The organism is Pedobacter sp. SYSU D00535, from assembly GCF_017355855.1.
Classification (GTDB): Bacteria; Bacteroidota; Bacteroidia; order Sphingobacteriales; family Sphingobacteriaceae; genus Desertivirga.
In genome coordinates, this window is the sequence record NZ_JAFEWD010000002.1 from 226,901 (window position 1) to 284,571 (window position 57,671).

Below are 57,671 nucleotides of genomic sequence, written 5' to 3' on the forward strand. Positions count from 1 at the left end.
TATAGATGAAATAATTCTTTAGAAATATTTCATCGAATTCTAATGTTCCGATCGTGCCAATCAACTCGGGTTCAAAAAAGTGAGTTCTAACATACTGATGATCCTTAGATAAATAAGAGTTAAAGAATTCATAATATGAAAGGTCCTCCTTGGTTTGGAAATTCGTAATTACGGTAATAAAACGGTTGTCAATCACAATATTTGTTTAAAATCTTCTTCCTTTTTTATATTCAGTGTTCTGAGTGTCAACTCCCAGTCCCTTCATATAGATCATGGTAGTCGCAAGATCTCGGTGTCTGAATAGCTTCATAATCTTGTACAGATCTTCTCCATCTTCTCCCAGGTGAACAGCTCGCGTATGTTTGTACCTGTAAATCCCATGTTCAGTGGGAGGGATGTTGAGGGCCTTTTTATAAGGTCGGAACTTCTTTGCAAAATAATCCTGACCGATGGGATAAGGCGCTCCGATCTGAAATTCTGTAGCTGGGATGTTTTTGTGAGGCTGATTTTTGCCGAAGATGTAGAAGTCCGGAGGCATCTCGTTCACCTGAAGCTCGTACAGTAGTTCAAGAAAATCAGGGTAAATGGGAATGTATTCGGTCGTCCTGTTCTTCGCGGTACCTGATTCAATCTTCAGGGTTCGTGTCTTGAAATTAAAGTCTCCTGCTTTTAACTGGTTGCCTTCTGCCTCATTCCTGAGCGCTGCATAATAAACGAAGCTGCAGAAATGATAAAGCATGGAGTCTTTGTTATCGAGCATCATGTCTTTTAGCTGCTTGAACTGATAATCATTCCAAGCGGTGTTGCCTGGCCTAGCTACCGGCTGTCTCTTGAGGCTCAGCGTCGGCACCTTCTCCAAATAGTCGTCGAAGTTGTCGTGGTAGTAATTGAAGAAGGTGGTGAGATCGTTCAAATAATGATTATACGTCTTGCCGGACCACTGTTTTTCTTGTTTGTAATGGTTGAGAAAAGAAGTCACAATACTTTTAGTGACGCCGTCTATTTTAATCTCGCCCATGCTGTTCGCCTGTAGCCACTTTTTGAAAAGGTTCAGCTCTTGCTCGTACTTCCCGTATGTATTAGGTCGAAGGCTGGGCTTTACGGTCTCAAGATATCGATCGATTAAAGTTGCTACCCGTCTGTCACGCTGATGTTCGAATACATTGTATTCGTCATAAGGAGTCCATCCCTTTTGCAAGAGCTCATCAATAACCTTCTTAAGAGCCATGGCATGCTGACGCCGCTCTCGTTTGGTTGTAAACTGATTGAAGCCGTGATTAAAGCGAAATCTTTCGAATTGACCAGTGATAGGATGCTGATACTTGATCCAAACTAGCCAGTCTTTCTTTAGGTCTCCGCCTGGTGGTTCATAAATAAAAGGGCCTTCCCATTTCGTCCTCACTGGAACTAATTGTCTTAAGGTTTTGTCAGCTGATTGGTCAGTCAGCTTTTTTAACTGACTGACTATCTGTGCTTTAAAAGTGGAGCCGGAGGGATTCGAACCCTCGTCCAAACATGGAACAAATTATGCTTTCTACATGCTTAGCAGCTATTAGATTGTCGGGAAGGGGAAGGCCAGCTGCTTGCCTATACCGTCTTCCTTAGGTGCTTTATCTCACCCGGTAATCACACCTCTTACCAGGCCAGTTCCGTTGATCGATGCCCCGGATGCTAGTTTAACAGAACGGAAAACTAGCGGGACAAAAGCTGAGCTAATTCTAAATTAGGCAGCTAAGGCGTAGTTATTTTCGCCAATTATAGTTTGAGAGTTCAGATTAGAGCGCTATACTCACAATGCGCTGCATGCTTACATACTTGCCGCCATCCTGTCAATTCCGGTCGACCCCATAGTATGTTTATTGTTGGAAGCTTTTCAGCGTTGAGCCTTTTTGGCTCACGCTGTTGTCAATTCCGATGGATTGTAAGTTCTCATAATCTTAATGTGCGACTACTGATTCCTTGCTTCCAATCATTTTCCTGCCCGGATATTCTTTTAACGCTTTGTCCAGGCAAATCATTGCGTTGTTCAAATCTTCTTTGTTCAAAACGTATGCCAGACGGATTTCGTCTCTTCCTGCGCCAGGTGTACTGTAAAATCCGGCAGCTGGCGCCATCATTACTGTCTGATTGTCATGAGAAAACTCTTCCAGCATCCACTGACAGAATGCCTCTGAGTCATCTACCGGAAAACGTGCCACCACATAAAATGCACCCCCCGGATTGGGACAATATACGCCTTCCATTTTATTTAATGCGGCTACCAGCATATCCCGACGCTCGGTATATTCTTTATTTACCCGGTCAAAGTAAGACTGCGGAGTGTCTACAGCAGCCTCTGCAGCTATCTGAGCCACCATTCCCGGACTTAAGCGAGCCTGAGCGAACTTCAAGGCAGTTTGGATCACTTGTCTGTTCTTTGTAATAAAACATCCAAGACGTGCTCCGCAAGCGCTGTAGCGTTTGGAGATGCTGTCAAATACTACCACGTGGTCCTCCAGGCCGTCAAAATGCATTGGCGAATAAAATTTACTACCATCGTAACAGAATTCCCGGTAAGCCTCGTCCGCAAACAGATAAAGATCGTGCTTCAGACAAAGGTTCTTCAGCTCTACCATCTCCTCATAAGAATAAAGATAGCCCGTAGGATTATTCGGGTTACAAATAAAAATGGCCTTAGTTTTCTCAGTGATCAGCTTCTCGAACTCACTGATAGGAGGTAGCGCAAAGCCATTTTCTATCAAAGATAAAACCGGCTTTACTGTCACATTGCTCATCCAGGCGAAGGCGTTATAGTTCGCATAGAATGGTTCAGGAATAATCACTTCATCACCAGAATCCAGACAAGTTTGCATAGCAATGATGATCGCCTCAGAAGCTCCGGTAGTCACCAGAATATCTTCAACACTTATATTATAGTTCGCTCGGTTATAGTATTCTACTAGTTTTTTACGATAGGATAAGTTTCCTTCAGATTGTGTATAAGCCCAAACTTTAAAGTCGATATTTTTTATAGCATCGAGCATCACATGAGGTGTTTCAATATCGGGCTGGCCGATATTCAGATGATACACCTTCTTTCCCTGCTGTTTAGCCTGGTCGGCGTAAGGAGTTAACTTTCGTATAGGAGAGGCAGGCATCAGCTTCCCCTTATTTGAAATTTTTGGCATAGTCCGCAAAAATAAAAAAACCTCTCTGCTTACAGAGAGGTTTCCGATCTTTTCAGCTTTTTATTTTTATTTTGAGCTTGCGCTGGTTACTTCACCTTTGATGTACAACAACTTTACAGGTGTTTTAGCATTCGACTTGATCGTTACCGCCTTGGTAAACGGACCAATCGCCGCTGCATTATAAGTTACGCTAATCACGCCAGAATCGCCTTTCTTAATAGGTGTACTGGTATATTTAGGAACAGTACATCCACAAGATGATTCCACATTCTCGATAATCAAAGGTTGGTCACCTACGTTGGTGAACTTAAATTCATAGCTAACAGGCTTGCCTTGAGCAATTTTGCCGAAATCATTAGTTTCTTTTTCAAACTTGAATTCAGCCTTCTCGTCAGCTCGCATTGCAGTAACCAGGGTAAATCCTAAAATAACTGCACATAATGTTAATAGCTTCTTCATTTCGAAATTTTGTTAATCAGGTATAAAAGTACGACTTTATATTCAAAAACCATACCGGTGTACGTAACAAAAAAACTAGGGTTTCAGAACGTCTATATTTTATTAATTTTGACACCTGACCTGTGTAATTATGGCAGCAATAGATATGAATGTGACTAATCAATTTGACGTTTCAGCAGAACTGAGCTTCGATGATTTCAAGCAGATCGTGTTAAACGATTACAGGATTTGCTATGAAAGCAGACAAGCAAGTATTCTGGGACGGAAGGAGGTGCTGACCGGGAAAGCCAAGTTTGGCATTTTTGGAGATGGAAAGGAAGTTGCACAGGTGGCTATGGCTAAAGCCTTTAAAAAGGGGGACTGGAGGTCCGGCTATTACCGCGACCAGACGTTCATGTTCGCGACGGGAATGGCGACCATTACCGAGTTCTTTGCCCAGCTTTACGGAAATACCGACGTTAATGAAGACCCTTTTTCAGGCGGTCGTCAGATGAATTCTCACTTCGCTACGCGTATCCTCAATGAGGATGGTACCTGGAAAAATCAGACGGAGATGAAAAATACCTCTTCTGATATTTCTACAACCGGCGGTCAAATGTCACGGCTGGTAGGTCTGGCATGGGCTTCGAAGTTATACCGGCAAAATCCGGAATTAAAATACTTAACCCATTTCTCAGTGGAGGGAAATGAGGTTGCATTCGGAACAGTGGGAAATGGCTCCACCTCTGAGGGGGTGTTTTTTGAAGCCATCAATGCCGCGGGTGTTCTTCAGATTCCGCTCGCTATTTCCATTTGGGATGATGGTTACGCAATCTCTGTACCCTCTGAATTGCAGACAACCAAAATGGATATTTCTGAAGTTTTGAAGGGTTTTCAGCGGGATGAAAAAGGAGACGGCTTCGAAATATTCAAAGTGAAGGGCTGGGATTATCCCGGTTTATGTGAGACTTATGAGAAAGCGATAGAAATTTGCCGCGAGAAGCATATTCCGGCAATGATCCATGTATATGAGATGACTCAGCCGCAGGGGCATTCCACATCAGGATCCCACGAGCGTTATAAAACAAAGGAACGCCTGGAGTGGGAAGCAGAATATGATTGTTTGGTGCAGATGCGCAAGTGGATGATCGAATCAGCTATTGCCACGGAGGAGGATTTGACGGAAATTGAAAGCAAGGCTAAAGAATATGTGCGCAAGTGTCAGAAAACAGCCTGGGCAAATGTTCAATCGGTACTCAAAAAAGAAGCAGAAGAAGCTATAGAGCTGCTTTTGTCCTTTAAAAGAGATGATATCTCGAAGATTGCTGCCGGCTTGAAGTCGTCTGTAGAGATATCCCGGAGAGAGATCATGGTGGCCCTGAGGAAAGTAATCAGACTGCTGGCCACTGACCAATCCCAGGAGAAGCAGCGTCTGATCCGCTGGTACCAGGAGCAGTTGGAGCTGAATAGGGAGCGGTATAATTCAAAGCTTTTCACCGATTCTGTTAATTCGCCCGCTACTATTCCCGTGGTAGAACCCGAATATGATGAAGATGCTAAATGGATTGACGGAAGAGAGATATTAAATGCGTGTTTTGACGAGAACATCGCCCGCGATCCCCGTATCATCGCTTTTGGCGAAGATGTAGGAAGTATCGGAGACGTGAACCAGGGATTTGCAGGTCTTCAAGCTAAATACGGTCAGCTGCGTGTAGCAGATACAGGTATCCGAGAAAGTACCATCATTGGTCAGGGTATTGGATTATCTCTACGCGGTTTGAAGCCGATAGCCGAGATTCAATACCTTGATTACCTGTTATACTGTATCAACGTAGTAAGCGACGACCTGGCGAGCCTAAGTTACCGCACTAAGGGAGGACAAAAGTCGCCGGTCATCATTCGGACAAGAGGGCATCGTTTGGAGGGGATCTGGCACTCCGGTTCTCCAATGGCCATGATGCTCGGTATCATGAGAGGAATCCACATCTGTGTCCCGAGAAATATGACACAGGCTGCGGGAATGTATAATACGCTGCTTCGGGCCGATGAGCCGGCCATTGTGGTTGAATGCCTGAACGGCTATCGCCTGAAGGAAAGGTTGCCTGCAAATGTTGGCGAATTTACCGTGCCCCTTGGCAAGGCTGAAGTAGTGAAACAAGGGACTGATCTTACGATCGTTTCCTACGGTTCTACATTACGCGTAGTTGAAGAGGCTGCCGTAGAACTTGAAAAAATGGGAATCTCGGTTGAAATTGTGGATCCGCAGACGCTGCATCCGTTCGATTTGGATGAGGAATGCGCCAGGTCGCTCAAGAAAACCAATAAGTTGCTCGTGGTGGATGAGGACGTACCGGGAGGTGCTTCGGCATTTATCTTACAACAAGTTTTGGAAAAGCAAAAGGGGTATTATCACCTGGATAGCGCTCCGCGTACCATCACTGCAAAAGAGCACCGTCCGCCTTACGGCACGGACGGCGATTACTTCACGAAACCGTCAGTGGATGATGTAATAGAAGTAGTGTACGAGATGATGAGCGACGCTAATCCTGCCAGGTTCCCGGCATTGTATTAAATGGTTTTTTAGCCAACAATTTAGATTTAGCGCTGTTGAATTTGCGTCTATTTATGGAAAAAGATGGAAACAAGCGCAAACATGCCTGGAGGCTCAGCCGAAGATAATCGGGGCAGGAAGTCGGAAACTCAGGATACGGGAGAAGACAGAATGCCACCCGCAGAGGAAGAATTAAAAGAACTGCTTAGAAAAACGCCGGATGACCTGAATCTGGATGATGATCAGGATCTGAAAGCGGACAATTGATCTAAGCTGAAAAAAGATCATCCCAGGCAGAAGGTACAAGACCTGGGATGATTACGGATTTTATAGCCGGAAGCCGCGTAAGAACTCTTCCACGCCCATCCTTTTTTTGCCCTCTGTCTGAAGATCGACCACCGATAGATAGCCATCCTTGCCCGCGAACTTCAGAAATGTTTTTCCATCACTAAGGAACTCTCCTGGTGGTACAGTTGGCACTTCTTCAATTAACTCAGCTTTATATATTTTCAGCGTTTTGTCTTTAAATACGGTGTAGGCAGCAGGATATGGACTTAAGCCCCGAATTAAATTATAAATCCTACGAGCTGGTTCGTCCCATTTAATCAGGCAGTCTTCTTTAAATATTTTCGGAGCATGGGTAGGAGGCCTGTCAAAAGTTTCCTGTCGTTTTTCTGTATAATTCCCGCTTTCTATCGCTTTTACAGTTCGCACCAGCAGTTGGGCTCCCACGAGCATCAGTTTGTCATGAATTTCGCCCGCAGTACTATCGTCCGAAATCGACACCTTCTCAGAGAAGATAATGTCTCCGGTATCGATCTCATGTTGGAGGAAAAATGTAGTGACGCCAGTTTCCTTCTCGCCATTAATTACTGCCCAGTTGATAGGTGCAGCTCCCCGGTAATTCGGCAAAAGTGAGGCATGTAAATTTATGGTTCCCTTAGGCGGCATATTCCATACAATTTCCGGTAGCATTCTGAAGGCGACTACGACCTGCAGATCCGCCTTATACGCTGCCAGGTCCTGCACAAATCCAGGATCCTTCAATTTGACAGGCTGCAGTATCGGAAGTCCCTTTGCAGCAGCGTATTTTTTAACTGCCGACTCATTCAGCTTTTGTCCCCGTCCCGCCGGTTTGTCAGGTGCTGTTACTACAGCCACTATATTGCAGCCCGCCTGTACGAGCGCATCAAGTGAGGCTACAGCAAAGTCGGGAGTCCCCATGAAAATGATTCGCATGTGTGTTTAATTAATTATATAACAGATATTTCTTGCGCATCAGCTTATACTGCGACAATGCAGGTTCCCAGCTACGGCGTATCTCCTCCTCGGATTTTCCTGCAATGATTTGTTGCCTCAGATCTTCTGTTCCGGCAAGGCGGTCAAAGTTATTGATCTGCTTGCTTTGTTTATAATCAAAGAATTTTTCCTTTTCGGGATAGGCCTTATACAGATCTATCAACCATTTTAGGTTAATGCGCTGCGTTTTTCTAAAGTTATTCGTGTCATACTTTCTCAGGTCCAAACCGTAGCATTTCTGGTTCTGGTGCAAAGGCGTTTCACTCATTCCCCGGATGCTGACGGGGGTAAAGTGGAAGCTGTACTTCCCTGCAAGTTTCGGGCTGCCCAGTACCTGAAAGGGGAAGTGCGTGCCGCGTCCCTGGCTGATAATAGTACCTTCGAACAGGCACAGGGAAGGATAGAGGAGGATCGACTGCTGCGTGTTTAAGTTGGGGCTGGGTTTTACCGGTAATTTGTATACACTATTATGGCTGTAGTTCTCCATCTTGATAATCTTCAGCTTACACTTTACCTTGTTTTTCAGCCACCCTTCGCCATTAATCATCTGCGCATACTCGGCAATAGTCATTCCGTGAACTATTGGAATAGGGTGCATCCCGATAAATGATTTGTGCTTCTCCTCCAGCACCGGCCCATCTACGTAGAAGCCATTCGGGTTCGGCCTGTCCAAGATCAGTAATTCGATGCCACTCTCTGCGCAGGCTTCCATCATATAATGCAGGGTAGATATATAAGTATAGAATCGGGCACCAACGTCCTGTATGTCAAAAATCATCAGGTTTATCCCGTTTAAATCTTCCTTCGTAGGTTTGTAATGACTGCCATATAAAGAAATTACGGGTATGCCTGTTTTCGCATCAGTCGTACTGCTCACTTTTGCTCCTGCACTTGCTTGTCCCCGAAATCCATGCTCCGGCCCGAATATCTTCACGATGTTTACACCCAGACTTCTCAGGCTGTCGATACTGAATTTTCCATCGATTATTGATGTTTGATTGATCAGCATCCCCACCTTTTTTCCTTTCAGGTAGGGGACATATTCCCTCGTTCGTTCTGCCCCGATTTGCAGTCCTGCTTTCTTTTTGCCGTCAATAGCGTCAACGTCTACGTTATAGGGATTGGGAACATTGGTCCGGATGGTGGGCCTGCTTCCCGGCTCAGTAGTAACAGCGCAGGATGCGATAATTGATACAGGAAACAAAAGATTGAAAAAATACTTTCTCATAGTAAGATTTGGTGATTAAACAACAGTCGGAAAATTTTGCATCTTTGCTAAAGTACAAAAAACGTAACATTTGAATCTACCAGCCTTTATAGCTAAAAGGATAACCTTTCATTCAAAACGCACCTTTTCTAAGCTAAGTGTGCGCATCGCCGTAATCGGCATTATGCTGAGTTTGGCGGTAATGATTCTCTCCCTGGCAGTAGTAAATGGTTTTAAGTCAGAGATCAGGGAAAAGATCAGAGGTTTTTCAGGTGATATCATCGCCATCAAATACGACCTGAACTCCTCTTACGAAAATTCGCCTTTTTCTATACGTGCGGATTCTCTGAAGCTCATCAAATCCGTAAACGGGATTGAACATCTTCAGCCCTATGCGATAAAACCTGGTATCATCAACACGAATGAGGAAGTAGAGGGAGTGGTTTTGAAGGGAGTAGATGAATTGTACGATTGGAGTTATTTTAAGAAGATATTAAGCGCAGGACGCGTTATCGATTTCTCGGACAGCGTAAAAGCTAACCGTGAAATTCTTATCTCGAAATACCTCGCAGGCCGACTTAAGCTGAAGGTGGGCGATGATTTCCTGATGTATTTTGTACAGGAACCGCTTCGGAAGCGAAAGTTTGAGATTGTAGGAATCTATGATTTAGGGGTAGAGGAAGTAGACCGCACCTACGTAATTGGTAGTCTTTCTCTTATCCGGAGACTCAACGATTGGAAGCCCGACCAGGTAGGGGGCTATGAGTTACGAGTGAGCGATTTTAATCAGCTGGAGGCCTCCTCCGAGCGGGTAAGCGATGTTTTGAACTATACGCTGCGATCGTTCACTATCAAGGAATGGTATCCAAGTATTTTCCAATGGCTTGGCTTGCTCGATGTAAATACGCAGGTGATATTGGTATTGATGCTGGCTGTAGCAGTTATTAATATGATTTCTGCCCTACTGATCATCATTTTGGAACGTACCAACATGATTGGCGTTTTGAAAGCCCTGGGTAGTTCAAATTGGTCGATTCAAAAGATATTTCTGCACAATGCAGCCTACCTGATTGGATTGGGACTGCTGCTGGGTAATCTTCTTGGTCTGGGACTTGGCTTCCTTCAGCGCGAGACACATTTTTTTCAGCTAGACCAGGCTTCGTATTATATGACGTTTATCCCTGTTGAGCTAAACGCACTGGATATCTTACTCCTTAATGTGGGAACAATGATCGTCTGCCTGCTGGTGTTGATCATTCCATCCATGCTGGTAGCAAGGATATCACCAGTGAAGGCAATAACCTTCAAATAGCCCTTTATTTTTTTGTCGTACTGAAGTTTAACTTCAAGTTTAGCCCGGCCGCCCCAAACCGAATATTCTGCGCACCTAATCCTCCCAGCGGGTACTTCAAAAAAGGCTCGTAGGAGATACGGCTCTTCTTACCAAGGGGATGCCCCATTCCCACAGAAAAGTTGAGCATACGGGCAAAGTCGAACGTTTGCGCCTCTGTCTCTGCCTTCTCGTCCTCCCTATCCAGCTTAATGCCGTTGTAATTGCCACTTACGTTGTAGGAGTAAGTGTACGACTCTTCAATAAAAAAGTTGGAGCTTAAGCCAGCGGTTACAAACAGCTGATTCTTATTGTCAAGCAGGACATACTTCATATTGATCGGGATGTCGAGCCCCAGCAGCGAAGCATTGTATTTCTGAATGTTATATGTTTCAGCAAGATAGGAACCAGCGGGGCTAAGGCCTGCATTCCATCGCGAGGTCTCGGTGGGTTGCATGGTAAAGTTGTCGAGCGCTACAGCAGGGATGGATCCGGAGAAGTTCAAATTGTTCTGAGCAAGGGCAACTCCCGTTGAAATCTTAAGCTTCTTGCTAATGGTGAACTCCGACTGTACTCCGAATCCGGTATTTATGTTCGACTCACTGCCCTCCGCATAGTTGATATAGCTTCCCGCATACACCCCGATCGAAATACCCCGATTCTTTTTTGGCTGATCTTTCTTTGCATCCGGAAGCTCCGGAAGTTTAGCTAATGCCAGGGCTATGCTCTCGGGTTTCCCCGGTTCTGTTTCTGCGGGTAATGTCGTTGTTTTCTCACTGTTTTGAGAGGCAGCTGCTACCAAATTCTCTTTTACTTCATTTGGGAAATTCTCTTGAGTGACTACATCTTCCCTGGGTGTCTCAGTGCTGGGTTGTGTGAAAAACTGATCGTCATGGTCGGTAACAGCATCCTGTTGGCCTGCTGATGGTTTTTGCGTTTCGTTATACGCAGATCCTGAAATCAAAGCAATCTCGTTCATCTCCGCTTGCAGTTCCGGTTTAATGTTAGTACCGTCTGTCTGGCTTGCTGTTGTCTGCTGTTCTTCCAGTATGTCGTCCTGCACTCGGGCAGTAGCAGCTTCCTCCGTCGGCTTTGTTTTGCCCGTGAGGTAAATCTTTTCTTGTTCGTTGCCCAGGAATAGCCAGCCTGCAGTGGCGATCAAAGCAATAGCAGCGGCATATCTCCACCAGAGTACAACTGGTTTTTTTTCTGGTTCACCAGGAAATCTCTTGCGAAGATCTTCCCAGCCAACAGACGCAGTATCATCTTCGTAGTCCTCGAAAATGTCTTTGATTCTGTTCACCAGTAAATCATCAAACTGATCCTTCATACTTCATCTCCTGTTGTTGATTCAAATATTTTCTTAGTTTTTCTTTTGCCCGGCTCAGGTAAACTCTTGAGGAACTTACCGGAATAGCGAGCATGCTGCCAATCTCTTCGTGGCTATAACCGTCAATTTCGTACAGGTTGAACACCATACGATGTACTTCCGGTAATCGGTCCAGAAGCTTCAAAATGTCTTTAGCTGATAACTGATCAACAGCATCCGGCGCCTTACCGAGATAAGCCGCCTCCTCCAGGTCGCCGTTGTTCATGTGCTTTAAGTTTTTTCGGCGATGATCAATAGCCGTATTAACTATTATTCTCCGAAGCCAGGCCTTGAATGGCTGGGTTTCATTAAAGAACTGTATTGCCTTAAAAACTTTGATGAACGAGTCGTTCACCACTTCTAAGACGTCGTCCCGATTTGATAGGTAACGTAAGCCAACCCCCATAGCGTAGCCATAGAAATGCTTGTACAGCCTTTCCTGATACTTTAGATCGCCAAGTTTACATTTCTGAACGAGCTCTTCTTCAGAAACGGGGGGCTTTTTATGCATTAATTACCGACCTTTTTTAAATTATATCTATAGACCGTTGGTGCTAAAAATGAAGCCCCCGGCTGGTTTGTCTTGCTTAAAATCAGCTCATCTCCCTGTATTTCATAGGTATATGAACCGGATAGTATCAGCAGCGGATCAAAATGAGCGGGCCAGACATTTTTGTCCCTGAATTCAATCACATTTCCTTTGATCTCAAATGTTCCTGAACCTCCTGCCGGATAGTAGTTGGGGTTGCCTTGTGATGTATAGGTTTTACCCTGGAAGGTGATAGAGGCTTCTACCGGTGGTGTCAACATTGAACTGATCGGCCGAATGACAGTAAACTCGCCCGTGTAAGTTCCACTGAAGATAACCTTCTCTTCTTTCTTGCAGGCAGCAAGCAGGACGAAGGTGAATACGAAAATCCCAACTTGTCGGCTTGTCATTTTTTTCTCTTTATAAAGCTCCTACGAGGTGGAGGATCAAAACGCTACAGCTCCTATTCTTTTTCTAAACTTTTTGTTTCTTCCCGAAGTGAGTGTAAACCCGCGTCTATTGTACTTTTCCGCTTATCTTGTGAGTGGAAGTAATATGAATAGGAGAGGAAGTATCTGCCTTGTTAATATTCCCCTCCATTTTAATAATCATGGTGCCGGATAAGGGAAGCCCGCTCTTTCTGTCAATTTCGATTGTACCAGTTCCGGAACCAGTAAGAGTAGTCTGAGCTCCCGACTGGGCCAGCTTAGCGTCAACGGTATTTTTAACAAGGATACCGGCTGTCTGCACACCCAGTTTCATTAGGGTATAATCGGTTTTGCTGGTCGTGCTACCGAGGACGGTCCCTTTAATATCCTTTGTCCATGATTGTCCGATTGCTACCGGATAGGAGGGGAAAATATTGAAACTGGTGGAGAAATCGTTCAGGAAGCGCTCGTTGTTGTAGCTTGCTCGTATAGCTGCTTCCACCTGAGGGTCGGGTTGCATGGATTTAATAATGGACGCCATTAACTCGTTTATCCCATTCACATCAGTAATTACACCTTGCTTATCCAGTCGTAGCGTAAAGGACTTTCCGATCATACTCCCAAAGATATTACCTAGCAAGGGAGCAGAAGCCTCTGGATTTTCTGAGTCGTAGTTCAGTCCCATCATCTCTACCTTTATTTTATTATAGGTAGTTCTGATCACCTGTCCCTCGCTTGTTTCAGCCTCTACGACCATATCATAACCAAACTGGAAGGCCTGCTTAAGTAACAGTGGTTGGTTATTCTCCTGTAGTGAAATCTCCTGGTTGATAGCCATCTCTGTACTATACTTTCTGCCTTTCTCAAAGGAGAGTTTTAGTAATGCTTTGGATTGTGCCGCGGCCTGGCTTATGCTGAACAATAACAGCAGCGCAAAGGTGACTATTCCCTTCATCTATAGTTTTTTTGCTTCATTCCAGTAGATATCCATTTCAGCAAGGGTCATGTCTTTTAAGTTCTTACCCTGCTCTGAGGCTTTTTTCTCCAGGTATTGAAATCTCTTAATAAACTTCTTGTTTGTCTTTTCTAACGCATTTTCGGGGTTGATGTCGATAAACCGGGCATAGTTGATGAGTGAGAAAAGCAAGTCTCCGAACTCACTCTCAGCCTTGTCGCGATCAATTTCCTCGTTATTTACGCTGTTGAACTCCTCTCTGAACTCTTGTATTTCCTCTTCTACTTTCTCCCAAACCTGACTTTTTTCTTCCCAATCAAACCCCACCCCGCGGGCTTTTTCCTGAATACGGGATGCTTTTACCAGGGCCGGTAATGAAACAGGAACTCCCTCAAGCACCGATTTATTACCCTCTTTTAACTTGAGCTGTTCCCAGTTGCGTTTTACGTCTGTTTCATTCTCGACCTCTGTATCTCCATAAATGTGAGGATGGCGCGATATTAATTTATCACATATCCCATTTAGTACATCGGTGATCGTAAAGAGGTCCGTTTCTGATGCTATCCTTGCATAGAAGACCATGTGGAGCATGATATCGCCAATCTCTTTTTTTATTTCGCTCATGTCTCCGTCCAGAATCGCGTCGGATAACTCGTAAGTTTCCTCAATGGTGAGATGACGGAGGCTTTCCATTGTCTGTTTTTTATCCCAGGGGCACTGCTCTCTCAGTGTGTCCATAATAGAAAGCAAACGTTCGAAGGCCGTGGCCGGGGTAGATGATGATGGAGGGGCTATATTTTTAGGCATTTTTTTTTTGAGGCAAAGTTAGCGTTTCCTGCTGAAGGTGCTAAGGGGATATTAAGTTGAAAAACAGGGATAAATGAATTGGTCCTGAAATTTGTCGGGAAATGAACGTGTGTAACGCTTGTGTTAATAAATTGTTTTAGAGATTGTAAAAATAATGAGAGAATTGCAATATATTTGACCCGCCTAAAACTAGGGTAAAGATTGTGTTATCTTTTTATGAATAACAATAGGATAAAAGTAGCAGAAACATCACTTAATAGATGGGCATTGGCCTGGCAAGAACCTCTTTTTAAACAGAAGCTATTATTCGGTGTTGGTTTGTTTTTTAGCTTGATGCCGATATATCCGGTGTTTTACCAATATATTGAGCAAAGGGACGGATATAATCAGCAGGACATTGTTCTCCAGATGCTGCCGTCAATTGATGTTTCCATGCCTATTTTTATAGTTACCTGGGCGATGGCAATTCTACTGACAGTAAGAGCACTTCAAAATCCGGCTATATTCATTACCTTTTTATATGGCTTTGTAGTATTAAATGTGCTACGTTTTTTTACGATTGGGTTGGTTCCTTTTGACCCTCCTCCAGGCTTGATTCCGATTGTAGACCCGATTAGCAACTATTTCTATGGAAAAAGCTATGTTACAAAAGACTTGTTTTTCTCCGGGCATACAGCAACACAGTTCCTGTTCTTTATGTGTCTTCAAAAGAAGACCGATCGGAAATTGGCTCTGTTCGGAACCATCTTAATGGGGATTTTCGTTCTGATTCAGCACGTACATTTTACCATCGACGTGGTGACCGCACCAGTGTTTACGTACTTTTGTTATTTGGTAGCAAAGAAAATCACAAAGCCCTACTCGCAAATGTTTTAATCTTTATGAAAATATAATTACCTTTATTCTAAATTAACAAACTCTCACTCTTATGGACTACCTTGAAGATGAAGCCAAAAAAGGCTTCGTTGCTATTACTGTTATAGCACTTGTCATTCTATTCCTAGGTCTCATTCTCAGCTCTATGATTGATTTTACTGCCGACGACTATTACGGCTCGGCTGTTGCTACTGCCCCTAAATAAGGTGAGTGCAGGTTCTGCTGCGTATATTTGCCAGGGCGGGAAAGAGAAATAGACAAAACAATAAAGGGCGATGAAATTCATCGCCCTTTATTGTTTTCTGTTGTTTGGCTTTTACCTATTTAGAAAGCACTTTGGTTACTAGTTCTGCCGCTTCCTTTAGTAAGATTGCGGAGTAAACCTGAAGTCCTGACTCGTCAATTAGTTTTTTAGCTTCTTCAGCATTTGTTCCCTGAAGACGAACAATGATTGGAACGCGAACGTTTCCTAGCTCTTTGTAAGCATCAATCACACCTTGAGCAACACGGTCGCAACGAACAATACCACCAAAAATGTTGATTAGAATAGCTTTAACATTCGGATCTTGCAGGATGATATTGAATGCAGCTTTTACAGTTTGAGCATTGGCTGTTCCACCCACGTCAAGGAAGTTTGCAGGTTCTCCACCAGCTAATTTGATAATATCCATGGTAGCCATAGCCAAACCGGCACCGTTTACCATACAACCCACGTTTCCATCTAACTTTACGTAGTTAAGGTTAGACTTGCTGGCCTCTACTTCCATTGGGTCTTCTTCTGTTTCATCCCGCAAGGCAGCGTAATCAGGATGACGGAATAGCCCGTTATCATCCAGATTCACCTTTGCGTCAACCGCCAGGATCTTGTTATCTGAGGTTTTAAGAACAGGGTTGATTTCAAACATCGAAGAGTCTGTGTGCTCATAAGCTTTATATAAGGCAGCGATGAATTTCGTCATGTCCTTGAAAGCATCCCCGCTAAGACCAAGGTTGAAAGCAATTTTACGAGCCTGGAAACCTTGTAATCCAACCTTTGGATCAATTTCTTCCTTAAAGATGAGGTGCGGTGTATGTTCAGCAACTTCTTCAATGTCCATACCACCCTCGGTTGAATACATCACAATGTTACGTCCTTTTGCTCTGTCGAGTAGAACGCTGACGTAGAATTCTTTTGTTTCACTTTCTCCAGGGTAGTATACATCCTGTGCAATAAGTACTTTGTTTACTTTTTTGCCTTCGGGACCAGTTTGAGGTGTCACTAACTGCATTCCGATAATTTGCTCAGATTTTTCCCGAACTTCATCCAGGTTTTTAGCAAGTTTTACACCACCGCCTTTTCCACGGCCACCAGCATGGATTTGTGCTTTTACCACTACCCAGTCTGAGTTATAATCTTCTTTCAGCTTTTTTGCAGCCTCTACAGCTTCTTCTGGTGTTTCGGCAACAATGCCTTCCTGCACTCGAACACCGAAACTTTTCAATATGGCTTTACCTTGATACTCGTGAATATTCATTGTTTTGAAAGTTTTCAGGCGTAAAACTACTACTTTGCTTCAATTTCCGAAAGGTTAATGTAAGTTTTAAAAATTTCGCTACAGGATATTATCTTTTTATTAATCAATTTTTCGAGGCTATCCGAAATACAAGGGAAAACTTTTATTAGCCTTTAAACCTTTTCAAGTAAAAAACTATCTTCGCCCAATGCTGCAGGCCAATGCTATTCGGAAATCTTATGGGAAGCTCGAAATATTAAAAGGAGTAGACTTTGGGGTTAGCAAGGGAGAGATTGTAACGATCCTAGGCGCTTCAGGAGCAGGTAAAAGCACCTTGCTTCACATCATTGGCACGCTTGATCGTCCTGATAAGGGAGAAGTGATTCTCAATAATGTGAATGTGTCAAAGTTGTCATCAAAAAAGTTGAGTCTTTTTCGGAACAGGCATATAGGTTTTATCTTTCAGTTTCACCATCTGTTACCTGAATTCACCGCACTTGAAAATATTTGTATTCCAGCATTTATTGCTAAGCAGGGCAAGAAGGAAGCGGAGGGGAAAGCCAGGAACTTGCTTGAAATGTTGGGGCTAAGCCACCGGGCGGAACATAAGCCATCCGAACTGTCCGGCGGAGAACAGCAGCGTGTTGCCATTGCAAGAGCCCTGATTAATGATCCATCTATTATTTTGGCAGATGAACCTTCTGGTAATCTTGATTCGGAAAACGCAAGAGGGCTTCATCAGCTATTCCTGGACTTGAGGGAGCAATTTTCTCAAACTTTTGTGATTGTTACCCATAACGAAGACTTGGCAGAACTCGCCGATCGGAAGGTGATTATGAAAGACGGACAAATTATAAAGGAGCCATCAGCGTGAAAGTACTGATTACAGGAGCTACATCAGCTTTGGCCTTTCAGCTTGAGAAAAAGCTTGGCCCTGCTTTCGATATTGTGTTTGCAGATTCCCAGGAGTTGCCACAGTTTTTGCTGAGTAACAATCGTTTCTTGAAAATTCCAAAGGGCAGTGAGCCTTCTTTCGCCCATCAGCTTCTGAGTACTTGTCTCGACTTAGAAATTAGCTATTTGTTCCCCCTGCGTCGAGAAGAGATCCTATCTCTGATTGAAGCAAGGCAGTTGTTTGATGAGTATGGGATAAAATTGATGGTTCCTCCTCAACGGGCTCTAAACTCCTTGTTAATGGGACCGAAAATAGGTGAGTTAACGATAGTAGGTCTGGAGGAAGCACCAGGGGTAGATGAAAGTGACACAGACCGGGGAGCTTTCTGGGCTAATGGAGAAGATAAGGCTACTTATCGAATACTAACAGTTGACTAATGCTTGCTTATTCAGAAATAGATCCCCAAAAAAAAGCGTTCATTTTTGAATTGGATAACGTGCTCATCCCCGAAAGGGATTACCTGTTGCAGGTGTATTATCTTTTTTCAAATTTTTTAGAGTATCTGGAGACTTTCCCTCCGGCCAATGATCTTACCCAGTTCTTCAAGAAAGCTTATGAGAATAAAGGCCCCGATAAGTTGTTTGAAAAGGCGCGGGAGGTATTTGGTTTTGATGAGAAATACAAGGCGAATTTCGAGCGTTTACATATCGAGGCCAAGCTGCCGCTGAAATTGCTGTTGTATCAACAGGCACTGAACCTGCTGCAGGAAATTGTGGTAGACCGGAAACAGATCTTCATCGTCACCGGTGGGAACCCTTTGCAGCAGTTGAATAAAATCAAGCAGACAGAATGGAACGGGCTTGAAAAGTATTTAAGAGTTTATTTTGTGAACGAGGTAGCACCAAAGCCTTCCCCTGAAATTCTTAACCTCATTTTAGAGGAGCATAAGCTTGATAAAAAGGACGTATTGCTTTTTGGTGTATCTGAGACTGACCGTGTTTTCGCAAGAAATGCGAACCTTGATTTTGTTGAAGTAAAATATTAACTTCCAGAAATCGTTTAAGACAAAATTCTGGTATGATTCTTCATAAAGCTTCTTTAAGAGGCCTCCTTTTATTTCTGGGAATAGCTGCTTTGGCAGCCTGTAAAAAAACTCCTCAGGGAGAGGAGCCGCAGCCCCAGGCGGATGGAACAAGGTCGGAACTGACCAAAGATTCCATTTTCCTTTATGCAAAAGAAGTTTATTACTGGAATAGCTCGCTTCCCAGCTATGAGCAGTTCAATCCCCGAAAGTACAGTGACAATAGTGCCGAGATTGACAATTTAGACGAAGAGCTTTACTATCTTACCCGCTTCGGCATTAACCCCAGCACCAGCCGTCCTTTTGAATTCGTAAGTAATTCTAATGGCACCGACGCAGGCTATCCCAAATATTCCTATATCTCTGATATTACGCAGCAAAATCCAACGGCCTATATACCCTCGAAACGTAGCTCCGTAGACTTAGAGGGAAACGGCAACGACTTTGGTTTGCGTGTTGGCCTCTTCGGTACTCAGTCTAATTATAAGATACTTGTTCAGGCGGTATACCCCGGCTCCGATGCCGCTGCTAAAGGGTTTAAAAGAGGTGATACCATTAAAGTGATCAATACAAGAACCGTCGGATCAAATTATAACTCGGAGGTTGATTTTATCGACGATGCTCTTTTCTCGTCCTCTACCGTTTCTTTAAAGGGAAACAGGGGAGTATCCGCTACTGCCTTCGATCTTACGCTTAGCAAGACGAGTTACAAAAGCAGTCCGATTTATAAGGATGCGGTAATTACTTCTGGGGCAAAAAAAATTGGCTACATCGCTTATGCCCGATTTTCTCACCTCGCCAGCAATTCCAAAGCGGAGCTTGACCGGGTCTTCTCGAGTTTCGTTACTCAGGGTGTTACTGATCTTATTATTGACCTGCGTTACAATGGCGGTGGCTACGTTGCTACAGCAGAATACCTTATTAACACGCTTGCTCCGACAACCCTGCGGGACCAGATCATGTTTAGGGAGCACTATAACTCGCAGATGCAGCAGGGGAATGCGAAGATTCTCAAAAATCAGCCGGTTCGTGATGTTAATGATAAACCCATTTACCAAAATGGCAAGATGCAAACCTATGCGGACCAGGACTACAGCCTCAGCGGCCAAACTACTTTGTTTAAACCAAGAGGGGTGCTCAGCGGAATTAATAAGATAGTTTTTATCACCACCGGTAGTACTGCTTCTTCAAGTGAACTGGTGATTAATAGCTTAAAGCCTCATTTATCTTCCAATATTAAGATTGTAGGTTCGCGTTCTTACGGGAAGCCTATTGGTTTTTTCCCTTTACGGATTGACAAGTACGACGTATTTCTGAGTATGTTCCAAACCAAGAACTCTGCGGGCTATGGCGACTACTTTGATGGCTTTACTCCTGATATTTCTGCCAGTGATATCTCTTCAAGCGATAAGGTGGTTTATGATTTTGGTGATAGCCGGGAAAAGCTTCTTGCGGCTGCGGTTAACTATATCACCACCGGGACGGCTACCGCTACTGCCTCTGTATTGAGTCGTGAAGTGCAACTGCTGGATGCCTCCGGCAATCCCTTCGGCGACCACGAGTTTAAAGGAATGGTAGAAACGAGATTTCAAGCAAAGTAGAAAAGAACGTCTTTAAATGCGGCGGTTTTAGCCGTGATTGCAAATTTGTGAAAGTTAGAACTTTATAGATGCTTAGGTGTCTTACTAGAACATCTATCCATACAATTACTATATGTCTAGCTATGAAAACACATATTTCAATCGCATGTAAACGAGTCTTTTTCTACTCGATACTGCTGTTAACAGTCCTTTCAGGATGTAAGGACGAATCAGACGTTGAACCCGAGCCAGAACCACCGGTTATTACGCCCGCAGGGACAAGAACGGAGCTGATAAAAGATTCTATTTTTCTGTATGCTAAGCAGGTATACCTGTGGAACGAGTCGCTTCCTTCCTATCAGGAATTCAACCCTAGAAGGTATAATACTTTTCCAGATGAGATAAGTAATTATCACAAAGAATTGTATGATATTACGCAGTACAAAATAAATCCGGCGACCGGCAGGCCTTATGAATATATATCGCCGACTGCAGACTATCCCAAATACTCTTACATCACGGACAACACTTCTGACAATCCACCTCGTACTACTCAGGCGCCGCTCATCAGCGAGGTGACACTGGAAGGTGTAGGGACTGATTTTGGAATTGCATTATCGGCCGTGGGAACTACCAGTTCCTACCAGGTTTATATACGTTACGTCAATCAGGGATCGCCCGCAGATAAAGCCTTTTTAGCACGAGGCGATCTGTTGACAGAGATTAATGGCAGAACGCTAGGCGGCAATTTTTCGTCCGATCAGAATTATATCAACAACGCCTTTGATCAAAGCAGCATTCGTCTAGCGGGAAGAAAGCCGAACGGGTCTACCTTTATTCGCACCTTAACCAAAATGACCTATACCAGCAGTCCGGTGTTTAAAGATACGGTTGTGGAGCGAAGCGGGAAAAAGGTAGGGTACATCGCGTTTGCACGTTTTTCAAACCCAAGTAATGCAACAGAGCCCCTTAACCGGTCCTTTGCGCGGTTTGCCAGCCGCGGCATTACTGATTTGGTTGTCGATTTGAGATATAACGGTGGAGGTTATGTCTCTACTGCCGAGCATATGTCAAATCTAATTGCTCCAAGTTCTGTGAATGGAAATGTAATGTTTACAGAGTATTTTAATGAAACAATGCGTTCCGGCCAGGCTACGATCTTAAGAAATCAACCTCTTCTTAATGCAAGTGGGAATCCCCAATACAGTAATGGCAAGCTCGTGACTTATTTTGATATCGACTATTCGGTAGCTGAGAATACGTACCGGTTTCAGAAAAAGGGGAACCTTAATGGCATAAACAACGTTGTTTTCATTATAACCGGGAATACCGCCTCTGCTAGTGAGTTAGTCATCAACGTCTTGAAGCCTTATATGAACGTGAAGCTTGTAGGTTCAACCAGTTACGGCAAGCCAGTAGGCTTTTTTCCGATCACCATCGACCGGTACGACGTGTATTACTCCATGTTTGAAAGTAGGAATTCAAGAGGTGAGGGAGGATATTATGAGGGCTTTGCGCCCGATAGCCAGGCTGCTGATGATGTCACCCGGGATTTTGGAGATCCGCAGGAAGCGTCATTTGCTACCGCGCTTAATTACATCTTAACTGGTAGCCTGGTAGCGTCCGCTCCACCTGTAAAACTTTTGGGTAAGTCCGTCAGCGTTGCTTCAGTTCCCATCAAGCCACTTGGAACCGACAATTCCTTTAAGGGGATGATTGAGCTGCCACGGAGACTGAAATTAAAGTAATAAAGCACGAGCAAAATAAAAAGCCGGAAGATTTACTTCCGGCTTTTTATTTTGCTTGTGATCGAGGCTATTTATCCATAATCACTTTATCTCTAAAGATGCTTTTGGTGCTGATATTCTTATCGATATTTCCAACCACTTCAACTATTACATTTACACTATTGCGGAAGAACTCCTGATGGATTCGCTCGAAATCGTCAGTTGGTTGGTGATAATCCTGATGATCTTCCACACCAAAATAGATGAACGGGATCTTTTTCTGGTGAAAGGCAAAATGATCGCTCTGATTGGTCCAGTCATCTTTACCCTGATCAGGATGGTCGTGCCCCATCATCAGCTTGATTTTAGAATTCGTGGTAAATAAGTACTTTTTCAATTCCGGATAGTGGTAGGATCCTGCCGCAAAGAGCTCGCCACTTTCACTTCGGCTTATCATGTCCATGTTCACGTTCAGCTTAATTTTTTCTATTGGCAGGGGAGGTTGCTCCACAAATGCTCTCGCGCCCAGCAATCCCATTTCTTCCGCATCCAGAGCAGCGAAAACCAAAGTATGCTGCGGGGGATGTTTGCTGAAGTAAGTTGCCAAAGCGAGCAGGCCCGCCACGCCGGAAGCATTGTCGTCGGCACCATTGTATATCTGGCCGTTTACCTTACCTACATGATCAAAATGAGCAGTAATCACGATCGCTTCATCGGTTTTTCCGGGGAGGTAGGCTATCAGATTAGTACCTGAATTGATGCCTCCATTTCCTTTAATGCGGAAATCATGGGCATAGCTGGTTTCGAATGATTTCAATCCCAGTTGCCGAAAGCGGGAGCTGATGTAGTCAATAGCCATTTTATTTCCGGCAGTTCCTGTCTTTCTTCCCTCGTACCTGTCGGACGAGAGCTCTTTCACGTCGTCGAAAAGCTGCTGTGGACGAATGGATTTTGAGCATCCTACAAGCATCAGGAGCAGGAGGACGGCCTGAAATGGATATTGCATAATACTAAATAAAGATAATAACTCGTTTTAAGTATAAATGTTGCGATATTATGGAACAGTTAATAGCGAAAGAAGAGATAGGAAATTTCCGGATAGTTCCTGCACCTGAAGATCACTCGCAGGAGCTCAGCAAGAAAATGGAAGATGCCCTACGACTGGGTAACGGATATAAGGGAAAGGCAAACATCACCTTCCAAACGGAAGCAGGACCGAAAAAGGTAGAAACAACGGTTTGGGCTGTCGACGAACATTTTCTTCAACTCAAAAACGGAATTATTATTCCCAGCCGCAGTCTGATTGATATCGTCCTATAATCCTAGGCCACTTCTCTTAAGTCAACAGCAACCACTCTCGAGATTCCTTGTTCAACCATAGTAACTCCATAAATAATATCGGTGCTGGCTATGGTTCGCTTGTTATGCGATACAATTATAAATTGAGATTCATCTGAAAATTTTCGGATGATATTGTTGAATTTGTCAATATTGGTGTCGTCTAACGGAGCGTCTACCTCATCAAAAATACAGAAAGGAGCAGGCTTTAGCAGGTAGAGCGAGAATAGCAGCGCCGTTGCAGTCAGCGTTTTCTCTCCTCCCGATAATTGGTTGATAGAAAGAGGGCGCTTCCCTTTAGGGCGGGCAATGATATCAATATCTGATTCTAAGGGGTTCTCCGGCGACTCAAGAATTAGATCACAGCTGTCCTCTTCATTAAATAACGAACGGAAGACCCGGATAAAGTTTTCGCGGACCTGGGTAAACGCCTCCATGAACTTCCCTCTGGCGTTATCGTCAATTTCTTTGATCGTTTGCAGTAGCGACGCCTTTGCTTCTGTCAGGTCTTTTTTCTGATTCTGAATAAAGGTGTACCGCTCATTCATCTCGCGGTAGGCGTCCATGGCAGTAGAGTTGATAGGACCAAAGTCGTCTAATTGCCTTTTTAGCTTTTCGGTGCGATCTCGTAAATCAGATTCGTTCTCGTTCTCGGGGATCTCAGCGTCAAGCAGCTCGGCTATATCCACTGAGAATTCCACTGCCAATCGCTCCTTTAGGGCGTTGAGTTCTATTTTTAGTGAATTTTTCTTGTCTTTGATTTCGCTGGAAATAAGGTCCGCTTGCTCCTTTGTTTTCCGCAGACCCGAGATCTTGTTTTCGGTTTCGGAGATCAGCTCGCGGGACGCATAGTATTCCTGTTCTACCTCCCTTACTCCTTTCTCAAACTCTTCTTTCTGCTTGTACATGCTAATCAAATCTTCGTCAGAATGGTCCACATGTTGAAGCGTGTCTGAAATTTCCAGTCTTGTCTTCTCAAGATCGGCGCTGTTCTGAGCAATTTTGCTTTCCAGGCTTCGCTGCTGGCTGTCACGATAGTCCAGGTCTTTATCGATTCCGGAAACTTTATTCTGCTGCTGATGGAAGCGGATGTTCTCCTGGTTGAACATGGTAGATTTCTCATTAACCAGCTCTGCCAGTTCATGATACGCTTGCTGTTTTTCGACCAGCTCGTCGCTCATATTTTGTTTTTTCGACTTCAGCTCGGCCAGCTTCGGCTCTGCATCGGCAAGATCTTTATCAATCGATGCGATTTTCGTCTCGATGTCCTGCTTCCGGTTCTGGCTATTTTTGATGAAGGCTAAATACTGCTCCTGTCGTGTCTTCAGCGAAATCAGTTCATTACTTAACTTATTCACCTCGATCTGTAGTTGCTGCATTTCATTCTTCCGGGACGAAGCTTTCAGTGTTACACCCTTGTGCCCCTCTTGTTCAACCAAGGTTTTTAATGTGTTGATGCTGCTTTCGAGCAACCGGATTTCTTTTGCCAGGTTCTCCAGGTTTTTAGCGCGTCCGATACGCTTCCCTTCAAACAGTCCGACTGAACCGCCAGCCATGCTAATACGGCTTTTTATGAACTTGCCGGTAGCACTTAATATCACGATGTTCGACTCGGGCATTGCCGCCGCTATAGCTTCTTCATCGCCCTGAGTTAAAATATAAACGTTATGCAAGAGCTGGCGACATAAGCGACTGTACTTCGCATCCACATCAATAATGCTCAAGGCGGATATGAGATTATCGCTTATCAATTCCATTTTCGCTGGATCCGAGTTAGTGCTCAGTGCATCCAGAATAAAGAAGTTTGCCCTGCCTTTCGATGAATCGCTCAGGAGTTTTATTGCCTGAACTGCTTCTGCCTGGCTTTCTACCACATAGTGGTTCATCACCGGCTCCAGGTAGTTTTCTATCGCAATGCGGTACTCTTCCTTGCAGAACAGGACATCTGAGAAAAGCGGAGCCTGCTTAGCCCAGCCAGCACTTTTTTTCAGAAACCGGATGGATTCAGGGAAGCCTTCCAGGTTATCCACCATGGACTTGGTCAGGTTGTATTCGTTTTGCTTGGCGTCCAGTTTTCTGCTCTCAGTAGCCAGCTGCTCTTTGTATTTGTTAACCAGCCCCTCCGATTCCGTGATCTGCAGCGCCAGTCCTTCTTCAAATTGTTCCAGTTCTTTTACCTGCCCCTGTATTACTGCAGCTTCCGCTTCAAGCGTGGATATGGCCTTATTGAATTCAGTTAGCTCTGTTTCTTTTGATTCAGTGTCTGCAAGGTTGCGACTGCTCTCCTGAACCAAAGCCTCCCTTTGGATATTCAGCACAGCGAGGTCCTTTTCAAACTTGTAGAGCTGATTCTGCAGTTCGTTGTTCTGTTTGGCAAAAGCGTCAAGTGCAGCTTTTGACGATTGCTGCTGAACTCGCAGTTCATCCAGTTCCTCTTTTTTGTCGGCCAGGCTATTTTTCAAAATGTCCAGTAACTGGCTTTCCTGCAGATGCTCTTCGTTTAGCCTCTTAATGTTGTACAGGACATGATTTAGCTGGTTTTTGTCGCGATCTAGCTCTTCGCTCAGACGCTTCTCCTTGTCCTGCAGGAAACGCAGCTGTTCATTTTTGATCTTCTTTTCACTTTCGTAGGCTCTGATCTTTGAACTGAACTCGTTTGCCGCTTTCTGTTGTGCAGACAGATTTTTTTCTTTCGTAATGTTCTCGGTCTTGTGCTGTTGGATGGCCGCCTCCAGCTTGTCGATTTCTGTACTTAACTGGGTTTTCTCGAGCTCGTGGCGTTGCTCCTGATCTTCCAGCGTATCCAGGGCATCCCGAAATCTGATGATGCGGAAGGATGCAAGCATGAGACTTAAGGCCTTGTATTGATCTTTTAATTTGTAATAGCGTTCTGCTTTTTTCGCCTGATTCTCTAGTGTTTTCAGGTTTTTTTCTATCTCGAACAGCAGATCCTCCACGCGGCTCAGATCCGTTTCAGTATCCTTTAACTTGCTGAAGGTCTGCTTTTTCCGCAATTTATATTTCGAAATGCCCGAAGCTTCCTCAAACAAGGCCCTTCTTGAGCCCTCTTTATTTGCGATGATTTCGTCTATCATTTTTAATTCAATGATAGAGTAGGAGTCGGGCCCTATACCCGTGTCCAGAAAGAGGTCAGTGATGTCTTTTAAGCGGCACTGAACGTCGTTTAGGCGGTACTCGCTCTCGCCGCTCCGGTATAGTTTACGAGTGATGGTAACCTGCGAAAATTCGGTAGGGAGAATGTTGCGGGTGTTATCAAAAGTCAGTGAAACTTCAGCCAATTGTGAGGGTTTGCGGGTTTTCGTTCCGTTGAAGATGATATTCTCCATCTTTTCAGACCGAAGCATGCGGGTGCTCTGCTCCCCCAGAACCCAGCGAATTGCGTCTACTACGTTTGACTTTCCACAACCATTAGGGCCTACAATGGCTGTAACCCCTTCATTAAAATTTATTGTGATTTTATCCCCGAAGCTTTTAAAGCCCTTAATTTCCAGCCTGTTTAGTTGCATCTCTTCTCAACGGAACAAGGTTCCTTACTCATCTTAAAACAAGCAGCAAGTTATAGAATTAATAGAAATTTGACTAAAAAACCTCAATTTTCTGTTTAAGTGCGTACATTGGTTCTATGGAAGAGTTTTTGCCGTTTTTGATCGGTATTGGTTATTTCGTTTACAAAACGTACGAAAACTATAAGCAAGAGCAGGAGAAGGCACGTAAGCGGAATCCTTCAAGGCCGGTGATTGATGTCGACCCCGAAGAGTTGTTTGTGCCGGAGAAACTCGAAAAGCGCCCTATTGATCTTCCTGCTAAGCAGCAGCCTGCTGATGTAAAAGGCGACTACGAACGGAAAAGAGTAGAGGAGAAATACCGGGAAGTAACCAGACCGGAAGTGGCTAAAGAGCCCGCTTATCAGACCTTTAAAGAAGTTAAATCCGATTTATATAATCCGGAGCAGGTTTCAGAAGAGACACTTCGGAGCAGGTCTATCCATAAAAAACACAATCACGGTAAGGTAGCTCTTGCTCTTCCGCCTGAAAGCCCTGCAGAAACTTTCGAATTTGACATGCAGCAGGCTATTATCTATGATGCCATTTTAAATCGTGCTGAACATTAATGTTGTTATTTCGCTTTATGCCCCGGATGGTACTGGCCGGGCTTGTTGTTTTTTTATGCCTGCCAGGTTCAGCACAAACTGTTCAGCGTGGAACCGAGTTCTGGCCCCAATATTATGTAAATTTTGCCCTCGACTCGAACTGGTCGGTCGCCAGTGATTATTCCCATCGCTATGCGGAGTTTAATCAGCGAAATCAATGGATCGGCAGGGTGGGTCTCCAGTATCAGATTTCCCCGACCTTTAGTGCTTCAGTCGGCTATGCGTATTCAGAATATTTCTCGGGCAGCTCCGTTCGTAGAGAGAACCGACCCTGGCAACAACTGCAACTCGTCAACAAGTTTTCGGGCTTTCTGCTGCAGCATAGACTTCGATTGGAGGAACGTTTTAACAAGGACAATAGGGGTGAACGCTTCAATTACCGCCTGCGGTTCCAGCTGCAGCTTCATGTTCCTGTCCTGCCTCAGCAAAAGCTGACCGCTTTTATCTCGGAGGAACCTATGGTGAACTTTGGAAGCGAAGTGACGGGAAAGAAGTTCGATCAGAACCGGATTCAGGCTGGTTTGCAGATTAAGCTGGTAAGCAGGATTTATTTTACTCCAGCCTATCAGCATACCTTTCAACTTCAGGCAAACAAAACCGATTTCAAAAGTCTTCATATCCTGAGAACAGGATTTACCTATAAAAAATAACATGGAATACAGAAGACTTGGAAAATCAGGATTGCAAGTAAGCGCTCTGTCATTGGGAAGCTGGCTGACTTTTGGTAAGCAAATCACAGACGACGTAGCCGATCAGCTGATGAGTTTGGCGTATGAAAACGGGGTTAACTTTTTTGACAACGCCGAAGGATACGCTGGGGGAAAGGCGGAAGAGGTGATGGGAAAGATCTTGAAAAGCAAGAATTGGGATCGCGAGTCTTATCTCGTGTCCAGCAAGGTGTTTTTTGGAGCCGAAGTAAAAGGTCCGAACCGGGTTGGACTTTCCAGAAAGCATGTGATTGAAGGATGCCATGGATCATTGAGACGGCTTCAGGTTGATTATCTCGACTTATATTTCTGCCACCGTCCGGATAGGAATACCCCCATCGAGGAAACCGTTTGGGCAATGAATACCTTGCTGCAGCAGGGAAAGATTTTGTACTGGGGGACTTCCGAATGGAGTGCGGCAGAAATCCTGCAGGCAATAAAAGTGGCAAAAGAGAATCATCTTATCGGTCCTACCATGGAGCAACCGCAATACAATATGTTGGTTCGGGAGAAGCTGGAAAAGGAGTATGATCTGCTGTTTCAGGACTACGGCCTGGGCACGACCATCTGGTCGCCGCTGGCCTCAGGTGTACTTTCGGGAAAGTACAATAACGCCAATCCTACAGACACACGTCTTCATTTGGAAGGCTTAGACTGGCTGAAAAATATAAGCCTTGCAGAGCAAAACCTCGCAAAGGCGAAGAAAATTCAGGAAGTAGCAAACGATCTTGGTGTGAGCATGCCCAAACTGGCAGTCGCCTGGTGTTTAAAGAACAGAAATGTTAGCACCGTGATACTTGGCGCCTCGAAAGTTGAACAACTAAGAGAAAATATTACTGCAGTAGAAGTATTGCCGCTGCTTAGCGATGAGGTTATGTCCCGACTGGAAGCGATACTGGAAAATAAGCCGGTAATTCCGTCGTATTAACTTGCAAAATCAGGCGCCGGAGCTTTGTCGGGCGCCTATACTTCCCTTCAGATGTAGATCTGCCCCTTTAAATACGTCACTGCTTTTCCTGACATTAATACGCGTTCCCCCTGCAACTCGCACCAAAGTTCGCCCAACCGGGACGAGACCTGATAGGCGTGTAAAGCGTTTTTCTGGAGTTTTTCTGCCCAGTAGGGGATGAGGGTACAATGTGCTGAACCTGTCACCGGATCTTCTGGGATACCTGCTGCGGGAGCGAAAAAGCGTGAGACAAAATCGCTTTGCTCTCCTTTTGCCGTTACAATAATTCCCAGCGTATCTATTTGAGATAAAGCATTAAAATCGGGTTCCAATGCTCTGACAATCTCTTCGGAATCGTAAACCATCAGGTAGTCCCTGGAGCGAAGTACTTCTTTAGGTTGAACTCCTCCCAGGGCCTCGATAAGCCCTTCTGGTATCATGCATTGTTCAGGGACTCTGGAAGGAAAATCGAGCGTGTAAAGGTCGGCTTTTCTGCTTACTGTAAGAGTGCCTGCTTTTCGGGTTACAAAATCAATTGAGGTAGCCTCATACCCTAGTTCTGTGAATAAAATATGCGCAGAAGCGAGGGTTGCATGTCCGCATAGATCCACCTCCTTTACCGGGGTAAACCAGCGTAATTCGAATGCATCGTCCTTTTTTACAAGAAAAGCTGTTTCTGCCAGATTATTCTCAGCTGCTATTTGCTGCATGGTTTCGTCGGGAAGCCATTCCTGCAGGGGACAGATTGCGGCAGGATTGCCTCTGAAAAGTTTATTTGTGAAGGCATCTGCCTGATAAATGGGAATAGTTGTCATGGGAGGTCGGGAATATAGTTGTATTGGATTAGATCAACTTCTGTTTCAATTCGGTAAATAGCCTTATTATGCAATAATACAACTCTCGAGCTAATTTGAAGCAGGGAGCTCCAGCTAGCTCCGACTACTGATCCTACTTTGCCGGAAAATCCTCCGTTAGCACCAGTTTTTAGCGTTGCGTAGTTGTGATAAATAAGTACTCTAGATACCAGGTAATTCACCGCTGGTTCAGCTTATATTCAAATATACTTATCCTTTAGAAAATACACTTAGTTCGCTTGGGGTTCGCGCGAAGTTAACCCCTAATCTGTCGCGTTAGGTACGGGTTAAGTACGCGTTATAGTCGGGTGAGAACGGCGTTAAGAGAGAGGAGAAAGATACACTAAGAGGAGGTTAGGGCGGGGGAAAGCTTTCTTCCTTCCTGGCACTTGATCTACAGAAATGAGAGAGGTCGAGAAGGTTATGGTATCCCCGTTAAAACCTAAATCAGTAAACAGGATGTGCGCTTTAGCGAGAGCGGCATGGCCGCAAAGATCGACCTCTTTCCTGGGAGTGAACCACCTTAGCTTAAAGCCTTCTCCCTTGAGGATAAGGAATGCAGTTTCAGCCACGTTATTTTCAGCCGCTATCCGCTGCATCGTCTCTTCCGGAAGCCAGTCCTTAAGCGGGCAGATTGCAGTAGGGTTTCCTCCAAAGGTTGATCGATAAAGGCATCCGCGTGATAAATAGGTATCGCATCTTAATCGGGTAAATAATTGTACAACACTAATTCGGCTTCTGATTTGATCTGGTATGTCGACTTGTTGTGCAGTAATACGATTCTGTCGCTTATTTCGAGTAGGGGTCGATAGAGATGGTCGGTGAGTACGATACCTCGTTTTTTCGATGCGATTTTAATTAGTTTTTGGATGATAGCAATGTGAAGAGGAGCGACACCCGAAAATGGCTCGTCTAGTAAAACGTAGTCAGCTGGCCGGGACAGTAACCAAATCGTCTCCATAAGTTTTAATTCTCCACCTGACAATGTCTGTAATTTTTTGCCGGAAACCTGGGGTAGAAAGGCTGTCATTTCAGGAATAAGATAGTCTGTGTTAATGTCTTTCAGGAGTTTCTCGATCGCTATAAACCCGGGGATGAACGTAGTTTGGGGAAGGTAGGCGATGCTGTTTTTAAAACCCTGCCTTACGATCTTTCCATCCAACTTCATGTGCATAAAATCAGCTCGTTGCGTACCGAACATGATCTTCAGTAAGGTTGATTTTCCAGAGCCATTCCGCCCGAGTAGTCCTACCACTTCTCCTTTTGAGCAGCTAAGGTAACATCCGCACAACACATCCTGGTTGCCGAAGCTATGTTGGACGCTGTCAATTTCGAGCATCGGTAAGAAATTTTAACACCGCTATCGTTAATGTGGAAATGATAAAGTCCGCAAGAAAGACCTTGAAAAATAATAATAGTTCTGATTTCGCATAGTTGAGAACAAAATACTTGTACTTGCGGATAAAGGGTCTTGAGAGGATGAAAAGGCAGAGGAAGAGTACTGTCTTCACAAATAGATAAAGAGCTATATCAGGCAGGGTCAGAAACAACCAGAGAGTAATGAGGTTTAGCACAACTATCCCTGGAAGATAAAGTCGGAAGTAAATTATGAACAGGTTCACGTCTGAAAAATACAGCCTTTAGACCTCCGGATATAAAGTTTAACATACTTTAACCATTTCGTCTGGCCTCATTTACCATGAGGTGGGCCAGTCTGGTCGGTTCGGGAATTCTGTATTTGCCCGAGCATCGTTTAATCAAATCCACACTCTGTTCATGGGTGAGCAGGTGTCCGGCAGAAATGAAGACCGGCTTGCAATTCCTTTTCGTGCGTAGAACCGTACCGATTTGTTCGCCTTTATCTGTAAGTGGACTTGCTCCGAAGACTTCATTCGGGGGTTCAGAATAGGAACCTGTAAGCAGCGTTTTAGCACAGCCAAGGGTAGGCGTATTGGTGGTGATGCCGAAGTTGGAGGCAATTCCAAGTCGCCGGGGATGCGCTACTCCGTGCCCGTCTGTTACCAGCACGTCCGGTTTCAGTTGTAGCTGGTTCCAGGCCTCCAGCAAGGCAGGCATTTCCCGGAAGGCAAGTAAGCCGGGGATATAAGGGAAGTCTACGGTAGTAGTTACGGTAGTCTGTTCAATTATTTTCAGATCCGGTAGCTGCAGCACTACTATACCTGCAAAGACAATATTGGAGTATTTATTGAACGAGATGTCAGCTCCGCCTACTGTCTTTATTTCTTTCTCCCAGAAAGTTAATCGTACTTTTTTTTGAAGTTCTTTTTGAAGGGCTACGGCTTCAGTAGGTGTAATGGTGTTATAGAATCTGGAGGACATAAGCTAGCAACAAGCGGTTTAGATAGTGGTTTTTGTTCCAGAAAAATCCAATAAAAAAGGCTTCCTTTTGGGGAAGCCTCTGTCAGTTTCGATAATTTACTTATCCTAAATAAGATTTTAATATTTTGCTTCGCGATGTGTGACGAAGACGTTGCAGCGCCTTGTCTTTGATCTGACGAACGCGTTCGCGGGTAAGGTTGAACTTCTCCCCAATTTCCTCAAGTGAAAGCGGGTGATTAGTTCCGAGTCCGAAAAATAAAACGATAATTTCACGCTCACGCTCTGTTAGCGTTTGAAGCGATCGTTTAATTTCTTCTGAAAGCGATTCGTTGATCAGATTGCTGTCGGTATTCGGATCGTCATTTTCCAATACATCCAGCAGGGTGTTTTCTTCGCCCTGCACAAATGGCGCATCCATAGAAACATGGCGGCCAGAATTGCTTAGCGTGTCAGAAATCTTGTCAACAGTTGTTTCAAGGATATCTGCCAGTTCTTCCGGAGAAGGCTCGCGTTCGTATTCTTGTTCAAGCTTTGAGAAAGCTTTACTGATTTTGCTTAAAGATCCTACCTGGTTAAGGGGTAATCTTACAATACGCGATTGCTCAGCAATAGCTTGTAAGATCGATTGACGAATCCACCAAACGGCGTAAGAAATAAATTTAAAACCCTTCGTTTCGTCAAAGCGCTTAGCGGCTTTAATCAAGCCCAGATTTCCTTCGTTGATCAGGTCACCTAATGTTAAACCCTGATTTTGATATTGTTTTGCTACAGATACAACGAAACGTAAGTTGGTTTTTGTGAGGCGTTCCAGGGCGGCCTGGTCTCCTTCGCGAATTTTTTGAGCAAGAATTACTTCTTCCTCAGCAGTAATTAAGTCTACCTTACCAATCTCATGAAGATACTTGTCGAGTGATTGCGACTCGCGATTGGTAATGGATTGTGTTATCTTGAGTTGTCTCATTTAAATTATGATACCCCTTTCTTAAGCGTGTGCAAAGTTAGCAACTTTTGTAGCTTTAACGGTAAATAATGAAAAAAGTTGTTATTAAAAAATCTTTACAAAGTCAACCCTTAATAACAAAAATCATTCCACCATTGTTTAGAATTAGTGCTTTTCGAGAGGGCTTGCTAGAAATCTTCTTCTCTTTCTAACATGAGGATAGCACTCTGCGGAACGATAAAGTATTTCTCGTTCTGGTACATCACTTCAGTAGAGGCGTTTTGCAGGAAGATGGCCAGGTCTCCTTCCTTGGCCTGGAGCGGAATGTATTTTACTTTCTCTTCCCGTCCCCTCCATGCCTCATCCTCATCAGTTGGAACGGGGATGGGATAGCCGGGGCCGGCTTTGATGATATAACCTTGTCTTACCTTTTCTTTTTCTTCGACCCCGGGTGGAAGAAAAAGGCCGCTAGCTGTTTTCTCTTCTGGTTTTAATGGTTTGATGAGCACCCGGTCTCCAACTACAATCAGTTTTTTCAATTTATTATCTGGTGTAATTTCCATGATGCAAAAATATCAAAGCAGGGACTTTTAGAAAAGGGCGAGACATATAATTTACCCTTTGATGAATTTTTTAACGAGCGGCTACAGTGATTGAAATGACTGCTGACTTTTTTAGCCCGGATTGCAGCGAAAAGCCCGCAACGAAGGCAGGGTTCCGGGCAGGGTGAGGACTTGTAGCGTAAAGCCGGACTGCAGGTGACTGGAAAGCGGAAGCTGTTGCTCCTGATCAATTCAAATCAGTTATAGTTCTTCCAGCTTGAACGTTTCTGCTATGCGAATTCCTTTTTCTGTTTCTGTTACTGTGCAGCACTCCGTAAGAGCGTCATGCTGGAAAATCAGTACATAGTCATTGGAAAAACCTTCCTGCAAAAAGTCTTTCTTCTCTGCCATTGATTGTAATGGGAATACATCGTAACCAGCGACATAAGGCACGGGCATATGACCGGCAGTCGGAATGAGATCGGTTGTAAATACGATGGTTCGGTTTTTCCAGCGCACTTGTGGGAGCATCATAGAGTCAGTATGGCCGCTTACCATTTTGATCTGTATATCAGGGGGAAAGCCGGCCTCGGTTTGATCAATGTACTGCAACTGACCTGATTCCTGCAGGGGAAGGATGTTCTCTTTTAAAAAAGAAGCCTTCTCGCGATCGTTTGGGTTGATTGCCCAGTTCCAATGTTTGCTATTGGTCCAATAGATTGCGTTTTTGAAAGCTGGGCTCAATTTTCGGTCAGAGAGGGCAACAGCGCCGCCGACGTGGTCGAGGTGCAGGTGTGTGAGGAGAACATCAGTGATATCATCGGGATGGAAGCCATTTTTCGCCAGGGATTTTTGCAATGTATCCTCTCCGTCGAGGTGATAATAACTGAAGAACTTCTCACTCTGCTTGTTTCCTATGCCCGTATCTACAAGGATCAGCCGGTCGCCATCCTCAATAAGAAGGCTTCGCATAGCCAGCGAACAAAGGTTGTTGCTATCGGCGGGATTTGTTTTCTGCCAGATGGATTTAGGGACAACGCCAAACATAGCGCCGCCATCAAGCTTAAAAAGACCAGTTTCTATAGTGTAAAGATTCATTGAGATTTTTCAATTAGCCAAATGTAATGGTCGGGGCACTAAAATAAAAAAGCGCTAGGTCACATTTGGAGCTGATTATTTAGAGACCATTTTCAAGCCAAGTATGGAAGCAATCAGCATAAACAGAAAAAAGATACGCCAGAAGTCGGAAGGTTCTTTAAATAAAAATATACCGACCAGGACTGATCCTGCCGCTCCTATACCGGTCCATACCGCATAGGCTGTGCCTATGGGCAGCGTTTGAACTGCTTTGTTAAGCAGTATGAAGCTTAAAGTGATGCAAATAAAAAAGCCAATACTCCATTTGGTGTTGCTGAAGTTGTTGGAATATTTAAGACAAGTAGTGAAACCAACTTCAAATAAACCACCGAGAATTAGAAATAACCAGGCCATTACGTTTACGGTTTGATGATCTTAGATGTACGATTTTAGTCGCTGATTGTTTAAAAAAGAAAGACCTGCGAAAATCGCAGGTCTTGTTAACTATCTATACGTTGAGAATTAACTCAACGAGATTCTTACAGGTGAATTACCTCTCCGTAAGCATCAGCAGCAGCCTCCATAATGGCCTCGCTCATAGTTGGGTGAGGGTGTACTGATTTGACGATCTCCATACCAGTTGTTTCCAGTTTGCGGGCAACTACTACTTCTGCAATCATTTCAGTTACGTTGGCACCAATCATATGGCAGCCTAGGAACTCGCCGTATTTAGCATCGAAGATCACTTTAACAAAACCATCTTTATTGCCGCCAGCACTGGCTTTGCCGGATGCTGAGAATGGGAATTTACCTACTTTGATCTCATAGCCCGCTTCTTTGGCAGCTTTTTCAGTGTAACCAACGGAAGCAATTTCAGGAGAGCAGTACGTACATCCAGGGATGTTGTTGTAATTCAAAGGTTCCGGATGGTGTCCGGCGATTTTCTCCACGCAGATGATTCCTTCAGCAGACGCTACGTGAGCAAGCGCTTGTCCTGCTACAATATCTCCGATAGCATATACACCAGCAATATTGGTGCGATAAAATTCATCCGTAACAACTCGTCCGCGATCTACTTTTACGCCAACCTCTTCCAGTCCGATGTTCTCGATGTTCGGAGCGATACCCACAGCAGAAAGTACGATGTCTGCTTCAAGCGTTTCTACTCCTTTCGCTGTTTTTACAGATGCTTTACAGCCTTTTCCGGAAGTGTCAACCGACTCTACGCTGGAGTTAGTCATGATATCAATTCCGGCTTTCTTTAGGCTGCGCTCCAGTTGTTTTGAGATTTCCTCGTCCTCAACAGGAACAATTCTATCCATGAATTCAACCACAGTCACTTTAGTACCCAGTGCGTTGTAGAAATAAGCGAACTCGATACCGATAGCACCAGAACCCACTACGATCATGCTTTTTGGCTGCTCGGGTAGATTCATCGCCTGGCGGTAGCCGATGATTTTTTTGCCATCCTGTTTTAGGTTAGGAAGTTCTCTGGAACGAGCTCCTGTAGCCAGGATAGTGTGTTTAGCGGTGTACTCTTTGCTGGAACCATCGGCGGCCTTTACTTCCACCTTGTTTCCTTTTTTGATTTTTGCAGTTCCCATGATCACGTCGATCTTGTTCTTTTTCATCAGGAACTGAATACCCTTGCTCATGCCGTCAGCAACGCCGCGGCTACGCTTAATAACTGCACCGAAGTCGGCTTCGCCACCTTGTACCTTGATGCCGTAATCGGCAGCGTGGTTAATGTATTCAAACACCTGAGCACTTTTTAAAAGAGCTTTAGTTGGGATACAGCCCCAGTTCAGGCAAATGCCTCCCAGTGATTCACGTTCTACAACTGCGGTCTTTAAGCCAAGCTGTGCTCCGCGAATTGCAGCCACATAACCTCCGGGGCCACTTCCAATAACTATTAAGTCGTAATTCATGAGAATTTTTATTGTTTAAATTTTTGAACCGGGCAAATCTACAAATTGTGAAGCTTTTGAAGAAAATAAATACGGGCTTACAATTCAAATAGGAAAAAGTTTTCGACGGGTTTTTGCTTTTTCTCGTTTCTTGGAATGATTTTCAATAAATAGACATTTTTTTTGCTAAAAGTTAAAGATTGTATGGGATCACTTTTCTTCTTAACATTATTTTAATATAACTTTTTAGAAAATTTAAATCCATGTAAGTATCTTTGCGCCATTAATTTCAAAATATTTTCACATTATTCAAATCACCAAAATTTTTATGAGGAAACTATACGTTTCGTTTATCACGGCAGCAATTCTATTGCTTACGGCGGTGACAGGATTTGCTCAGGGATTGGTAAAGGGTAGGGTAATTGATGCCGTAACCAAAGAACCTCTTCCAGGGGCCTCAGTTTTAGTTAAAGGTACTGCCAAGGGTGGCTCAACTAAGCTTGACGGTACTTTTTCTATTAATGTTACCGAAACTAATTCTGCAACATTAACATTCAGCTTTATTGGTTATGTAACTAAAGAATTGGACGTTACAGGTATTTCTGGTACTAAAGATGTGGGTAGTATATCTCTGGAGTCAAGTGCGAATCTTTCTGAAGTAGTAGTAACTGCTAATAACGTGGCAATCGACAGGAGAACGCCGGTAGCTGTGTCTAGTGTTGGATCCGTTCAAATTGAAGAAAAGGCAGCGCAGCAGGAGTTTCCCGAGTTGCTGAAATCGACACCGGGTGTTTATGCATCAAAAGGAGCTGGAGGTGGATACGGAGACTCAAGGATCAATATGCGAGGTTTTCAAAGCGCGAATATCGCTGTGATGATAAACGGTATTCCTGTTAACGATCCCGAAAGCGGCCGGGTTTTCTGGTCAAATTGGGCAGGATTAACGGATGTTACCCGGTCAATGCAGGTCCAAAGAGGTCTGGGAGCTTCTAAAGTAGCAGTGCCTTCTTTGGGTGGAACTATCAATATTCTTACTCGCGGCACCGAAGCAAATGGAGGCGGTTTTATTCAGCAAGGCTTGGGGAATAATAACTATAGCAAAACGTCATTTCTATTCTCCACAGGTCTAAATGAAAAAGGCTGGGCTTTTTCAGCGATGGGATCGAGAACGAGCGGAGACGGTTGGTTTGAAGGGTTGGCCTTTGAAGCTTATAGCTATTTTTTCAATGTGTCAAAATTAATCAATAAAAGCCATACGCTTTCCCTTACAGGCTTTGGTGCTCCGCAGTATCACGGGTCTAGATTCGAGCGTTATACTATTGATTACTACCGCAACGCACCTCAGGGGATAAGAGTTAATCCAAATTGGGGTGTATTGAACGGGAAGGATAGAACAATTAGTGGAAACTTCTATCACAAACCTCAGGCGTCTTTGAATCACTATTGGACAATTAACGAAACATCATCGCTTTCAACTGCCGTTTATGGATCCATTGGTCGGGGAGGTAATGAATTTCCAAACAATGCGAATCTGTTTTTGGATACCAGGGTTAACGGCGACAAGTACTCACCTGTTGACCTGAATGCACTGGTGGCGCAAAACGTTGCCTCAACTGACGGACGAGCTGTTGCTTATTTGCAGTCGAACAGAAATGACCATGAGTGGTACGGACTATTAAGTACCTATACCAGAAAACTTAACGACAAGATTGACTTGTTGGCGGGCTTGGATTTCAGAAACTATAAAGGGATAAAATACAACTCGGTAAGGAATCTACTCGGAGCTGAGTACGTAATGGAACAATACAACCTTTCGTCCTCTGGAACAAATGCTGGAAATATAAATAATCCTTTGAACAGGGCCAAAACAGGGGATAAAATCCAATTTCATAATGACGTAATCGTGTTGTGGCAAGGTGGATTTTTGCAAGGTGAGTACACGGACGGGCCTCTTTCGACCTTTGTGTCCCTCGCCGCTTCAAATACATCCTATAAGAGGAAAGATTATTTCCGGTATTTAAACACGGATCCTTTAAGGGAGAGTGATTATGTGAATTTCTTTGGTTATCAGGCAAAAGGAGGAGCAAACTATAACCTGACGAGGAATCATAACGTTTTTGCAAATCTTGGATATTTCGAAAAGGCACCGTTCTTCAGCGCTGTATTTGTGAGCAATCAGAATGTTCCTAATAAAGACGCCGAAAAGGAGAAAATTTTGAGCTACGAATTAGGATATGGCTACAGAAGCCGTTCACTTTCAGCAAACCTTAATTTATACCGTACAAATTGGAAAGACAGATCCAGTACAAGAAGCCTTTTAGGGAATGACGGTAACTTTTATACTGCCAATCTCCTGGGAGTAGATGCTCTTCATCAGGGGGTGGAGTTGGATTTTAAATACAATCCATTTAAAAACCTGACGTTAACGGGAATGATCTCTGTAGGAGACTGGACCTGGTCTAGTAATCTGAATCGTGTTGAGGTTTTTGATGCAGCAAGTAACTTAGTTGTTTCAGAGGGGCCAATTTACACAAAAGGGATAAAAGTTGGCGACGCTCCGCAGACAACGGGAGCACTTGGTCTTGACTTTACTGTTACACAGGGAATCAAAATTGGCGCTGATTATAACTATTATGGCAGCTACTATGCTTCATTTCTTCCTACCGACATAAGAGAGGAGAACTTGCAGCCATGGCAGGTTCCAAATTACTCTCTGCTCGATTTGAATGCGGTATTTAAATTTAAGCTGGCAAATCTGAATACTTCATTATTCTTCAACGTGAACAACGTTTTAAATACTGAATACATATCTGACGCGAATGCTCAGTTCAGACAGGTAACAAACGGTCCTGATATTAGCGATGCTGCAAATTCGCAAGTATATTTCGGCGCGGGTAGGACGTGGACAACTGGTTTAAAGGTCAATTTCTAAAGAAGTTTATATGAAAAATATTATTTATTCACTTACAGGATTAATACTAGCTCTATCTTCATGCGATCCGATGGATGATGTTTATGCTGAGCTGGATAACCTAGCAACAACGCAAGTTGTTCACACGTTGTCGGACGCCGACTATAGGTTCTTCAAAGATAAACAGGGCGTTCCTGCTTATGTTAATACCGGTCTATATTTTAAATCGGAGGATGAAGCTGCGACAGCAATTCCTTTGTTTTTGAATGCATATTATGGAGATTTAAAAGACGGATCTTCTGTCTCAGTAAATTACAACCGCTATAGATATGCTTTCACTAATAATAGTATTTCTGACAGGTTTCCTGCTTATACTTTAGCAACGACGGACTATGCTTTAGGAGGGACGAATTTTACAAATTTTGACAGATGGTCCCAAATTGAGACTTTTCTTAAAGCGAAGTATACTAGGAGTGTTGATGATAAGACCGCTCTGAAAGACGGTAGCTTGACAACATTAACGTTCACCGCTTTCAACACCAATACAAATCCCACAAGCAAGCAGGTAACTGATGTGTATTTTTATAAAAATGGACAATGGTACGACACCTACCTCGTATCTCCAGAGGAATACACTTCTGTTGACAGGGGACGTTTTAATAATTTCATTGCAGCAGATCAGGCAATACTTCCTGACTACTTCAACAAATTCCTCAAAGCAAAGATCGTAGGAGCTAAAATAAACGATCTTATTTATGTTAGCTTTTCCAATAGGCCTCAAAGTACAACCACTCAAGATGTGATGGGAATGGTTTATGATGGTGCTAATTGGGTGAAGGCAGTAGACAATGCCACAGGAAGAGAGACTTCTACATTGAAGTTTGCGAAAGATGATGGGAAATGGATTGCTGATCGTACGATAGAATACACGCTAACAACTACTGACTATACAGAAATTGGCAAGATAGTAACTGATGCAGGAGCTAAAGCAAGTATTGAAAGGTACGGTAATTTCGATTTGAGGCTATTTACAGAAGATGACGTGATTAAGTATCTCGCAGCCAGATTAAAAACGTTGTTTGGCAATGCTTCCGTTGGCATGAAGTATAAGGTGTTTTATAAGACTTTTAATCCTTCAGGAACTGACGATTTGACGTTTATAGTAAATGCAGCCGGTAACTTCGAGGTTGTAAAATAACAAATTCACCCTTCCTATCTCAAATAGGGAGGGTGCTTTTATATCTACCTACTCTTATTTTATACATTATCTTTTTATGAAGTCAAAATTCATGCTTTTTACTTGTAGCATGGTTATTGTCATGTCTGCTTGTTCTAAAAAAAGTAATTCTGCTTTAGCTGGTCCCGAGGAGCCGGGAACTGAAATACCTTCTACGCCAACACCGACATCCTATCTAATAACTGAAACATTTGATTTAGGGGTGAAAGGTTCTTACGCCGCTGGCGATGTAAATTTGATTACCGGATCCTGGAACTTTACTGACGCCCTGATCGGCGATCTTCCTGCTGACAGAAAAGAAGGAACCAAATCCGTAAGGATTAGACAGGGAAGTATCAGCATGAACTTCGATATATCTGGCCTGAAGATGTTGTACATCAAGCATGCTAAGTATGGTAACGATGCTGCCTCTACCTGGCAATTATTGATGTCAGTGGACGGCGGTGAATTTACTAAAGTAGGTAACGACATCGTTGAAAATAACACCAGCCTGGTTACCGATTCTTTTGCTGTTAATGCATCGGGGAAAGTTCGCTTCAAGATACAGAAGACGGGGACAGCTCGTATTAACATTGACAATATTGCCTTTCGGGGAGCTGGTGATCCCGGTATTGTGATAGGCCAGCCCGACACGCCCGACGAGGAGACTCCCGGTGCCGGGGAATCTGAGACGGCACGTGATGTAACGGCAGGCCCGGATGCGCAGCCCGCGAGTGGCGACAATAGCAATTTGCTTTTCGGAAACCCTTCCGGTGCGCAAACCAATGTCTTGTTTGCCGATAATTATTTGATCGATCAGAAGTACTACGTACAAAGTTATAGTAGTACCAGGGCCACCCCGAACTGGGTAAGCTGGCACCTGGGAGCGGAAGATATCGTGCCAGTTTCAGGTCGTCAGGATAACTTCGCAGCCTGGTCGGGCTTGCCAGCTTCCTGGTATCGTGCAGAAAGTACCAGCTATCAATACAGCAAGTACGGCTTCCAGCGGGGGCACAATGTTCCTTCCGCCGACAGGACTTCATCTGTCAATGCAAACCTTTCTACCTTCCTGATGACAAATATTATTCCCCAGGCTCCTAATAACAATGAGAAGGTATGGGCAGATTTTGAAAATTATTTGAGAGGACAGGTAGCAGCGGGAAATGAGGCCTATATTATCATGGGTAGTTACGGAACCGGAGGAACAAGTGCGCTTGGTACCTTTGATAAGATTGCCGATGGAAAAATTACTGTTCCCTCTAACATTTGGAAAGTTGCTGTTATTATTCCGTCAGGTAATAATGATTTAAGCCGCGTTTCTCCAACCACTCGGGTTATTGCTATTAATACTCCCAATAGTAACAGCTTAGATCTCGATTGGAGAAAGTATATTGTAACTATAAAGAGTATAGAAACCGCGGCACATTTGAACCTCCTTTCGAACTTACCCCAAAACCTTCAGGATGTTTTGGAGGTTAAGAGGGATTCGGGGTATTAATTATAGTACTCTTTGCGAGAGAACTATCAAAGGAGAAAATGTTCTCCTTTGATAGTTGAGATCAAAAAGCGATTTCAGAAAGTCTGATTATATGTTCTATTGAAACAAGCGTAAAGCTTTTCGCTTTTAGTTTCATATTTAACAGTAATTTAATCCGACTATTGTTAAAGTCTAAAGATTGCTCGCTACTTTTGCGCTCGAGATATAAAACTCTATGATGAAAAAAACCGCTATGAAAAAATCCTTACTTTTTTTTCTGTTTTTTGTATTCTCTGTCTCGTCTTTGTTAGCTCAGGTGACTACCAGTAGTATCACCGGTTCGGTAAAAGATGCGCAGGGGGAGGCATTGATTGGGGCGACGGTAAAGGCGACCCATGTTCCTACCGGAACGAACTATGGAGTGTCCACGAACGTGCAAGGTCAGTTTACTATTGCAAACGTGAGGGCGGGCGGACCGTATCGTATCGATGTTTCGTATGTTGGCTTTCAGCCTCGTACGTTCACTAATATCACTCTCCGTTTGGGCGAACCTTATGTGTTGGAGGTTCAGCTTAGCCAGTCAGGACAACTGGAAGAAGTGGTGGTTTCAGCTGAAGCATCGCGTTTAAACACAAATAGAACGGGTGCGAGCACTAACGTTAATACTGCTCAACTAAATAATCTTCCAACAATAACCCGGAGTTTAGAGGATTTTACGCGACTTACTCCACAGGCGAACGGAGTGGGTTTCGCTGGTAGGGATAACCGGTTTAACAACTTGCAGGTAGACGGTGCGAATTTCAATAATGCGTTTGGAACGAGTTCTTCTGATCTTTTGCCCGGAGGGGCTACGCGTCCCATTTCTTTAGATGCAATTGAGGAGCTACAAATCAATATCGCACCTTACGATGTTCGTCAGTCAGGCTTTACGGGTGCAGGTATCAATGCGGTAACCAGGAGCGGCTCCAACCAATTTTCAGGATCAGCGTATATCTTCTATCGTAATCAGGATTTAAGAGGGACAAGAATTAGCGGTGAGCGAGTACCGAACCCTGATAACAGTACCAGAAGTTACGGTTTCCGTTTGGGTGGCCCGGTCATTAAAAACAAATTGTTCTTTTTCGCCAACTACGAAAATGAAAATGAAATATTTCCTGGTATCAACTGGATTGCCAGTCGTCCGGGTTTAACAGGCAACAACGTAGCCAGAACAACAGCAGCGGACCTTGAGCGCGTAAGAACCCATTTAATCAATACCTATAACTATGATCCCGGAGCATACGAGAACTATGCGAACGAGTTTAACAATAAGAGCGACCGGTTTTTAGCTCGCCTTGATTGGAATATCAACAACAATCACAAATTCACTACGCGCTTCAACTATGCGGAAGGAACCAGCGATGACGTGGTGAACGGAAATTCGGGACCTAATCCAAGATCGTCATCCAACCGGGTTAGCTCTAATTCATTGGCTTTTTCCAATTCGAATTTCAGCTACTTAAATAAGATTGCTTCTGTAACGGCCGAGCTGAACAGTACTTTATCTTCGAGGTTGTCAAATCAATTACTTGCTACGTATAGCCATAGTCAGGCAACCCGTAGTACTCCTGGTAGTCCGTTTCCATTTGTGGATATCTGGAATGGAAACAGTAACTATATGAGTTTTGGTACTGAGCTTTTCTCTGGAGCCAATGATCTGATCAATGATAACTATACTTTTATCGACAACCTTACTTATACGGCAGGAAGGCACACCTTCACAGGGGGATTAAGTTACGAGCAGATCCGTTATAAAAATCTTTATCAGCGTATGGCGACTTCTTACTACAGATACGCTTCTGTAGATGATTTCATCAACAATGCTCAACCAACCTCCTACGGTATTACTTATGCTTATCAGGGACAGGATCCGTATGTTCAAATTAACTTTGGTATTGCGGGAGCTTATTTTCAGGATAGGTTAGCAGTAACTGATAATTTTGATTTGACAGTGGGATTAAGAGCAGAGCTTCCTCTTTATCTTAATGACCTGGACGCCAACCCTGCAATTGACAACCTGGAGTTGCTTGATGTGAACGGCATTCAGACCAAGTATTATCCAAGCGGACAATGGCCTAAGTCGAAAGTAATTCTATCTCCACGCGTAGGTTTCAATTATAACGTCTTTGGCGATGGTTCACTTAAACTTCGCGGAGGAACCGGAATTTTTGCAGGACGAGTGCCTTTTGTATGGTTAACGAATATGCCGGGCGGTACGGGCCTAATCCAAAACCAGTTAGAGCCTGTAGGCTCAGATGTTCTCCCCGGAATCCGATTTAATCCGGATCCGATGTACTGGGTAAATAACGGTCCGTCCAACGTGTTCCTAAAAACCCCAAGTTCCGGAACACCAAGTAGCATTTCATTAGTTCATCCTGATTTCAAGATGCCTAAGATCTGGCGTAGCAGCTTTGGTGCTGATTACCTAATTCCGGGTACACCACTGGTTGCCACAACAGACTTATTATATTCTAAAGATATCAACGCCATCTACCAGTTCAACGCCAACAGGAGACCAGCTCCTATGCAGATGAACTATTCAGGCGACAGACGCGATTTCTGGAATGGAAGTGCAAATTCCAGATATAACGCGGGAACCGGAAATACCACTGCTGTTCTTGCAAATACCAATAAAGGATATTCCTTCTCTGGAACAATCGGTCTTTCTATCCCTCAACGGAAAGGGCTTTCAGGAGGAATTTACTACACCTACACGGATGCAAGGGACGTTTCTGGAAACCCAGGATCATCGGCTTCTTCTGCTTGGGCCAACAACTACTCCATAAATGATCCAAACGAACAGCTGTTGGGAATTTCGCAATACTCTATCCCTCACCGAATCGTAGGAAATATTTCCTACAGGAGAGAATATGTGAAGCACCTGGCTACCACGGTATCTTTGTTCTATGATGGTGCTAATCAGGGCAGGTTTGCTTATACAACGGGCGGTGATCTCAACAGAGACGGTGTTTCTTTAGATCTCCTTTATATTCCGCGAAGTGCCAACGAGCTTACCTTTGCACCAATTCTGGGTAGCAATAACGCTGTTTTGTTTACAGAAGCTCAACAGCGCGAGGCTTTTGAAAGGTTTGTGAATAACAGTAAGGCTCTTTCAGACAGCAGGGGAGACTATGTATTAAGAAACAGTGGATTGATGCCTTGGTTGAACCGTTTTGATTTCAGACTACTTCAGGATGTTTTCACAAACGTTGCAGGTCGTCGGAATACCTTACAGCTGAGTTTTGATATCCAGAACGTAGGTAATTTAATCAACTCGAACTGGGCGGTGCCAGATCTGCTAACAACCGGAGCTCCAAATCAGAACTATAACTATCCATTGTTGAACGTGACTAACGTGAGCGCGACGGGCGTTCCTACGTTCCAGATGGTGACAACTACCATTAATGGTCAGACCGTTTTACCAGAGCGGCCGTTCCGCGACTACTCTAGTGTAACATCAGCCTGGAGAATGCAATTAGGATTACGGTATACCTTTTAATTATCTGAGATAAAACCTTTTTCGATGGCTGGGCGATAATAAAACGTCCAGCCATTTTTTATTTAAAGCAAGGGCTCATCAAGAAAAACGCCCAATAACTTTAATTGGGTTTTACATTGTCACTTAACTCTTATTTTTGCTGTAAATAATTTAACACATTATGAGATTTAAGAAACTACTTTTCTCCCTATTCCTCGCCTCAGCGGTACTGCTATCCAGCATTGTAAAGGCTGATGAGGGCATGTGGATCCCGATGCTCATTGGCAAGAATTATGAGCAAATGAAAAAGCAGGGGTTTAAGCTGACTCCTGAAGATCTTTACAACATCAACAAGGCAAGTTTAAAAGATGCCATCGTTTCTTTCGGTGGTTTTTGTACCGGTGAGATCGTATCCAAAAACGGATTGATCTTCACTAACCACCACTGTGGCTATGATGCTATCGCGGACAAATCCACTCCTCAGGATAATATTCTGGATAATGGATTCTGGGCGAAATCTTACGGCGAGGAAAAGCCGGTGGAGGGTTTGTTCGTGAATTTTCTGGTAAGGATGGAGGACGTAACTGCTAAAATTAATGCAGCTACTCAAGGTCTTGCTGAGGCTCAAAAAGCGGCGGCCATTATCGAAGCGGGAAATAAGATCGCCGCGGAGGCAACAAAAGGCACACATTACGAAGGTTTTGTGAGAGACTTTTACAAAGGAAACCAGTACTTCCTCTATGTCTTCGAGAAGTTTAACGATGTGCGATTAGTGGGCACACCTCCTCAATCAATCGGAAAGTACGGTGGCGACACAGACAACTGGGTATGGCCGCGTCACACGGGTGATTTTTCCGTATTTCGTGTTTATGCGGGTGCTGACAATAAACCAGCTGCTTATGCTGCCTCTAATAAGCCTTACACCCCGAAAAAATTCTTGCCTATATCTATTAAAGGTGTGGAGAACGGCGATTTTGCGATGGTTTACGGCTTCCCCGGGCGTACTGATAGGTTTCTGACTTCCTACGGTGTAAAACTAGCTACCGAACAGGTTTCTCCAACGATCGTGAAGCTTCGTGACATCCGACTGAAGGCATGGAAGGAAGAAATGGATAAAGACGTTGCTACGCGCTTGAGACTTTCTTCACTATATGCAAATATTGCTAATTACTGGAAGTATTATATCGGGCAAACCGAACAGTTAAAACGCTTAAAGATCTACGAAAAGAAGCAGAAAGAGGAATCGGAGTTTAATACCTGGGCGGCGAATAATCCAGAATATGCTAACATTATCGACCGTTTCAATACAGTTTATGCTACCTACGCACCTTATGCAATACAGCGAACCTACGTAAACGAAGGTTTTCTTGCTTCGGCATGGGTTCGTCAGGCAATTCAGGCAAAGGGGATTGTAACTAATATTTTGGAAAATAAGCAGCCCGAGCAGACAAAAGAAAGAATTGAGACGGCGTTAAAAGCTTACGAGGAGACGTATATAGCCTCTGCAGATAAAAAGATTTTTGCTCAGATCTTGTCTTCTTTCTACAACGATGTCCCCCGGACTCAGCATCCAAAATTCTATACGGCTATTGCACAGAATTATTGGACCGGTGCCCCTGAAGGAACTTTCCAAAAGTTTGCTGATTTCCTTTGGGAGAAATCAATTTTCACTGATCCACAGCGACTGCGTGAATTTTATGCAAAGCCTTCTCTGAAAGTTCTGGAGAGCGATCCCGGATATCAGTACGCAATTAACCTGGTTCCGACGGAATACGTGAAAAACAATCTCACGCCTGTCCTGCCTGACTTCGAGGCGGCGAAGGCTGATTTGGATAAGGTATATCTAAAAGCTTTGCTTGAAAAGAATAAGGGCAAGCTGATGTATCCTGATGCCAATTCTACCATGAGGATTAGTTATGGTAACGTTCAAAATTATTCTCCTCAGGATGGAGTTACCTACAACATTCTTACTACTATTGACGGTGTAATGGCGAAATACCAACCCGGCGATGATGAGTTTGATTTGCCCCAGAACTTTATTGAGGCGTACAATGCCAAAAACTTCGGTCAGTACGCTGAAAATGGAACACTTGTAGTGAACTTTATCACTAACAATGATATCACCGGAGGAAACTCGGGCTCACCGGTAATCAACGGTAATGGTGAACTGATTGGATTGGCCTTTGATGGAAACTGGGAAGCGATGTCGGGTGATATTGCTTTTGACAAGCAGTACAAAAGAACTATTGCAGTGGATGCCCGGTATGTGCTGTGGTGTATCGACGTATTGGGTGGAGCCAAGAATATTATCAATGAGTTGGATATTCGTAAGGCTTCTACAAGTTCAAAAACAAAGAAGACCGCTACCAGATAGTTAGTCCTAAAACAAGGAAAAAGCGGCAGCGCTGATCTAGTGTATAGCAAAGCTCTTGTACCCGTTTGATTGCTATCGAGTGCACGGTGAGTGCACCTTGGGTACACCTTGAGTGCAGGTTTTGTAAGGAAAACCTGCACTTATTATTTACTCGCTACCTTATAGCTATTCCTGCACCCAGGATCAATACAAATGACGGGGGCTTCCTTTCTATTGTCTGCTCTCAATAATGACCTTCCGCAGTCCGTCCCGAATAGTTCTCAGCAATCAATTCGCCAAGACTCGGAGGAAGAAGGGACATCAGAGCTGGATCTTAAGATTTAGAAACTACCACCTTTGAGCGCTTTGTTCCCATGCCTCAATTAACCAAAATCTACTCCCTTATTAAAAAAAGAAGAGGCTGTCCTTCTGAGACAGCCTCTTCTTTTATTTCTAGTGGTTCCTAAAAATATCGGAACATTCCAAATTCTGAGGTGACAGTCACTTGCTTCTTTTCTGCGGCCTCAACTCTACCGATTACTTTTGCTTCTATATTAAACTCTTCTGCAATCCTAATCAAATCTGAAGCGACTTCCTCAGGGACATATAGTTCCATTCGGTGTCCCATGTTAAATACCTTATACATTTCCTCCCAACTGGTGCCAGATTGCTCCTGAATCAACTTGAATAGGGGAGGAATGGGAAAAAGATTGTCCTTGATGATATGAAGGTTATCGATGAAGTGGAGCACCTTTGTTTGTGCGCCTCCGCTGCAGTGAACCATCCCGTGGATCTGGCTTCTGAATCTTTCCAGAATGCGTTTTATAACAGGAGCGTAAGTTCGTGTAGGAGAGAGGACAAGCTTACCAGCACTAACTCGTTGTCCGTTTTCAACTTCTATATCGTCAGTAAGCTTTTTGCTCCCTGCAAATACCAATTCATAAGGAACGGCTGGGTCATAGCTTTCCGGATATTTTTCTGCTACATATTTATGAAATACGTCGTGTCGCGCAGAAGTAAGGCCGTTTGAGCCCATGCCGCCGTTATATTCTTTCTCGTAGGATGTTTGTCCGTAAGAACTCAGACCAACAATAACATCACCGGCTTGAATTCTATCGTTCGAAATAACTTCTGCCCTTGGCATGCGGCAGGTTACGGTAGAATCGACAATAATTGTCCGCACCAGGTCCCCTACATCCGCAGTTTCTCCTCCTGTCGAGTAAATGCCAATTCCCAGTTCTCTCAGTTCAGCTAAGATTTCTTCCGTTCCATTGATAATTTCGGCAATTACCTCACCCGGGATCAGATTTTTATTTCTTCCGATGGTAGAGGATAAAAGGATATTGTTTGTGGCTCCTACGCAAAGAAGATCGTCGAGGTTCATGATGATAGCATCCTGGGCTATTCCCTTCCAGACGGAGATATCGCCTGTCTCTTTCCAATACACGTAGGCAAGGGAGGATTTGGTTCCTGCACCATCAGCATGCATGATGTTGCACCACGCTTCGTCGCCCCCGAGAATGTCGGGAATTATCTTACAAAAAGCTTTAGGAAATATACCTTTATCGATGTTTTTAATCGCGTTGTGAACGTCTTCTTTTCCGGCAGATACGCCGCGCTGGTTATATTTTAAGTCTGACATTAGCGCCTCCGGCTCCCAAAAAGGGAGCATAAGTTTTATAAGTTGCCCAAAAATAAAAAAATGCCGACAGCTGCCGGCATTTTTTATGTATTCCCCTCTTGCGAAGGTATAGAGAAACGATTATTTCAAGAATAACAACTCTCTGAACTTAGGCAATGGCCACTTGTCGTCGGCAACCAGTTGCTCTAATTTGTCCACGTGGTAGCGAATTGGATCGAAGTAAGACTTTACTTTCTCATCATATGCAATTGCTTTTTCGCGGGCATCTTCAATCTTGTTTGCATCCTTACGCGCATTAATCATCGCAGTAACGTTTGTTCTGATGAAGTTGATGTGGTTAGAAAGCTTTTGGATGATCTCTAACTGAGCAGCATATGATTCTTCACCCAAGCCAAGATCTTTAAGACCTTTTACGTTAGTGATCAATTCAGTTTGGTAAGCAACAGAAGCAGGGATGATTACGTTGTTCACGATTTCGCCCATTACACGCGCTTCGATTTGAAGTTTTTTGAAGTAGTTCTCTAAAAGAATCTCGTGACGTGCATGCGCTTCACGTTTTGTATATACTCCGGTTTCTTCAAATAATTTCTCAGTTTTTTCAGAAATTAATACGTCTAGCGCTTTAGGAGTAGTTTTGATGTTTGATAAACCTCTTCTTTCTGCTTCCTCTGCCCACTCGTCGCTGTAGCCATTACCTTCGAAACGGATACTCTTAGATTCCTTGATGTAGCGTTTGATCACGGTCATAATCGCCACGTCTTTCTTCTCACCTTTCTTCAGTAATTTATCAACTTCCAATTTGAACTTGTTCAGCTGATCTGCAACAATCAGGTTAAGAACAGTCATTGGGTTAGCCGAATTAGCTGAAGATCCTACTGCACGTAACTCAAATTTGTTACCAGTGAAGGCAAATGGAGACGTACGGTTACGATCGGTGTTATCTAATAGAATCTGAGGCACTTTAGGGATGTTAGTCCACAAAGCAGCTTCGTTTTTCATTTTGCTGGTTACACGTGAAGTTTCGATCTCATCCAACACATCATTCAACTGACTTCCAAGGAAGATAGAAATGATAGCCGGAGGAGCTTCGTTAGCACCTAGACGGTGGTCGTTACTTACAGATGCGATAGAAGCACGTAGCAAGTCGGCATACTCATGAACAGCTTTGATGGTGTTTACAAAGAATGTAAGGAACATCAGGTTGTTCTTAGGAGTTTTGCCTGGAGCTAGCAGGTTTTTGCCAGTGTTGGTGATAAGCGACCAGTTATTGTGTTTACCGGATCCGTTGATACCAGCAAATGGTTTTTCGTGTAATAATACTTTGAAGTTATGACGACGGGCAACTTTGTCCATCAGGTCCATCAACAACTGGTTGTGGTCAATGGCTAAGTTGATCTCTTCGTAAATAGGAGCACATTCAAACTGAGCAGGTGCGACTTCGTTGTGACGAGTTTTCAAAGGAATACCCAATTTGATAGACTCGCACTCTAAGTCCTGCATGAAAGCTTGTACTCTTTCAGGAATAGAACCAAAGTAGTGGTCTTCTAACTGCTGGTTTTTAGCAGACATATGACCGAATAATGCTCTTCCAGTCAGGTATAAGTCAGGACGAGCATTGAATAACGCTGAGTCTACAAGGAAATACTCTTGCTCGATACCCAAAGAGGCGTTTACTTTCTCAATGCTTTTATCGAAGTACTGAGCTACTGCTGTAGCAGCTTTGTCCATTACGCTAAGAGCTTTTAATAACGGAGCTTTGTAGTCTAGAGCTTCACCAGTGTAAGAAACGAATACAGTTGGGATACAAAGTGTACCGCCCATGATGAACGCAGGAGAAGAAGGATCCCATGCAGTGTAACCACGAGCTTCGAAAGTACTGCGGATTCCTCCGTTAGGGAATGAAGAAGCATCTGGCTCTTGCTGAGACAGCGCATCGCCGGAGAATTTCTCCATAGCGGTGCCGTCGCCCGCAGGTTCAAAAAATGAATCATGTTTTTCAGCAGTAGATCCTGTTAAAGGCTGGAACCAGTGAGTGTAGTGTGTAGCACCTTTGCTCATTGCCCAGGCTTTCATTGCTGACGCAACTTGCTCGGCAATTTCGCGGTCGATTCTTACGCCATGAACAATTGAATTATTAATGCTCTCAAAAGCTTCTTTTGAAAGGTACTCTTTCATTTTCTTTTTGTCGAAAACGTTAGTAGCGTAAAATTCAGAAACTTTTGTTGATGGTAAATTTACCTCTGGAACAGTCCTGGTAAGTACCGCATTTAATGCTTGAAAACGGAGGCTTGACATGATTTTTGCGTTGTTTTTGTATTTTTTTTGAACAAAAATAGATTTTAAAGCTCAAATATTTACAAAAAGTCTTAAAAAATCTAATAAATGTTGAAAAATATTGCGTTTTCCCTCAAAAAATGACATAGTTTACATTTTAGCCAAAAGTGCATCTTTTTATGGAATTGCCCCCGAGGATAGCATCGGTAGGGTAACTCTCAGCTTTATTGTGGAAAAAGATGGACGTTTAACGGATATAAAGGTTTTAAAAGGAGTAGGTTTTGGATGTGATGAGGAGGCAGTCAGAGTTTTGCGTAGGTCTCCGGCATGGGCGCCTGGTATACAAAACGATCGGAAAGTGCGGGTGCAGTATATAATGCCTGTAGTATTCAGGATGGACTAACAGCCCTGATTTTTGTGTCGCCCTGATGGAATTTTCATCGGGGCTTTTTATTTTGCGGCTGCAGGATTATGATTATAAAGAGGAGAAAGTGTTCGAGCGACTTAATGATGGATAAGTGGCTAATTATTGAAACCTTTAGGGATCGAAGAAGTATAAGAACAGCAATTGTCGGGAGGGTGAGTGTTTTTTCTGCCTTAATTTTTATTTACCTATAATGTCTGTACAAAAGAGAATTACACAGTTAGATGCCATCAGGGCGGTAGCAATTCTGCTTGTATTATTAAACCATCTGAATCTTGAGGGACTGGAAAATCGAGTGTTACTGACATTTTTTAATCGTTTTCGTATTGCCGGTTGGATTGGTGTTGATCTGTTTTTTGTGTTGAGCGGTTTTTTAATCGGCGGACTCCTGTTTGACGAGTATAAGCGAACCAATAACATTGATGTCAAAAGGTTTCTCATCAGGCGCGGATTCAAGATTTACCCTTCCTATTTCGTTTTCCTGATTATTGGAACCCTGATAAACTTCCTTTTAGGAGTGCAAAATGACTATATCGGCTTGTTCTACAATGCCATCTTCATACAGAACTACTTTCCGAGAATATATGATCATACATGGTCACTGGCTATTGAGGAGCACTTTTATATTCTTCTGCCATTCTTACTCTTGTTCCTATTAAAACGACCGCAGTTTGGCAAGAACCTCTTCTGGACATTTTTGATAATCGGTGTAGTTTGCCTCGGGTTGCGGTTTATTAATGTGATATCTCCTCCCGAAGCTTATAACTTCCACGCACTTTTTGGTCGAACTCATCTACGGTTTGATTCCCTTTTCTTCGGCGTTTTTCTCTGCTATATTTATAAATATTACAAAGAGCAGATGTTGCAGTTTCTAAAACAGTACCAGTATACCCTGGCTATCCTTAGTTCTATCGTCATTACCACGCCATTTATCTTTGCCCGGGAAAATAACTTTTGGCTGTCCTCATTGCCACTAACCCTGCTTTATCTGGCTTTTGGTTTTGTGTTGATTTGGTTTCTGCAAACAAAAGAAAACGTCTTTACTTCTGCTTTAGGAGTTATTGGTACCTATTCGTACTCTATTTACCTTTTTCATCCTTTGGTAAATGAACTTTGGAAGGACTTCTTTTTTAAGACGCTCGCGGGTACTAACTGGTATCTGTACTTCAGCGGTTATGTCTTTCTTTCTATTGGGATAGGGATTTTGATTTTCAAAATGATCGAAAATCCTTCTTTAAGGTTACGAAACAAGTTGTTCCCAGCCAAGACCTAGCTTCTAGTTTCTTCACTTTTTCTTACCTTCGGTCCTTTAATCTAACAATTACTACTGCAGTATTTTGGATAGGTTGCGCTATAAAATTAGTTCTAAGCAGTGCGGCTATTCAATCACCGTCGTTCTTATGGTTTGTTCGGAAAGTAAAAAGCACTATGTCGTCTCCATTCTTTCAATTTAAACAGTTCTCCGTATCGCAGGATGGCTGTGCAATGAGAATAAACACGGACGGCGTTATTCTAGGGGCTTTAGCGGGAGAGGGTTTGCAGCCAGAAACTGTGCTCGATATTGGTACAGGTACCGGGGTAATTGCTCTAATGCTAGCTCAGCGTTTCCCACTTGCGATTGTAGATGCGTTGGAGATTGATAGAATCGCTGCGCAAACAGCGGAGTTCAACTTCTCTGAGTCTGTTTTCTCGAAGCGGTTAAGGGTATATCCGGAGTCCTTTCAGGACTTTGCTATTCATCATCCCGACAAGCAGTATGATCTTATCGTAACGAACCCTCCATTCTTTGTCAATTCGCTAAAGAATCCGAATAAACAAAAGGAAACAGCACGCCACGCTGATCATTCTTTTTTTGAGGAATTAGCTTCTTTTGTACGTCAGAAACTTACTCAAGACGGGGTTCTGGCGGTAGTTCTTCCTCTTGAAACAGCTTCTTTATTTGCCCGGTACGCATCATTGAGCTATTTGCATTTAATTGGAGAGACCTATATTCATTCCTACAGCGAATCCGAACCCCACCGGATTATTCAGTTATTTAGTTTGAAAAAAGTGAAACAAAAAACTTCTTCTTTTGTCATTTATTCATCTATTAAGCAGTATTCCGAAGACTTTGTTAATTCTCTAAAAGATTTTTTTATCATTTTTTAACCGCTGCTACTTTTAATGACACGAATTGGGTTGATATCTGATACGCACGGATATCTGGATGAAAAGGTGTTTAAGTATTTTGAAGACTGTGATGAGATATGGCACGCAGGTGATTTTGGTGGAATTGAGTTAGCAAACAAGTTAGCGGCTTTTAAACCGCTTAGAGGAGTCTATGGAAATATTGATGGCAAAGATGTACGCCAGGTCTACCCGGAGCACCTCCGTTTCAATTGTGAGGAAGTTGATGTCTGGATAACTCATATTGGTGGTTATCCCGATCGGTACGCTCCTCAAGTAAAGCGTCAAATATACACTAAGCCTCCGAAAATTTTCATTTCAGGGCACTCGCATATATTAAAAGTAATGTATGATAAGAAAATCGGTACTTTACACTTAAATCCTGGCGCTGCAGGCAAACAAGGTTGGCACAAAATGCGTTCTATGTTAAGATTCTGCATTTCCGAGGAAAAAATCCATACCTTAGAGGTTGTGGAACTGGGGAATAGATAATGTAAAAAATACACTAAGTACTATGTCAGCTGTAAAAACTTTAGGTCAGTTTATCATTGAAAAACAAAAAGACTTCCCATACGCTAAGGGGGAGCTGTCGCGTCTGCTGCGTGACATCGGTATTGCCGCTAAAATTGTACACCGCGAGGTGAATAAAGCAGGTTTGGTGAACATTCTTGGGGAGGTCGGGACAAAGAATTCCCACGGCGAATCTCAGAAGAAACTGGATGTTTATGCAAACGAACAATTTATTTCCGCACTTTCATGCGGTGGGGAATGTTGCATTATCGTTTCCGAGGAAAACGATGACCCGGTTTATATTGAATCTGAAGTTTCAAAAAACGCAAAGTACATAGTAGCTATTGATCCACTTGACGGATCTTCTAACATTGATGTAAATGTATCTGTAGGTACCATTTTCTCGATCTACCGGCGAAAATCGACTGAAGGAAAGCCAACAATTGAGGATGCGCTGCAGAACGGAACAGAACAGGTAGCGGCAGGATACGTAGTTTACGGTTCTTCTACCATGTTGGTGTATACCACAGGAAAAGGAGTGAACGGCTTTACACTCGACCCTTCTATTGGTGAGTTTTGTTTGTCGCATCCTGATATGACAATACCTAAAGACGGAGTTGTTTACTCGATTAATGAAGGTAATTACGGCAACTTCCCGGAAGGTGTGAAGAAATATATCAAGTATTGCCAGGTAGAGGACAAAGCAACTAACCGGCCCTATGTTTCCAGATATATAGGATCTATGGTTGCAGACTTGCACCGGAATTTATTAAAAGGCGGCATTTTTATTTATCCTACTACATCCAGTGCTCCCAACGGTAAACTTCGTTTAGTGTACGAATGTAATCCTATGGCCTTCATCATTGAACAAGCTGGAGGAAGGGCAACAAATGGATTTGAGCGGATTTTGGAATTGGAAGTAGAGTCTTTACACCAGCGCTCAGCAATTTTCGTGGGATCTGAAAATATGGTACTGAAGGCGGAAGAAATGATGCTGGATTTTTCTCCCCAACTAGCTCCTAAAAAGGTAATCGATATTAATGTAAGAGTGCCGATCGAAGAGGCTATTGGAACCAATCCGATCCTGACCGATAAAATTGTAAATGATTCTGCCGAGCAGGAACTTAATAAATTAGGGGTAATAGGAGGGATCGATTAAATCAAACCCTCGGCTTTATTGCATTCAGCCTCAAAAACTGAATCAATCAATAATTTATCCTTTTGTTGATACGCTGCGACCGCCAACCGGTCGCAGCGTTCATTTTCAGGGTGTCCGGCATGTCCTTTAATCCACTGGAATCGGACATTGTGTAGTTTATATACCTGAAGAAATCTTATCCATAAGTCCTTGTTTTTCTTTCCTGCAAAGCCTTTGCTTACCCAGCCAAATACCCACTTTTTCTCTACTGCGTCTACTACATATTTCGAATCTGAATAAACCAGCACATCTTGTCCCGGCTTTTTTAATGCCTCCAGTCCTACAATTACTGCTAAAAGCTCCATTCGATTATTCGTGGTTTTTCGATATCCGGCAGAGATTTCTTTGTAGTGCTGCCCAGCTCTCAAAATTGTTCCGAAGCCACCGGGACCCGGGTTACCGCTTGATGCTCCGTCTGTAAAAAGTTCTATCATGAATCTTCTGAAGGACTAAAGCTGCAAATATGCGAATTAGATAGTTGGAGAACGAGTTTATCTCGAAAAGAGTGATTAGCAGGAAATGGGAAAAGGAAAGGTGACGCTCAAGAAGGCCGCTATTTTGAGGTAATTGAGCATTTATCCTTTGGTAAAAAAATGCACTATTTTTTAAGTTGCTGATCCTCATAGGTATAAAATTCGAGTAAAATTTGCAGAATGTAAGAAATGCTTTATTTTTGCATCACTAAACACGGTGGTTTTAGCTCAGTTGGTTAGAGCGCCTGATTGTGGTTCAGGAGGTCGTGGGTTCGAGCCCCATATTCCACCCAAAAAGCCCTTTACGAAAAGTATAGGGCTTTTTATTTTTCACACCGCAGATCTGGGTGCCAAGACGCGTTTCCACGCTCCCAGATGGTTCTTTACATCCACTTTACCTTTAGAATTGTATCTTTGGGGATGCAGAAAGAGCGATTGAAGTGGTTCAAGCTTTTTATTCCGGTTATTCTAATTGCCGCTGCTGCCTCCAATTTTAAAACTCCTGCTCTATTCCGGGCAAACCATTGTGAGACACAAGTTGACAAAGTAGCTTCGGAAGAGCCTAAACAAGCGGAATGCGTTCAAATAAATATTAAGAAATGTGTCGTCCGCCTTCGCGAAATAAAGTCGAAACCTTTTCAGGGAGTATTCCACGAGCTCGGCGAACGAGCTTCAGCTGCCATCAAGTACTTGAGGCATAGTTTCAGAGCCCTATTTATCGCTCCAAATACAAGGCTTCAGCTTCTGCTATATCCATTCCATTCCCACTGGTAATTGCGTATCATTATTACCTCGTCGTGCAGCTAAAAATTAAGATTGTAAAAATCGCCTGCCGTACGAGATTCTTTTCGCATAGATATATTTCATCTTAAACACTAGTGCTAATAAGGCGCTCTTATTTTATAGTTACTGAAAAAATAAATGGACCATTTACCAAAGTTAATTGAAGATTT

At 43.5% G+C, this 57,671-nt stretch carries 52 protein-coding genes, 1 tRNA gene and 1 other RNA gene (2 of these 54 running past the window's edge); 27 read left to right on the top strand and 27 right to left on the bottom strand.

The features are described from left to right. The 5 genes from J4N23_RS21210 to J4N23_RS05470 all read right to left on the bottom strand — a co-directional run. Window positions 1-196, bottom strand: partial view of a HEPN domain-containing protein gene (locus J4N23_RS21210; protein WP_207426014.1) — the 5' end (the start) only. It extends 893 nt beyond the left edge of the window; 196 of the gene's 1,089 nt are visible here — the first part of the coding sequence; it begins with the start codon at window positions 194-196; the stop codon falls past the left edge of the window. A gap of 9 nt (window positions 197-205) precedes the next feature. After that, on the bottom strand, window positions 206-1,402 hold the full coding sequence (locus J4N23_RS05455; protein ID WP_207426015.1) for a site-specific integrase: 1,197 nt from the start codon (window positions 1,400-1,402) through the stop codon (window positions 206-208). 77 nt (window positions 1,403-1,479) lie between these two features. Continuing rightward, window positions 1,480-1,847, bottom strand: a transfer-messenger RNA (tmRNA) gene (gene ssrA, locus J4N23_RS05460). 90 nt (window positions 1,848-1,937) lie between these two features. Continuing rightward, window positions 1,938-3,167: a pyridoxal phosphate-dependent aminotransferase gene (locus J4N23_RS05465; RefSeq protein ID WP_207426016.1), complete on the bottom strand. Its 1,230-nt coding sequence runs from the start codon at window positions 3,165-3,167 to the stop codon at window positions 1,938-1,940. A 66-nt stretch (window positions 3,168-3,233) separates the two neighbouring features. After that, window positions 3,234-3,626: a DUF1573 domain-containing protein gene (locus tag J4N23_RS05470; protein WP_207426017.1), complete on the bottom strand. Its 393-nt coding sequence runs from the start codon at window positions 3,624-3,626 to the stop codon at window positions 3,234-3,236. Window positions 3,627-3,756: 130 nt separating this feature from the next. On the opposite strand from J4N23_RS05470, the gene J4N23_RS05475 reads away from it, so the two are divergent. Then, window positions 3,757-6,177 carry a thiamine pyrophosphate-dependent enzyme gene (locus J4N23_RS05475; RefSeq protein WP_207426018.1) on the top strand — a complete coding sequence of 807 codons (2,421 nt, stop codon included), beginning with the start codon at window positions 3,757-3,759 and terminating at the stop codon, window positions 6,175-6,177. A gap of 63 nt (window positions 6,178-6,240) precedes the next feature. Further along, the gene (locus J4N23_RS05480) at window positions 6,241-6,423 is read left to right on the top strand and encodes a hypothetical protein (RefSeq protein ID WP_207426019.1); all 183 of its coding nucleotides are present in this window, start codon (window positions 6,241-6,243) and stop codon (window positions 6,421-6,423) included. 60 nt (window positions 6,424-6,483) lie between these two features. On the opposite strand, the gene fmt is transcribed toward J4N23_RS05480, so the two are convergent. Together fmt and J4N23_RS05490 are read right to left on the bottom strand one after the other, a co-directional pair. Then, window positions 6,484-7,395 (bottom strand): methionyl-tRNA formyltransferase, encoded by a 912-nt coding sequence (gene fmt, locus J4N23_RS05485; protein WP_207426020.1) that lies wholly within the window; start codon window positions 7,393-7,395, stop codon window positions 6,484-6,486. A gap of 10 nt (window positions 7,396-7,405) precedes the next feature. Continuing rightward, entirely contained in the window at window positions 7,406-8,683 is a 1,278-nt protein-coding gene (locus tag J4N23_RS05490) for an exo-beta-N-acetylmuramidase NamZ domain-containing protein (RefSeq protein ID WP_207426021.1), read from the bottom strand. Window positions 8,684-8,753: 70 nt separating this feature from the next. Between J4N23_RS05490 and J4N23_RS05495 the strand changes: the two genes are divergently transcribed. Next, complete coding sequence (locus tag J4N23_RS05495) at window positions 8,754-9,974, top strand: FtsX-like permease family protein (RefSeq protein ID WP_207426022.1); 1,221 nt, start codon at window positions 8,754-8,756, stop codon at window positions 9,972-9,974. A gap of 4 nt (window positions 9,975-9,978) precedes the next feature. Here J4N23_RS05495 and J4N23_RS05500 read toward each other — a convergent pair whose 3' ends face one another. The 5 genes from J4N23_RS05500 to mazG all read right to left on the bottom strand — a co-directional run bounded on the left by J4N23_RS05500 (window position 9,979) and on the right by mazG (window position 14,080). Then, on the bottom strand, window positions 9,979-11,322 hold the full coding sequence (locus tag J4N23_RS05500; RefSeq protein ID WP_207426023.1) for an outer membrane beta-barrel protein: 1,344 nt from the start codon (window positions 11,320-11,322) through the stop codon (window positions 9,979-9,981). Continuing rightward, window positions 11,306-11,872: an RNA polymerase sigma factor gene (locus J4N23_RS05505; RefSeq protein WP_207426024.1), complete on the bottom strand. Its 567-nt coding sequence runs from the start codon at window positions 11,870-11,872 to the stop codon at window positions 11,306-11,308. The genes J4N23_RS05500 and J4N23_RS05505 overlap by 17 nt, the downstream gene beginning before the upstream one ends. Beyond that, entirely contained in the window at window positions 11,872-12,300 is a 429-nt protein-coding gene (locus tag J4N23_RS05510) for a hypothetical protein (RefSeq protein WP_207426025.1), read from the bottom strand. The genes J4N23_RS05505 and J4N23_RS05510 overlap by 1 nt, the downstream gene beginning before the upstream one ends. Window positions 12,301-12,406: 106 nt before the next feature. Continuing rightward, entirely contained in the window at window positions 12,407-13,273 is an 867-nt protein-coding gene (locus J4N23_RS05515; RefSeq protein WP_207426026.1) for a DUF6263 family protein, read from the bottom strand. Continuing rightward, entirely contained in the window at window positions 13,274-14,080 is an 807-nt protein-coding gene (gene mazG, locus J4N23_RS05520; protein WP_207426027.1) for a nucleoside triphosphate pyrophosphohydrolase, read from the bottom strand. A 216-nt stretch (window positions 14,081-14,296) separates the two neighbouring features. On the opposite strand from mazG, the gene J4N23_RS05525 reads away from it, so the two are divergent. After that, the gene (locus J4N23_RS05525) at window positions 14,297-14,956 is read left to right on the top strand and encodes a phosphatase PAP2-related protein (RefSeq protein ID WP_207426028.1); all 660 of its coding nucleotides are present in this window, start codon (window positions 14,297-14,299) and stop codon (window positions 14,954-14,956) included. Between the two features lie 52 nt (window positions 14,957-15,008). Continuing rightward, window positions 15,009-15,161, top strand: coding sequence for a hypothetical protein (locus tag J4N23_RS05530; protein ID WP_207426029.1), 153 nt, complete (start codon window positions 15,009-15,011; stop codon window positions 15,159-15,161). Window positions 15,162-15,276: 115 nt separating this feature from the next. Here the strand turns inward: J4N23_RS05530 and sucC are convergent, their stop codons facing one another. Then, window positions 15,277-16,470: an ADP-forming succinate--CoA ligase subunit beta gene (gene sucC / locus J4N23_RS05535; protein ID WP_207426030.1), complete on the bottom strand. Its 1,194-nt coding sequence runs from the start codon at window positions 16,468-16,470 to the stop codon at window positions 15,277-15,279. A 187-nt stretch (window positions 16,471-16,657) separates the two neighbouring features. Here sucC and J4N23_RS05540 point away from each other — a divergent pair, with 187 nt between their 5' ends. The 5 genes from J4N23_RS05540 to J4N23_RS05560 all read left to right on the top strand — a co-directional run bounded on the left by J4N23_RS05540 (window position 16,658) and on the right by J4N23_RS05560 (window position 21,753). Then, entirely contained in the window at window positions 16,658-17,323 is a 666-nt protein-coding gene (locus J4N23_RS05540) for an ABC transporter ATP-binding protein (protein WP_207426031.1), read from the top strand. Continuing rightward, entirely contained in the window at window positions 17,320-17,781 is a 462-nt protein-coding gene (locus J4N23_RS05545) for a hypothetical protein (protein ID WP_207426032.1), read from the top strand. The genes J4N23_RS05540 and J4N23_RS05545 overlap by 4 nt, the downstream gene beginning before the upstream one ends. Further along, window positions 17,781-18,389 carry an HAD hydrolase-like protein gene (locus J4N23_RS05550; protein WP_207426033.1) on the top strand — a complete coding sequence of 203 codons (609 nt, stop codon included), beginning with the start codon at window positions 17,781-17,783 and terminating at the stop codon, window positions 18,387-18,389. Before J4N23_RS05545 ends, J4N23_RS05550 begins: the two co-directional genes overlap by 1 nt. Window positions 18,390-18,421: 32 nt before the next feature. Next, window positions 18,422-20,026 (top strand): S41 family peptidase, encoded by a 1,605-nt coding sequence (locus J4N23_RS05555; RefSeq protein ID WP_207426034.1) that lies wholly within the window; start codon window positions 18,422-18,424, stop codon window positions 20,024-20,026. 122 nt (window positions 20,027-20,148) lie between these two features. After that, window positions 20,149-21,753: a S41 family peptidase gene (locus J4N23_RS05560; RefSeq protein WP_207426035.1), complete on the top strand. Its 1,605-nt coding sequence runs from the start codon at window positions 20,149-20,151 to the stop codon at window positions 21,751-21,753. Between the two features lie 67 nt (window positions 21,754-21,820). On the opposite strand, the gene J4N23_RS05565 is transcribed toward J4N23_RS05560, so the two are convergent. Next, window positions 21,821-22,738, bottom strand: coding sequence for a M28 family peptidase (locus J4N23_RS05565; RefSeq protein WP_207426036.1), 918 nt, complete (start codon window positions 22,736-22,738; stop codon window positions 21,821-21,823). Between the two features lie 50 nt (window positions 22,739-22,788). On the opposite strand from J4N23_RS05565, the gene J4N23_RS05570 reads away from it, so the two are divergent. Continuing rightward, window positions 22,789-23,052, top strand: coding sequence for a hypothetical protein (locus J4N23_RS05570; RefSeq protein ID WP_207426037.1), 264 nt, complete (start codon window positions 22,789-22,791; stop codon window positions 23,050-23,052). Window positions 23,053-23,054: 2 nt separating this feature from the next. Here the strand turns inward: J4N23_RS05570 and smc are convergent, their stop codons facing one another. Continuing rightward, a complete protein-coding gene (smc, locus tag J4N23_RS05575; protein WP_207426038.1) occupies window positions 23,055-26,597 on the bottom strand; it encodes a chromosome segregation protein SMC in 3,543 nt (1,180 codons plus the stop codon). Between the two features lie 116 nt (window positions 26,598-26,713). Between smc and J4N23_RS05580 the strand changes: the two genes are divergently transcribed. The 3 genes from J4N23_RS05580 to J4N23_RS05590 are packed head-to-tail and all read left to right on the top strand — an operon-like array spanning window position 26,714 to window position 28,876. After that, complete coding sequence (locus tag J4N23_RS05580; protein ID WP_207426039.1) at window positions 26,714-27,202, top strand: hypothetical protein; 489 nt, start codon at window positions 26,714-26,716, stop codon at window positions 27,200-27,202. After that, the gene (locus J4N23_RS05585) at window positions 27,202-27,891 is read left to right on the top strand and encodes a DUF2490 domain-containing protein (protein WP_207426040.1); all 690 of its coding nucleotides are present in this window, start codon (window positions 27,202-27,204) and stop codon (window positions 27,889-27,891) included. The genes J4N23_RS05580 and J4N23_RS05585 overlap by 1 nt, the downstream gene beginning before the upstream one ends. Window position 27,892: 1 nt before the next feature. After that, window positions 27,893-28,876, top strand: coding sequence for an aldo/keto reductase (locus J4N23_RS05590; RefSeq protein WP_207426041.1), 984 nt, complete (start codon window positions 27,893-27,895; stop codon window positions 28,874-28,876). A 47-nt stretch (window positions 28,877-28,923) separates the two neighbouring features. Here J4N23_RS05590 and J4N23_RS05595 read toward each other — a convergent pair whose 3' ends face one another. From J4N23_RS05595 to lpdA, 9 genes are all read right to left on the bottom strand, one after another. Next, on the bottom strand, window positions 28,924-29,712 hold the full coding sequence (locus J4N23_RS05595; RefSeq protein ID WP_207426042.1) for a PhzF family phenazine biosynthesis protein: 789 nt from the start codon (window positions 29,710-29,712) through the stop codon (window positions 28,924-28,926). Between the two features lie 359 nt (window positions 29,713-30,071). Next, window positions 30,072-30,527, bottom strand: a complete 456-nt coding sequence (locus J4N23_RS21215) for a PhzF family phenazine biosynthesis protein (protein WP_370527240.1) — start codon at window positions 30,525-30,527, stop codon at window positions 30,072-30,074. Next, window positions 30,452-31,090: an ATP-binding cassette domain-containing protein gene (locus J4N23_RS05605; RefSeq protein WP_207426043.1), complete on the bottom strand. Its 639-nt coding sequence runs from the start codon at window positions 31,088-31,090 to the stop codon at window positions 30,452-30,454. The genes J4N23_RS21215 and J4N23_RS05605 overlap by 76 nt, the downstream gene beginning before the upstream one ends. Before the next feature lie 332 nt (window positions 31,091-31,422). Next, window positions 31,423-32,091: a deoxyribonuclease V gene (gene nfi, locus J4N23_RS05610; RefSeq protein ID WP_207426044.1), complete on the bottom strand. Its 669-nt coding sequence runs from the start codon at window positions 32,089-32,091 to the stop codon at window positions 31,423-31,425. A 100-nt stretch (window positions 32,092-32,191) separates the two neighbouring features. After that, complete coding sequence (locus J4N23_RS05615; protein WP_109415596.1) at window positions 32,192-33,052, bottom strand: RNA polymerase sigma factor RpoD/SigA; 861 nt, start codon at window positions 33,050-33,052, stop codon at window positions 32,192-32,194. A gap of 167 nt (window positions 33,053-33,219) precedes the next feature. Then, window positions 33,220-33,594 carry a co-chaperone GroES family protein gene (locus tag J4N23_RS05620; protein WP_207426045.1) on the bottom strand — a complete coding sequence of 125 codons (375 nt, stop codon included), beginning with the start codon at window positions 33,592-33,594 and terminating at the stop codon, window positions 33,220-33,222. 240 nt (window positions 33,595-33,834) lie between these two features. Next, window positions 33,835-34,671 (bottom strand): MBL fold metallo-hydrolase, encoded by an 837-nt coding sequence (locus J4N23_RS05625; protein ID WP_207426046.1) that lies wholly within the window; start codon window positions 34,669-34,671, stop codon window positions 33,835-33,837. A 75-nt stretch (window positions 34,672-34,746) separates the two neighbouring features. Further along, on the bottom strand, window positions 34,747-35,064 hold the full coding sequence (locus J4N23_RS05630; protein WP_207426047.1) for a multidrug efflux SMR transporter: 318 nt from the start codon (window positions 35,062-35,064) through the stop codon (window positions 34,747-34,749). Window positions 35,065-35,189: 125 nt separating this feature from the next. Next, window positions 35,190-36,578: a dihydrolipoyl dehydrogenase gene (gene lpdA, locus J4N23_RS05635; RefSeq protein WP_207426048.1), complete on the bottom strand. Its 1,389-nt coding sequence runs from the start codon at window positions 36,576-36,578 to the stop codon at window positions 35,190-35,192. A gap of 307 nt (window positions 36,579-36,885) precedes the next feature. Between lpdA and J4N23_RS05640 the strand changes: the two genes are divergently transcribed. The 5 genes from J4N23_RS05640 (at window position 36,886) to J4N23_RS05660 (ending at window position 48,052) form a co-directional block, all read left to right on the top strand. Continuing rightward, window positions 36,886-39,489, top strand: coding sequence for a TonB-dependent receptor (locus tag J4N23_RS05640; RefSeq protein ID WP_207426049.1), 2,604 nt, complete (start codon window positions 36,886-36,888; stop codon window positions 39,487-39,489). A 10-nt stretch (window positions 39,490-39,499) separates the two neighbouring features. Next, a complete protein-coding gene (locus J4N23_RS05645) occupies window positions 39,500-40,666 on the top strand; it encodes a hypothetical protein (protein WP_207426050.1) in 1,167 nt (388 codons plus the stop codon). Window positions 40,667-40,742: 76 nt separating this feature from the next. Continuing rightward, window positions 40,743-42,182, top strand: coding sequence for a DNA/RNA non-specific endonuclease (locus tag J4N23_RS05650; protein WP_242689129.1), 1,440 nt, complete (start codon window positions 40,743-40,745; stop codon window positions 42,180-42,182). A 232-nt stretch (window positions 42,183-42,414) separates the two neighbouring features. Beyond that, window positions 42,415-45,699, top strand: coding sequence for a TonB-dependent receptor (locus tag J4N23_RS05655; RefSeq protein WP_207426051.1), 3,285 nt, complete (start codon window positions 42,415-42,417; stop codon window positions 45,697-45,699). A gap of 160 nt (window positions 45,700-45,859) precedes the next feature. Further along, window positions 45,860-48,052, top strand: coding sequence for a S46 family peptidase (locus J4N23_RS05660; RefSeq protein WP_207426052.1), 2,193 nt, complete (start codon window positions 45,860-45,862; stop codon window positions 48,050-48,052). A 442-nt stretch (window positions 48,053-48,494) separates the two neighbouring features. Here J4N23_RS05660 and J4N23_RS05665 read toward each other — a convergent pair whose 3' ends face one another. Continuing rightward, complete coding sequence (locus tag J4N23_RS05665) at window positions 48,495-49,673, bottom strand: AIR synthase related protein (RefSeq protein WP_207426423.1); 1,179 nt, start codon at window positions 49,671-49,673, stop codon at window positions 48,495-48,497. A 120-nt stretch (window positions 49,674-49,793) separates the two neighbouring features. After that, window positions 49,794-51,968 carry a glutamine synthetase III gene (locus J4N23_RS05670; RefSeq protein WP_207426053.1) on the bottom strand — a complete coding sequence of 725 codons (2,175 nt, stop codon included), beginning with the start codon at window positions 51,966-51,968 and terminating at the stop codon, window positions 49,794-49,796. Window positions 51,969-52,068: 100 nt separating this feature from the next. Between J4N23_RS05670 and J4N23_RS05675 the strand changes: the two genes are divergently transcribed. From J4N23_RS05675 to fbp, 5 genes are all read left to right on the top strand, one after another. Further along, window positions 52,069-52,350: an energy transducer TonB gene (locus tag J4N23_RS05675; protein ID WP_242689131.1), complete on the top strand. Its 282-nt coding sequence runs from the start codon at window positions 52,069-52,071 to the stop codon at window positions 52,348-52,350. Between the two features lie 214 nt (window positions 52,351-52,564). After that, window positions 52,565-53,644 (top strand): acyltransferase, encoded by a 1,080-nt coding sequence (locus J4N23_RS05680; RefSeq protein ID WP_207426054.1) that lies wholly within the window; start codon window positions 52,565-52,567, stop codon window positions 53,642-53,644. Window positions 53,645-53,799: 155 nt separating this feature from the next. Continuing rightward, complete coding sequence (locus J4N23_RS05685; protein ID WP_207426055.1) at window positions 53,800-54,519, top strand: tRNA1(Val) (adenine(37)-N6)-methyltransferase; 720 nt, start codon at window positions 53,800-53,802, stop codon at window positions 54,517-54,519. A 15-nt stretch (window positions 54,520-54,534) separates the two neighbouring features. Next, window positions 54,535-55,029 carry a metallophosphoesterase gene (locus tag J4N23_RS05690; RefSeq protein ID WP_207426056.1) on the top strand — a complete coding sequence of 165 codons (495 nt, stop codon included), beginning with the start codon at window positions 54,535-54,537 and terminating at the stop codon, window positions 55,027-55,029. Window positions 55,030-55,051: 22 nt separating this feature from the next. After that, entirely contained in the window at window positions 55,052-56,206 is a 1,155-nt protein-coding gene (gene fbp, locus J4N23_RS05695) for a class 1 fructose-bisphosphatase (protein WP_207426057.1), read from the top strand. On the opposite strand, the gene rnhA is transcribed toward fbp, so the two are convergent. Further along, window positions 56,203-56,679 carry a ribonuclease HI gene (gene rnhA / locus J4N23_RS05700; protein WP_207426058.1) on the bottom strand — a complete coding sequence of 159 codons (477 nt, stop codon included), beginning with the start codon at window positions 56,677-56,679 and terminating at the stop codon, window positions 56,203-56,205. The genes fbp and rnhA overlap by 4 nt on opposite strands. 255 nt (window positions 56,680-56,934) lie before the next feature. Here rnhA and J4N23_RS05705 point away from each other — a divergent pair. From J4N23_RS05705 to J4N23_RS05715, 3 genes are all read left to right on the top strand, one after another. Continuing rightward, window positions 56,935-57,010 (top strand) — tRNA-His (locus J4N23_RS05705). A gap of 128 nt (window positions 57,011-57,138) precedes the next feature. Continuing rightward, window positions 57,139-57,492 carry a hypothetical protein gene (locus J4N23_RS05710; RefSeq protein WP_207426059.1) on the top strand — a complete coding sequence of 118 codons (354 nt, stop codon included), beginning with the start codon at window positions 57,139-57,141 and terminating at the stop codon, window positions 57,490-57,492. A 147-nt stretch (window positions 57,493-57,639) separates the two neighbouring features. After that, on the top strand, window positions 57,640-57,671 hold the 5' portion of the coding sequence (locus J4N23_RS05715; protein ID WP_207426060.1) for a cation:proton antiporter. Its footprint extends 2,245 nt past the window's final position; 32 of the gene's 2,277 nt are visible here — the first part of the coding sequence; it begins with the start codon at window positions 57,640-57,642; the stop codon falls past the right edge of the window.

Coding starts and splice junctions, on each gene's coding strand:
- J4N23_RS05465 (WP_207426016.1), bottom strand. CDS start 3,167: ATGCCAAAAATTTCAAATAAGGGGAAGCTGATGCCTGCCTCTCCTATA.
- J4N23_RS05470 (WP_207426017.1), bottom strand. CDS start 3,626: ATGAAGAAGCTATTAACATTATGTGCAGTTATTTTAGGATTTACCCTG.
- J4N23_RS05475 (WP_207426018.1), top strand. CDS start 3,757: ATGGCAGCAATAGATATGAATGTGACTAATCAATTTGACGTTTCAGCA.
- J4N23_RS05480 (WP_207426019.1), top strand. CDS start 6,241: ATGGAAACAAGCGCAAACATGCCTGGAGGCTCAGCCGAAGATAATCGG.
- fmt (WP_207426020.1), bottom strand. CDS start 7,395: ATGCGAATCATTTTCATGGGGACTCCCGACTTTGCTGTAGCCTCACTT.
- J4N23_RS05490 (WP_207426021.1), bottom strand. CDS start 8,683: ATGAGAAAGTATTTTTTCAATCTTTTGTTTCCTGTATCAATTATCGCA.
- J4N23_RS05500 (WP_207426023.1), bottom strand. CDS start 11,322: ATGAAGGATCAGTTTGATGATTTACTGGTGAACAGAATCAAAGACATT.
- J4N23_RS05505 (WP_207426024.1), bottom strand. CDS start 11,872: ATGCATAAAAAGCCCCCCGTTTCTGAAGAAGAGCTCGTTCAGAAATGT.
- J4N23_RS05510 (WP_207426025.1), bottom strand. CDS start 12,300: ATGACAAGCCGACAAGTTGGGATTTTCGTATTCACCTTCGTCCTGCTT.
- J4N23_RS05515 (WP_207426026.1), bottom strand. CDS start 13,273: ATGAAGGGAATAGTCACCTTTGCGCTGCTGTTATTGTTCAGCATAAGC.
- mazG (WP_207426027.1), bottom strand. CDS start 14,080: ATGCCTAAAAATATAGCCCCTCCATCATCATCTACCCCGGCCACGGCC.
- J4N23_RS05525 (WP_207426028.1), top strand. CDS start 14,297: ATGAATAACAATAGGATAAAAGTAGCAGAAACATCACTTAATAGATGG.
- J4N23_RS05530 (WP_207426029.1), top strand. CDS start 15,009: ATGGACTACCTTGAAGATGAAGCCAAAAAAGGCTTCGTTGCTATTACT.
- sucC (WP_207426030.1), bottom strand. CDS start 16,470: ATGAATATTCACGAGTATCAAGGTAAAGCCATATTGAAAAGTTTCGGT.
- J4N23_RS05540 (WP_207426031.1), top strand. CDS start 16,658: ATGCTGCAGGCCAATGCTATTCGGAAATCTTATGGGAAGCTCGAAATA.
- J4N23_RS05550 (WP_207426033.1), top strand. CDS start 17,781: ATGCTTGCTTATTCAGAAATAGATCCCCAAAAAAAAGCGTTCATTTTT.
- J4N23_RS05555 (WP_207426034.1), top strand. CDS start 18,422: ATGATTCTTCATAAAGCTTCTTTAAGAGGCCTCCTTTTATTTCTGGGA.
- J4N23_RS05560 (WP_207426035.1), top strand. CDS start 20,149: ATGAAAACACATATTTCAATCGCATGTAAACGAGTCTTTTTCTACTCG.
- J4N23_RS05565 (WP_207426036.1), bottom strand. CDS start 22,738: ATGCAATATCCATTTCAGGCCGTCCTCCTGCTCCTGATGCTTGTAGGA.
- J4N23_RS05570 (WP_207426037.1), top strand. CDS start 22,789: ATGGAACAGTTAATAGCGAAAGAAGAGATAGGAAATTTCCGGATAGTT.
- smc (WP_207426038.1), bottom strand. CDS start 26,597: ATGCAACTAAACAGGCTGGAAATTAAGGGCTTTAAAAGCTTCGGGGAT.
- J4N23_RS05580 (WP_207426039.1), top strand. CDS start 26,714: ATGGAAGAGTTTTTGCCGTTTTTGATCGGTATTGGTTATTTCGTTTAC.
- J4N23_RS05585 (WP_207426040.1), top strand. CDS start 27,202: ATGTTGTTATTTCGCTTTATGCCCCGGATGGTACTGGCCGGGCTTGTT.
- J4N23_RS05590 (WP_207426041.1), top strand. CDS start 27,893: ATGGAATACAGAAGACTTGGAAAATCAGGATTGCAAGTAAGCGCTCTG.
- J4N23_RS05595 (WP_207426042.1), bottom strand. CDS start 29,712: ATGACAACTATTCCCATTTATCAGGCAGATGCCTTCACAAATAAACTT.
- J4N23_RS05605 (WP_207426043.1), bottom strand. CDS start 31,090: ATGCTCGAAATTGACAGCGTCCAACATAGCTTCGGCAACCAGGATGTG.
- nfi (WP_207426044.1), bottom strand. CDS start 32,091: ATGTCCTCCAGATTCTATAACACCATTACACCTACTGAAGCCGTAGCC.
- J4N23_RS05615 (WP_109415596.1), bottom strand. CDS start 33,052: ATGAGACAACTCAAGATAACACAATCCATTACCAATCGCGAGTCGCAA.
- J4N23_RS05620 (WP_207426045.1), bottom strand. CDS start 33,594: ATGGAAATTACACCAGATAATAAATTGAAAAAACTGATTGTAGTTGGA.
- J4N23_RS05625 (WP_207426046.1), bottom strand. CDS start 34,671: ATGAATCTTTACACTATAGAAACTGGTCTTTTTAAGCTTGATGGCGGC.
- J4N23_RS05630 (WP_207426047.1), bottom strand. CDS start 35,064: ATGGCCTGGTTATTTCTAATTCTCGGTGGTTTATTTGAAGTTGGTTTC.
- lpdA (WP_207426048.1), bottom strand. CDS start 36,578: ATGAATTACGACTTAATAGTTATTGGAAGTGGCCCCGGAGGTTATGTG.
- J4N23_RS05640 (WP_207426049.1), top strand. CDS start 36,886: ATGAGGAAACTATACGTTTCGTTTATCACGGCAGCAATTCTATTGCTT.
- J4N23_RS05645 (WP_207426050.1), top strand. CDS start 39,500: ATGAAAAATATTATTTATTCACTTACAGGATTAATACTAGCTCTATCT.
- J4N23_RS05650 (WP_242689129.1), top strand. CDS start 40,743: ATGAAGTCAAAATTCATGCTTTTTACTTGTAGCATGGTTATTGTCATG.
- J4N23_RS05655 (WP_207426051.1), top strand. CDS start 42,415: ATGAAAAAATCCTTACTTTTTTTTCTGTTTTTTGTATTCTCTGTCTCG.
- J4N23_RS05660 (WP_207426052.1), top strand. CDS start 45,860: ATGAGATTTAAGAAACTACTTTTCTCCCTATTCCTCGCCTCAGCGGTA.
- J4N23_RS05665 (WP_207426423.1), bottom strand. CDS start 49,673: ATGTCAGACTTAAAATATAACCAGCGCGGCGTATCTGCCGGAAAAGAA.
- J4N23_RS05670 (WP_207426053.1), bottom strand. CDS start 51,968: ATGTCAAGCCTCCGTTTTCAAGCATTAAATGCGGTACTTACCAGGACT.
- J4N23_RS05680 (WP_207426054.1), top strand. CDS start 52,565: ATGTCTGTACAAAAGAGAATTACACAGTTAGATGCCATCAGGGCGGTA.
- J4N23_RS05685 (WP_207426055.1), top strand. CDS start 53,800: ATGTCGTCTCCATTCTTTCAATTTAAACAGTTCTCCGTATCGCAGGAT.
- J4N23_RS05690 (WP_207426056.1), top strand. CDS start 54,535: ATGACACGAATTGGGTTGATATCTGATACGCACGGATATCTGGATGAA.
- fbp (WP_207426057.1), top strand. CDS start 55,052: ATGTCAGCTGTAAAAACTTTAGGTCAGTTTATCATTGAAAAACAAAAA.
- rnhA (WP_207426058.1), bottom strand. CDS start 56,679: ATGATAGAACTTTTTACAGACGGAGCATCAAGCGGTAACCCGGGTCCC.
- J4N23_RS05710 (WP_207426059.1), top strand. CDS start 57,139: ATGCAGAAAGAGCGATTGAAGTGGTTCAAGCTTTTTATTCCGGTTATT.